A 57,671-nucleotide genomic window follows, 5' to 3' on the forward strand; every position below is an offset into this window, starting at 1 on the left:
ATTGCGGATGCACGCTGCCGAACACCAGGGCCGTAGTGGTGCCGTTGCGCAGCAGTTCCTTGATGAAAATGTCCGCGACTTCGTCAGCGTGATCCTTGTCGGCAAACTGGCTTTCGCACGGGAAGGTGTAGGTGTTGAGCCAGTCCAGCAGCTGTTCGCCGTAGGCGCCGACCATGCCGGTTTGCGGTAAGTGAATGTGGGTGTCGATGAAACCCGGGGTGATCAGCGCGTCCTGATAATGCGTGATCTGGATATCGGCCGGCAGGGTCGGCAGCAAGTCGCTGGCGTGACCGAGGGCGCTGATCTGGCCGTTATCGACCACCAGCAAGCCATCTTCGAAATACTCATACGAGGCTTCGATGCCCACTTCGGCGGGGTCGGCGATGCTGTGCAAAATGGCGGCGCGGTAGGCTTTGCGAGTCAAAGGCATTGTCGTTCTCAATTCGTGGCTTGGTTCGAAGCCTGGTTGCGGCGTGAGGCAGGCAGCAGTTTGGCGATCGATGATCCGGCGCGGGCGGTGTGCTGGCCGAAATTGGCGTTATAGGTGGCGATGATTTCGCCGGCGATAGAGATGGCGATTTCCACAGGCAACTTGCCTTTGACTTCGCCGATGCCCATCGGGCAGCGCATGCGTTGCAGCACGGCGCTGTCGAAACCACGGTCACGCAAGCGGTGTTCGAATTTCACCCGTTTGGTCTTCGAACCGATCAGGCCGAAGTAGGCGAAGTCGTTGCGCTTGAGGATCGCGGCGGTGAGTTCAAGGTCGAGCTGGTGATTGTGGGTCATGACGATGCAGTAGCTGCCAGCGGGCAGGTCATCGACTTCGTCCACCGGTTCTTCGGTGACGATTTTGCGTACGCCGTGGGGGATCTGTTCCGGGAATTCGGCTTCCCGCGAATCGATCCAGCGCACCCGGCAGGGCAGGCTGGCGAGCAGCGGCACCAGCGCCCGGCCGACGTGGCCGGCACCGAATACGGCAACCTGCGCCTGAACCTGGCCCATCGGTTCGAACAGCAATACGGTCACGCCGCCGCAGCATTGTCCCAGGCTGGCGCCGAGGCTGAAGCGTTCAAGGTGCGTGTCCTGCTTGCCGCTGGCAAGCATCTCGCGGCCGATTTGCATGGCCTTGTATTCCAGATGCCCGCCACCGATGGTGTCGAAGGTCTGGTTGGCGCTGATGACCATCTTCGAGCCGGCGTTACGCGGCGTCGAGCCGAGCTCTTCGATGATGGTGACCAACACGCAGGGTTCACCCCGGGATTGCAGGTCGGCGAGGGCGTCGATCCAGTTGTACATATTCACCTCAACATTTCTGTTGTCTGTTCCGGCCTCTTCGCGAGCAAGCCCGCTCCCACAGGTACGATGCAATCCTTGTGGGAGCGGGCTTGCTCGCGAAGGCCGCGACTCGGTCTTAAAGCGAAGCCAACTCCGGCTCAGCCTCGACAGCCTTCGCCGCCTTCAACTGGCGCATCTGCTCACAGCCCCACAACACCCGCTCCGGTGTCGCCGGCGCATCGATTTTTGGTTGATGCTTGTAGTCGCCCAGACTGGCCACGGCGTCCTTGATCGCACACCACGCCGCGATGCCGAGCATGAACGGCGGCTCGCCCACGGCCTTGGAGTGGAACACCGTGTCTTCCGGATTTTTACGGTTTTCCACCAGCTTCACCCGCAGGTCCAGCGGCATGTCCGCCACCGCCGGGATCTTGTAGCTGGCCGGGCCGTTGGTCATCAGTTTGCCCTTGTTGTTCCACACCAGTTCTTCCATGGTCAGCCACCCCATGCCCTGGATGAAACCACCCTCGACCTGACCGATGTCGATCGCCGGGTTCAGTGAGTCGCCGACGTCGTGGAGGATGTCGGTGCGCAGCATTTTGTACTCGCCGGTGAGGGTGTCGATGATCACCTCGCAGCACGCTGCGCCGAAGGCGTAGTAATAGAACGGCCGGCCCCGCGCCTGGCTACGGTCGTAGAAGATTTTCGGGGTCTTGTAGAACCCGGTGCTCGACAGCGAAACCTGGGCGAAATACGCCTGCTGGATCAGCGCTTCAAAGGTCAGGATATGATCGCGAACCCGCACGTGGCCGTTGTGGAACTCCACATCTTCTTCGCTGACTTTGTACTGCCGCGCGGCAAATTCAACCAAGCGTTTCTTGATGATTTCCGCCGCGTTTTGCGCGGCCTTACCGTTAAGGTCAGCGCCACTGGAAGCGGCGGTCGGCGAGGTGTTCGGCACCTTGTCGGTGTTGGTCGCGGTGATCTGCACGCGGTCCATTTCCACCTGGAACACTTCAGCCACGACCTGCGCGACTTTGGTGTTCAGGCCTTGGCCCATTTCGGTGCCGCCATGGTTCAGGTGGATGCTGCCGTCGGTGTAGACGTGGATCAGCGCACCGGCCTGGTTGAGGAAGCTGGCGGTGAAGGAAATACCGAATTTCACCGGGGTCAGCGCCAGGCCTTTTTTCAGGATCGGGCTGTTGGCGTTGTAGCGACGAATCGCTTCGCGGCGTTCGGCGTACTGGCTGCTTTCTTCCAGTTCGGCGGTCATTTCCTCGAGCATGTTGTGCTCGACGGTCTGGTAGTAATGGGTGACGTTGCGCTCGGTCTTGCCGTAGTAGTTGGCCTTGCGCACCGCCAGCGGATCAAGGCCCAGATGGCGGGCGATGGCGTCCATCACTTCTTCGATGGCGACCATGCCTTGCGGGCCGCCGAAACCACGGTAAGCGGTATTCGACGCGGTGTTGGTCTTGCAGCGATGACCGTTGATGGTCGCGTCGCCCAGGTAATAAGAGTTGTCGGCATGGAACATCGCGCGGTCGACAATCGATGCCGAGAGGTCCGGCGAGCAACCGCAGTTGCCGGCCAATTCCAGGGCAATGCCATGCAGCCGACCAGTGTTGTCGAAACCGACGTCGTACTCGATGTAGAACGGGTGACGCTTGCCGGTCATCAGCATGTCTTCGACCCGCGGCAGGCGCATCTTGGTCGGCTGGCCGGTGAGGTGCGCGATCACTGCGCACAGGCACGCGGGGCTCGCGGCCTGGGTTTCCTTGCCGCCGAAACCACCGCCCATGCGGCGCATGTCGACGACGATTTTGTTCATTGACACATCGAGCACTTCGGCGACGAGCTTCTGCACTTCGGTGGGGTTCTGCGTCGAGCAGTAGACAATCATGCCGCCGTCTTCCGTCGGCATCACCGAAGAGATCTGGGTTTCCAGATAGAAGTGTTCCTGGCCACCGATGTGCAGCGTGCCCTGGATGCGATGTTCGGCAGTAGAAAGCGCAGTGGCCGAATCGCCACGCTGATGTGTGTGGCTGTCGAGCACAAAATGGCGTTTGCGCAGGGCTTCAACCACGTCCAGAACGGGTTCGAGGTCTTCGTATTCGATGATCGCGGCCATGGCCGCTTTGCGTGCGGTTTCCAGGTCTTTCGCCGCAACGGCCAGTACCGGTTGACCGACGAATTGCACGTCATCGATGGCCAGCAATGGGTCGCCCGGCAGCAGTGGGCCGATGTCTTTCAGGCCTGGCACATCTTCGTGAGTAATGGCGATGCGCACACCTTCGAAGGCGTAGCAAGGCTGGGTGTCGATGCTGATGATTTTTGCGTGGGCGCGGTCCGACAGGCGTGCGTAAACATGCAACTGGTTCGGAAATTCCAGCCGGTCGTCGATGTACTGCGCTTCACCGGACACGTGCTTGGCAGCGCTGTCGTGCTTGACGCTGCGGCCGACACCGGTGGTCAGGTCCTTGGCGAACAGTTCAGCCAATTCGGCTTGGGTCTTCTCTACAGCGTGATGATTAGACATAAGCGGTCACCCGAGTCTCGATGTGCGGTGTTTGCAGTTCGATGAAGTATTTACGCAACAGGTTCTGCGCGCTGAGCAGGCGGTATTCCTTGCTGGCGCGGAAATCCGAGAGTGGTGTGAAATCTTCGGCCAGTGCAGCACAGGCGCGTTCAACGGTGTCGTGATTGAATGGCGCGCCGAGCAACACCGTTTCGCAGTTATTCGCACGTTTCGGAATCGCGGCCATGCCGCCGAACGCTACGCGAGCGTCGGCGATCACGCCGTTGTCGATGCGCAGGTTGAACGCGGCGCAAACGGCGGAAATGTCATCGTCCAGACGCTTGGAGACTTTGTAGGCGCGGAACAGTTGTTCGGCGCTGGCGCGAGGCACGATGATCTTTTCGATGAACTCGCTTTCCTGACGCGCGGTGACCCGGTAATCGATGAAGTAATCTTCCAGCGCCATCGTGCGGCGGACTTCGCCTTTGCACAAAACGATCTGCGCACCGAGGGCAATCAGCAGGGGCGGGGAGTCACCGATCGGCGAGGCATTGCCGATGTTGCCGCCGAGGGTGCCTTGGTTGCGGATCTGCAGGGAAGCAAAGCGTTGCAGCAGTTCGCCGAAGTCCGGGTACTCGGCTTTCAAGGCCTCATAGCAATCGGAGAGGGTGGTGGCGGCGCCGATTTCCAGGCGATCGTCAAAGCGTTCGATGCGCTTCATCTCGGCGACATTGCCGACGTAGATCATCACCGGCAGGGTGCGGTGGAACTGTGTGACTTCCAGCGCCAGATCCGTGCCGCCGGCCAGCAGGCGGGCTTGTGGATAGGCGTCATAGAGGTCAGCCAGATCGGCCACGGTTAGCGGCACCAGGCAGCGTTTGTCACCACTGTTGAGTTCGCCGATATCGGTGGGGGCGATGGCCTTCAGGCGAGCGATGGTGTCGGCTTCACGGGCGTCGAACTGGTCCGTTTGCTTGCCGCAGCAGGATTGTTCGGCGGCCGCCAGAATCGGCCGGTAGCCTGTGCAGCGACAGAGGTTGCCGGCCAGTGCTTCGTGAGCTTTATGAGCATCCGGTTGATCGCTGTTCTTTTGCAGCGCGAACAGCGACATGACGAAACCGGGTGTGCAAAAACCGCATTGCGAACCGTGGCACTCGACCATGGCTTTCTGCACGCTGTGCAGCTCGCCTTGGTGCTTGAGGTCTTCGACGCTGATCAATTGTTTTCCGTGCAATGACGAAACGAACGTCAGGCACGAGTTGAGGCTGCGATAGCGAATGTGTTCGCGGCCATCGTCATCCGTTTGCAGCTCGCCAACCACCACGGTGCAGGCGCCGCAGTCACCGCTGGCGCAGCCTTCTTTGGTGCCGGGTTTGCCCACATGGTCGCGCAGGTAATTGAGCACGGTCAGGTTTGGGTCCAGGGCGTGCTCGCTACGGAGTTCCTGGTTAAGTAAAAACTGGATCACGGAAGGCCTCGCAGACTCATTATTGTTGTTAACCGACTTGAACCGAATTTATCAGGTCTGACTTTTTGGTCAATGATTTTCTGACTTAAAGGTCAGGAAATGGCATTTTGTCGATCAACGACTCGTTCCTTCATTATTGACCCTCTCGGGATAGCCTGCTTTTTGCTGGATTCGTGCCAAAAACCGCTGAGTGGGCACTCCGCCATGTCGTATCAATTGCGCTACACTGCGCCGCTTGTGCAAATCGAAGAGTTTGAAGGACAACCATGACGTTCAAGGCGCCGGACAGCCTCGCCGAGCAAATCGCTCACCACCTCGCCGAACGTATCATTCGCGGCGAAATGAAGCCCGGGGAGCGCATCCAGGAACAGAAGGTCACGCTGGCCCTCAATGTCAGCCGCGGTTCGGTCCGTGAAGCCTTGCTGATCCTCGAGCGCCGCCACTTGATCGCGATCCTGCCGCGACGTGGCGCCCATGTGACCGAGCTGACGGCCCACAAGGTCCAGAGCCTGTGCACGCTGATGAGCGAGCTTTACATCCTGCTGGGCAATGCAGTGGCTAGCGGCTGGCAAGTCCAGGCCGACATGGCGCCGTTCGTGCAAATCCAGCAGCGTCTGACGGCCAGCTATGAGCGCCAGGACATTCGCACCTTTGTCGATGACAGCTTCAGTGTGATGCGCGCCGCGTACCCGTTCGCCAACAACCCGTACTTGCAGGAAACCGTCGAGAATCTGCAGCCGGCGATGAGCCGCGCGTATTTCCTCGCCCTGGATCAGCGCAAGGCCTCGATGAGCGAGTTCCTTGAACTGTTCGAACGTTTGCTCGCCGCCGTGCTGGCCCGTGATTTTCCGCAGATCCGCATTGTGCTGACGGCGTATGCCCAGCGCAGCAGTGATCTGGTGGTTTCTGCCCTGACGGACGCCTGAGCGTGCGGCTAAAGTGCATCAAGCTGGCGGGGTTCAAGTCCTTCGTCGACCCGACCACGGTGAACTTCCCCAGTAACATGGCGGCGGTGGTCGGGCCCAATGGTTGCGGCAAGTCGAACATCATCGACGCCGTCCGCTGGGTGATGGGCGAGAGTTCGGCCAAGAACCTGCGCGGCGAGTCGATGACCGACGTCATCTTCAACGGCTCGACCAGCCGTAAACCGGTGAGCCAGGCGAGCATCGAGCTGGTGTTCGATAACTCCGACGGCACCCTGCTCGGCGAATACGCGGCCTACGCGGAAATTTCCATTCGCCGCAAAGTGACCCGCGACAGCCAGACCACTTACTACCTCAACGGCACCAAATGCCGCCGTCGCGATATCACTGACATCTTTCTCGGTACCGGCCTGGGCCCGCGCAGCTACTCGATTATCGAGCAGGGGATGATCTCCAAGCTGATCGAGTCAAAACCCGAAGACCTGCGCAACTTCATTGAAGAAGCGGCGGGCATCTCCAAGTACAAGGAGCGCCGGCGCGAGACCGAAAACCGCATTCGCCGCACCCACGAAAACCTGGCCCGCCTGACCGACCTGCGCGAAGAGCTCGAGCGTCAGCTTGAACGCTTGTACCGCCAGGCCGAGGCCGCCAAGAAGTATCAGGAATACAAGGGCGAGGAGCGTCAGCTCAAGGCCCAATTGTCGGCCCTGCGCTGGCAGGCGTTGAATGAACAGGTCGGTCAGCGCGAAGCGATCATCGGCAATCAGGAAGTCACCTTCGAAGCGTTGGTGGCCGAACAGCGTAATGCCGATGCGGCTATCGAACGCTTGCGGGACGGGCATCACGACCTGTCCGAACGCTTCAATCTGGTGCAGGGGCGCTTCTATTCGGTCGGCGGCGACATTGCCCGGGTTGAACAAAGCATCCAGCACGGTCAACAACGCCTGCGCCAACTGCAGGACGATCTGAAAGAAGCCGAGCGTGCGCGCCTGGAAACCGAGTCGCACCTGGGTCACGACCGCACCTTGCTGCTGACCTTGGGCGAAGAGCTGGACATGCTCACCCCCGAACAGGAAATCACCAGCGCCGCCGCCGAAGAGGCTGCCGCCGCGCTGGAAGAATCCGAAACCACCATGCACGCCTGGCAAGAGCAATGGGACACCTTCAACCTGACGGCCGCCGAACCGCGTCGCCAATCCGAAGTTCAGCAGTCGCGCATCCAGCAGCTGGAAACCAGCATGGAGCGCCTGGCTGATCGTCAGAAACGCCTCGGCGAAGAGCGGGCCTTGCTCTCGGCAGACCCGGAAGATGCGGCGATCATGGAGCTCAGCGAGCAGCTCGCTGAATCCGAAGCGACGCTTGAGGATTTGCAGACCAGTGAACAAGCTCAGGTCGAAAAGCTTGAACAACTGCGTCAGGAATTGCAGCACGCGCTGACGGCGCAGCAACAGGCTCAGGGCGATTTACAGCGTCTGAACGGTCGCCTCGCCTCCCTTGAAGCCTTACAACAAGCCGCACTCGATCCGGGCACCGGCACCGCCGAATGGTTGCGTGAACAGAATCTGGCCGACCGACCGCGTCTGGCCGAAGGCCTGAAAGTCGACGCCGGTTGGGAGTTGGCGGTAGAAACCGTGCTCGGCGCCGACCTGCAAGCGGTGCTGGTGGATGACTTCGGCGATTTCGATCTGGCCGGTTTTGCCCAGGGCGATTTACGCTTGCTCAGTCCCGGCAGCGATGGCGTGCGAGTGGCGAGCAGCTTGCTCGATAAGGTCGAGGCGCAGATTGATTTGTCGCCATGGCTGGGGCAGGTCAAACCGGTCGACAGTCTTGAACAGGCTTTGGCCTTGCGTGGTCAATTGGCACCTGGCGAAAGCCTGATCAGTCGCGATGGTTATTGGGTCGGTCGGCACTTTTTACGTGTCCGCCGTGCCAGCGAAGCGGAAAGCGGCGTGCTGGCTCGTGGTCAGGAAATCCAGCGTCTGGGCCTTGAGCGCGAAGAGCGCGAAGCCACGGTCGAAACCCTGGAAACCCAACTTCAGAACCTCAGGGCGCAACAGCGTCAGCAGGAAAACGGTCGCGAGCATCTGCGCCGTCTGCTGCAAGACGAAGCCCGTCAGCAAGGTGAGTTGAAAGCCCAGTTGTCCGCCGGCAAAGCCAAGGCCGAACAACTGACCTTGCGCCGTACACGCCTGGACGAAGAGCTCACGGAGTTGGCTGAGCAACGCGCTCTGGAGCACGAAAATATCGGCGAGGCGCGTCTGCAATTGCAGGAAGCCCTCGACAGCATGGCGCTGGACACCGAGCAGCGCGAGTTACTGCTGGCCCAGCGCGACAGCTTGCGCGAGCGACTCGATCGGGTGCGCCAGGAAGCCCGGCAGCACAAGGATCACGCCCATCAACTGGCGGTGCGTCTGGGTTCGCTCAAGGCGCAGCACGACTCGACGCGTCAGGCGCTGGAGCGGCTGGAAATGCAATCCGAGCGCCTGACCGAGAAGCGCGAACAGCTCAGTCTGAACCTGGAAGAGGGCGAGGCGCCGCTGGAAGAACTGCGGTTGAAACTTGAAGAACTGCTCGACAAGCGCATGACCGTCGACGAAGAACTCAAGACGGCGCAGATCGCTCTGGAAGACGCTGACCGCGAATTGCGCGATGCGGAAAAACGTCGCAACCAGGCCGAGCAGCAATCGCAGTTGATTCGGGGGCAGATGGAAACCCAGCGCATGGAATGGCAGGCCCTGACCGTGCGCCGCAAGACCTTGGAAGATCAGTTGCTGGAAGACGGTTACGACCTCCACGGCGTGCTCGCCACCCTGGTGGCCGACGCCAACGAGAAAGACGCCGAAGAAGAACTCGAACGCATCGCCGCGCGGATTCAGCGTCTCGGTGCGATCAACCTGGCGGCCATTGACGAATATCAGCAACAATCCGAGCGTAAACGTTATCTGGATGCGCAGAACGACGATCTGGTGGAAGCGCTGGACACGCTCGAGAACGTGATTCGCAAGATCGACAAGGAAACCCGAAACCGCTTCAAAGATACCTTTGATCAGATCAATGGCGGTTTACAGGCCCTTTTCCCAAAAGTTTTCGGTGGAGGACGCGCGTATTTGGAACTGACGGGCGAAGATCTACTCGATACAGGGGTAACGATCATGGCGCAGCCGCCAGGAAAGAAGAACAGCACCATCCATTTGCTCTCCGGTGGCGAAAAAGCCCTGACAGCCCTGGCTCTGGTTTTTGCCATCTTCAAGTTGAATCCGGCGCCGTTTTGCATGCTCGATGAGGTTGACGCGCCATTGGATGACGCTAACGTTGGACGCTACGCACGGCTGGTCAAGGAGATGTCGCAGACGGTGCAGTTCATCTATATCACCCACAACAAGATCGCCATGGAAATGGCCGAGCAACTGATGGGGGTGACGATGCACGAGCCGGGTTGCTCGCGTCTGGTGGCAGTGGATGTCGAGGAGGCGATGGCGATGGTGGATGCCTGAGTCGGCGTTTGTAGGAGAGGTATTTGTGAGTTGTAGGACTTATTTACCTGTCCTGACTTGCTGGCCAATCGACATATTCGCGCAAGCCATTGTGACAGACGGTGTAAAGTTGCCTTTGGTCGTGCTAGTTTAATGTCAATTTTTCGTATACGTGGGCAAAACGCCTGTCAGAACATAGAGTTGGCGCCACGTTTTAAAGCGGTTTACACAATGTAAACCCCTTATTTTTCAGCATTTTTTATAGAGGCACGGGATTACATGGAAATCGGTCTGCGCGAGTGGCTGATCGTCATCGGCATTATTGTCATTGCCGGTATTCTTTTCGATGGCTGGCGTCGCATGCGCGGCGGCAAGGGGAAACTGAAATTCCGTCTCGACCGAAGTTTGTCCAACTTGCCGGACGAGGACACCAGCGCCGAGCTGTTGGGCCCGCCCCGTGTGCTGGACACACATAAAGAGCCGCAACTGGACGAGCACGATCTGCCGTCGGTGAGCATGCCTGCCCGTGAGCCGCGTGAGTCGGGTTCCAAGCGCGGCAAGCGTGGCCATGGCGAGCCTTCGCAAGGCGACATGAACCTCAGTCTGGATCTGGACGGCGGCCCGAGCTTCAGCAGTCGGGACGACGATTTCCCGGATGACACCAAGGCGTCGAGTTCGACCAGCGAGAAGGAACAACCGCAAGCCGAAGAAGTGCTGGTGATCAGCGTGATCTGCCGCGACGCCGCCGGCTTCAAAGGTCCGGCGCTGTTGCAGAACATTCTGGAAAGCGGTCTGCGTTTCGGCGAGATGGACATCTTCCACCGCCACGAAAGCATGGCTGGCAATGGCGAAGTCCTGTTCTCGATGGCCAATGCGGTCAAGCCGGGCGTTTTCGATCTGGACGACATCGACCACTTCAGCACACCGGCAGTGAGCTTCTTCCTCGGTCTGCCAGGCCCGCGTCATCCCAAGCAAGCCTTCGACGTGATGGTGGCCGCGGCGCGCAAACTGTCCCAGGAGCTGAACGGCGAACTGAAAGACGACCAGCGCAGCGTGCTGACCGCCCAGACGATTGAGCATTACCGTCAGCGCATCGTTGAATTCGAACGCCGCGCCCTGACCCAGAAGCGTTGATTCAAAGGGCTGTTGTGGCGAGGGGGTTTACCCCCGTTGGGCTGCGAAGCGGCCCCATTCAGTGACACCGCATTCGCTGGGTCTACGACTGCTTCTCAGCCGAACGGGGGCAAGCCCCCTCGCCACAAAGTGCAAGCCATCAGGCTATCGTGATTAGAAAATTGAGCAGCCTCGGCTGCTCTTTTGCTTTATGAGAGAACACCCATGACCGCCGCCAAAAACCGCATTTTAGAGCTGCGCGCTGAACTCGATCAGCACAACTATCGCTACCACGTGCTGGACGAGCCGAGCATTCCGGACGCCGAATACGACCGGTTGTTCCACGAGCTCAAGGCCCTCGAAGCGGCCCATCCCGAACTGATCACCAGCGACTCGCCAACCCAGCGCGTCGGCAGTGCGGCGCTGTCGGCGTTCACTCAGGTGCGTCACGAAGTGCCGATGCTCAGCCTCGGCAACGCCTTCGAAGAAACCGACATGCGCGAGTTCGATCGGCGGGTAACCGAAGGTCTCGACCTGCCGGTGGGCGACTTGTTCGGCGGCGGCGCGGCGGTGGAATACAGCTGTGAACCCAAACTCGATGGCCTGGCGGTCAGTTTGTTGTATCAGGATGGCGTATTGGTGCGCGGCGCGACTCGTGGCGACGGCACCACCGGCGAAGACATCAGCGTCAATGTCCGTACCGTGCGCAACATTCCGCTCAAGCTGCACGGTACGGGCTGGCCAGCGACCCTGGAAGTGCGCGGCGAAGTGTTCATGTCCAAGGCCGGTTTCGAGCGCCTCAACGCCACGCAGCTGGAAGTCGGCGGCAAGACTTTCGCCAATCCGCGCAACGCGGCGGCGGGTAGCTTGCGCCAGCTCGATTCGAAGATCACCGCCAACCGTCCGCTGGAGTTCTGCTGCTATGGCCTCGGTCAGATTTCGGCCGACATTGCGGATACGCACATTGGCAATCTCAAGCAGCTCAAGGTTTGGGGCATGCCGATCAGCCATGAGTTGAAACTGGCTCACGGCATCGCTGAATGCCTGGATTATTACCGCGACATCGGTGAGCGCCGAAATTCGCTGCCCTACGAAATCGACGGCGTCGTGTTCAAGGTCAACAGCATTGCCTCTCAGCGTGAGCTGGGCTTCCGTGCTCGCGAACCGCGCTGGGCGATCGCGCACAAATTCCCGGCGATGGAAGAACTCACTGAGTTGCTTGATGTGGAATTCCAGGTCGGTCGTACCGGTGCAGTGACGCCTGTGGCGCGCTTGAAGCCGGTCAAGGTCGCGGGTGTGACCGTGGCTAATGCGACGTTGCACAACATGGACGAAGTGGCGCGCCTGGGCCTGATGATTGGCGACACCGTGATCATCCGTCGCGCGGGCGATGTGATTCCGCAAGTGGTGCAAGTGGTCATCGAGCGCCGTCCGGACAACGCACGGCCAGTACAGATTCCCGAGAAATGCCCGGTCTGCGGCTCGCATGTCGAGCGCACGCAACTGGTCAAGCGCAGCAAAGGTCGCGAGACCGTCAGCGAGGGCGCGGTGTACCGCTGCGTCGGTCGTCTGGCCTGCGGTGCGCAACTCAAGCAGGCCATCATTCACTTCGTCTCTCGCCGCGCCATGGACATCGAAGGCCTGGGGGAGAAGAGCGTCGAGCAACTGGTGGACGAAGGGCTGGTGAGTTCGCCGGCTGATTTGTACGCGCTGACGTTCGAACAGATTGTCGATCTGGAAGGCTTTGCCGAGTTGTCGAGCAAGAACTTGCTCAGCGCCATCGAAGACAGCAAGAAGCCAAGCCTGGCGCGCTTCATCTACGCCCTCGGAATCCCGGATGTCGGCGAAGAGACGGCGAAGGTACTGGCGCGTTCTCTCGGCTCGCTGGAGCGGGTTCAGCAAGCCTTGCCGCAAGTGCTTACGTATTTGCCGGATGTGGGCCTGGAAGTCGCTCATGAGATTCACAGCTTCTTTGAAGATGCGCATAACCAGCAGGTGATCAAGAATCTGCTCAAGCACGGCCTGCAAATTCAGGATCAGGGAGAACTTGGTGCCGAGTTTTCCGCCAGCACTACGTTGGGTGGCTTCCTCGACAAGCTGCACATCCCTTCGGTCGGGCCGGGCGGGGCGCAGAAGCTGGCGGACAAGTTTGGTTCGCTTGAAGGTGTTTTCAGCGCCGACTGGCTGGATATGCGCCAGGCACTGCCGGAAAAACAGGCCACTTCGGTCCGGGAGTTTTTTGCGGTTGCGCAAAATCGCCAGATTGCCGAAGCCGCCGAGAAACAGCTGCGCGATTTCGGCATGCATTGGCAGAGCGAGAAGAAAGTCGTCGAAGGCTTGCCGCTGGCCGGGCAGACCTGGGTGCTGACCGGTTCGCTGGAGTTGATGAGCCGCGACATCGCCAAGGACAAACTTGAAAGCCTCGGTGCCAAGGTGGCGGGCTCTGTGTCGGCCAAGACCCATTGTGTGGTGGCAGGGCCGGGTGCAGGTTCCAAGTTGACGAAGGCTAATGAGCTGGGATTGAAAGTGCTCGATGAAGAAGCGTTTGTCGACTTCCTGAAAAAACACGGTATTTCTGTTTAGTCGATCGTTCCCACGCTCCGCGTGGTAACGCATCCCGTGACGCTCTGCGTCACAGCGGACGCGGAGCGTCCGGGGGCGGCATTCCCACGCAGAGCGTGGGAACGATCATCCGCGAGTAATGATCTAGTCTTGGCAAGCCTCAGGGAGAGATCGTCATGTACCGCTTCTTCGAACAGCTCAGTTCACGCATCGCCGCGCCTTTCATCGGCGAAAGCTCGCGCAACAGCAAGGTCTGGCAGTGCCGTTGCGGGCAGTCGCTGTTTTTTCGTAACAGCCAGTGCCTGGCGTGTTCCGCGGCGTTGGGTTATCAACCGGAGCAAAGTCGCCTGTCGTCGCTGCAGCCCGGCTTGCAGGCTGATACCTGGTTGCTCGACGCCGATCCCGACGCTGGGGTCTTTCGCCGCTGCGCCAACCTCGATTCCCCGGCCGCGTGCAATTGGCTATTGCCCGCCAATGACCACGATGCGTTATGCATCGCCTGTAGCCTGAACCACACCATTCCCGACCTGTCGATTGCCGAAAACCACGAACGCTGGCGCAAGGTTGAAACGGCCAAGCGGCGACTGGTCGCACAGTTGGTCAGCCTGGGTTTACAGGTGATTCCCAAAACCGTAGACGAAGAGACGGGGCTGGCGTTCGATTTCATTGGTGTCGACCTCGAAGGCAAGCCGCCAACCACCGGTCACGCCAACGGTCTGATCACCCTCGATATCAAGGAAGCCGACGACGCTCATCGCGAGCAGGTTCGGGTGCAGATGCACGAACCTTATCGCACGCTGCTCGGGCATTTTCGGCATGAAGTCGGGCATTACTACTGGGATCGGTTGATCGCCAACAGTCATTGGCTGGAACCGTTTCGCAGCCTGTTCGGCGACGAGCGCGCCAGCTACTCCGACGCTCTCGAACGGCATTACCAGCAAGGCGCACCGCTTGACTGGCAGCAACATTACGTCAGTGCCTACGCGACCATGCATCCGTGGGAGGATTGGGCCGAAACCTGGGCTCACTACCTGCACATGATGGATGCAGTGGATACGGCGTTGGGGTTCGGAATGAGTGCCCGGGAGATGGATTTCGACTATCAGCCGTTTCCTCCAAGTACCCTCTACGACCCACAGCATCCCGGCGGCGCGGCGTTCCTGTCGTTCGTCAATGCGTGGATCGAACTGGCGGGCATGCTCAATGAATTGTCGCGCAGCATGGGGCAGCCGGATTTCTATCCGTTTGTCCTGCCGCCGGCAGTGATCGCCAAGCTGCACTTCATCCACCTGGTGATCCAGCAGGAGGGCGGCCGGGCGGATGAGGTGTTGCAGGACTTGTAGAGCCTGCCGAGCACTGCATTCACTTTGCAGCAGCTGTCGAGCCAGCGAGGCTGCCATGGACAGTGGAGTTTCGCGCCTTGTGCATGTCCTTGACCTGATTCATATTTTTAATCTGGATCGAACGGTTGTAACTTCGTCTCAGATAGGTACAATGGCGCGGCTCGCCGTCAGGTGAGCGTCGTTATGGTGACCCCATCGGTCCCCCCGCAACGATTACCCGTGAACCTGGTCAGATCCGGAAGGAAGCAGCCACAGCGGGAACATTGTGTGCCGGGGTGTGGCTGGTGGGGTTGCCTCCATAACGCACCGCGAATCCTCTTTCGCGTTATCTGTCTCAAAAACACATACCTGTTGCTCTGCCATGGATCTCGTCCAGGGCGGTGTTTTCTCGTTTCCGCTTTTCAGGGCGTACATATAAAAGGAGGCCGAGCTGTCGAGTGCGACAGCTCGGCCTCCTTTTTTATTTTTTGGTGCTAAGGCTTGGACAAGGCCTGGTCAACCGCTGCAATCAGCTTTCCCAGATCCTTCGGGGTGGCTTTATGTATGACACCGAACAGATACGCCCGCTGTTCATCTTCATCGCCTAAATCTGCGAAAAAGACTTTCAGCTTCACACCCAACACATCGGCAAACAGGAACAAGGTTTCTACGCTGGGGGTGTAGGTGCCGGTTTCGAAGCGGCTGATGGTTTTGGGGTCAAAACCGGTTTTTTCACCGAGTTCAGCCTGAGTAAGCCCAGCGACCTTGCGGTAGCGCCGAATGGCCGCACCCAAACTTGAAATTTGCATCGCTTAATTCCCATTTAGAATCAAGAACTTAACGATAGATTTTTGCATTAGACAACTGCATGATCCATCACCTTGCTTTGCAAAATGTGATGCGTTTCGTAGAATCGCCGCGCGAAATGGAGATTTGGGGCCTTTAAGGTTAGTTGATCTCTGCTGTCAGGAGGCCATCAAACGCTGTTCATGGAGTGATATCGTGTTGCTGCGCATTATCTATTCAAACATCTCTTCCGGGCATCCTGCACTGGTCGAGCGGTATCACCGCTAGCCACAGCGAGCCTGACTCATGGATGAGAAATACCGCAGGGCCGTGGATGCCGCCGCGATTTTTTCCGAGACCGATCTGAGCGGCCGGATCACCCACGTCAATGATCAGTTCTGTGCCGTATCCGGCTACAGCCGCGAAGAACTTCTCGGGCAGAACCATCGTCTCCTCAACTCGGGTCTGCACTCCGCCGATTTCTTCGCGGCTATGTGGCGCACCATCGCCTTGGGCAAGGTCTGGAAAGGCGAGATTTGTAATCGCGCCAAGGACGGCAGCCTGTATTGGGTCGACAGCACCATGGTGCCGGTGCTCGATGACGCCACCGGGCGGGTTGACCGTTATCTTTCGATTCGTTTCGACATCAGCGAAAAACGCCAGTTGCTGCATTCACTGCAATGGCGGGTGGGGCATGACGTGCTGACCGGGCTGCCGAATCGCGCGTTTCTCTCGGATTTGCTGGATCAGGCGTTGGAGTTTTCCCGTCACGAAAACATCCCGCTGGCAGTTTGCATGCTCGATCTCGACGGTTTCAAAGCGGTCAACGATGGCTACGGGCATGCCAGCGGCGATCTGCTGTTGGTCGAAGTGGCCAAGCGTTTGCGAACCATCGTTCGCGGCGAGGATGTGGTGGCACGGTTGGCCGGTGACGAGTTTGTGCTGGTGCTGCGCTACGTGCGAGACCTGCCGGAACTGCGTGCGGCGTTGAACCGGGTGCTCGGCGCCATTTCGGCCCCGTACTTGTTGCATGGCAAAGACGTCAATGTGTTTGCCAGTATCGGCGTCACCTTGTTCCCCGACGACAATGAAGATGCTGAAACCCTGTTGCGTCATGCCGATCAGGCCATGTACGTGGCGAAACAACGCGGTCGAAATCGCTTTCATTTGTTCGATGTGTCGCGGGATCAGGAGGTCAAGGCCACTCATCAAACGGTCGGGCGAGTGCGCCAGGCGCTGGCTGGCGGTGAGTTGCGTGTGCATTTCCAGCCCAAGGTGAACATGCGTCTCGGCGAGGTTGTCGGCTTCGAGGCGTTGTTGCGGTGGGAGCATCCGCAACGCGGCATGGTGCCGGTCCGTGAGTTTTTGCCGCTGGTGGCAGAAACGGACCTGATCATCGAAATTGGTGAGTGGATGATGGATCAGGTCTTGTCGCAGTTGCACCATTGGCAGCAAGCGGGGCAGGGCTGGCCAGTCAGCATTAATATTGCGGCACGACATTTCCAGCGCGCGGATTTTGTCGACCGGCTCAAACATGTGCTCGCCCGGCATGCCCAGGTGGCTCCGCAGATGCTCGATCTGGAAATCATCGAGTCGGTGGCGATTGAGAATATTCAGCATGTCAGCGCTTGTTTACAGGCCTGTCAGGCGCTGGGGGTGCAGTTTTCACTGGGGGACTTTGGCACCGGTTATTCGTCCCTGAGCTACCTCAAGCGTTTGCGGACCCAAACCATCAAGATCGACAAGTCGTTTGTGCGCGACATCGTTAACGATCGTGATGATCTGGCCCTGACCATGGCGGTCATTGGCCTGGCTCGGGCCTTTGGCCGCCAGGTGATCGCCGAAGGGCTGGAAAGTATCGAACAAGGTGAATTGCTGCTGCGCCTGGGGTGTGAAGTGGCTCAAGGCTGTTTCATCGCCCGGCCCATGCCGCCCGCCGAAGTACCGGGCTGGGTCGAGGGTTTTGTAGCGCCGCCGCAATGGCAGGTGCTGGATCAAGCAGGCTGAAGTTTTATGATCAACACCGAACCTTGTGGGAGCGGGCTTGCTCGCGAAGGCGGTGTATCAATCAACATCAATGCTGAATGACACACCGCCTTCGCGAGCAAGCCCGCTCCCACAGGGGCCGGTATCTATCAGAAAGATCGCTTAGGGTGTGCTCGGCTCGGAACCTATATAGAGCCGAATGATGTCGTCGATTTCCCCGGACATTTTCATTCGCACCAAGGTGCGCAAAATTCGCTGCACCGGCACTTTGGGATCGTTGCGCACATAACAACCGACACTCTGTTCCTGCAAGACCGCCACGCCTTGCAGTTGCCGGCCAGACAGCAGGCGCTGGTTGAACCAGTCCAGCGTCCATTGATTGCTCACGGCGTAGCGATAGCGTCCGGCCAGGAGTTTTTCCAGCACCTGCTCCTGGTTGCGCGCGTCTTCACGATGCAGTCGGCTGGCGTCAAACAGCGGTTGCAGGGTCGGATAGCTGTAGCCGAGTACCGTGCCGATGGGTTGTTGCGACAAGTCCGCAGGTATCACTGAGGTCAGCGGATCGGACCGGCTGATCAGCATGTCGCGCTGAAACCACAGTGGGATGCTCCAGATGTAGTCCCCGGACTGATTCGGCAGCCAGGACTGCGCCGCATAGCAGCGGATATCGACCTCGCCGTGTTCCATGGCGTGTTGCACCCGCGCCCGCGGCAGCACGTGAAATTCGGCCGGCATGCCGACCTGGGTCGCGAGGCTGACCATCACGTCGTGCAGGATGCCTTGGGTCGGATGCCCGCGTTCCAGTTGCGTCATCGGCATCGCCCAACTGTCGGGCACCACGAAGCGCAATGGCGGTTCGGCGCCAGCGATATTCAGGCTGATCAATAGCAGTGCCCCAAAGGCCAGCCGCATAAACGCTCCGGTACTGATAAAACCCGAGCCGATAAAAGCCCCCAAAAGACCATCTTAGCCAGATTAGACGAGCGCACCGGATGCAATTTTGGCCTTGCTCCGCTAGCATTAGCCGCTTGTGTTCCTTCGTTGCGACGGTTTTCGATGAGTTATCAGGTTCTTGCACGTAAATGGCGTCCGCGCTCGTTCCGCGAAATGGTCGGCCAGACCCATGTGCTCAAGGCTCTGATCAATGCCTTGGACAGCCAGCGGCTGCACCACGCCTATCTGTTTACCGGCACCCGCGGGGTCGGCAAGACCACTATCGCGCGGATCATCGCCAAATGCCTGAACTGTGAAACAGGCATCACTTCAACGCCTTGCGGCGAGTGCTCGGTGTGTCGCGAGATCGATGAAGGCCGCTTCGTCGACCTGATCGAGATCGACGCCGCGAGCCGGACCAAGGTCGAGGATACCCGCGAACTGCTGGACAACGTTCAGTACGCGCCGAGCCGCGGGCGCTTCAAGGTCTACCTGATCGACGAAGTGCACATGCTCTCCAGCCATTCCTTCAATGCGCTGTTGAAAACCCTTGAAGAGCCGCCGCCCTACGTCAAGTTCATCCTGGCGACCACCGATCCGCAGAAACTTCCGGCAACGATTCTTTCGCGGTGCCTGCAGTTCTCTTTGAAAAACATGACTCCCGAGCGCGTGGTCGAGCATTTGACCCACGTGCTGAGTGTCGAGAACGTGCCGTTCGAAGAGGATGCACTGTGGTTGCTGGGCCGTGCTGCCGACGGTTCGATGCGCGACGCCATGAGCCTGACCGACCAGGCCATTGCCTTCGGTGAAGGCAAAGTCATGGCTGCCGACGTACGGGCGATGCTTGGCACGCTCGATCACGGTCAGGTCTACGATGTCCTGCATGCGCTGATCGAAGGCGACGCCAAGGCCTTGCTCGAAGCCGTCCGTCACCTGGCCGAACAAGGCCCGGACTGGAACGGCGTGCTTTCGGAAATTCTCAACGTGCTGCACCGTGTCGCCATCGCCCAGGCCCTGCCTGAAGGCGTCGACAACGGTCATGGCGACCGTGACCGGGTGCTGGCATTGGCCCAGGCATTGCCGGCCGAAGACGTGCAGTTCTATTACCAGATGGGCCTGATCGGTCGCCGCGACTTGCCGCTGGCGCCGGACCCTCGCGGCGGCTTCGAAATGGTTCTGTTGCGGATGCTGGCGTTCCGCCCGGCAGACACCGCGGACGCCCCGAGGCAACCGCTAAAGACAGTGGGGATCAGCCAGGCCACAGTTGATTCCGCAAATTCAGTGGCTGCCGCGCAGGTTGTTGCGCCGGTAGTCGCTGTGGCAGTTGCACCCGTTGCGCCTGAGCCGGTTGCGCCCGTCGTTGCGCCTGAGCCTGTCGTTGACGCAGCACCGGTCGAAGCCGTTGTCGATTTGCCCTGGAACGACCCGATAGAACCCGAAGTCGTTCAGCAGCCTGCCGTCGAGCCGGTGCTGGAAACCGCGAGCGAACAGCCCGAATTGCCGCCGATGCCTTTGCCGACGCCGGACAGCGCGGTGCCTGACGCGCCGGAGTGGGCCGCTGCGCCGATTCCAGAGCCGTCGGTGGCCGACGTCGATGCCGCGACGCCGGGTATGGACCTGGACGACGAGCCGCCGCTGGACGAGGACTATATCGAGCCGGACATGGAGTCGGCTTACAGCTACCTCGATGAACTGGCCAGCGAACACACCGCCGAGCCTGCGCCGGAAGCCGAACCTGAACCGGCCGCCATGCCGGCCACCGGTCTGGCGGCGCAATGGCTGGAGCTGTTCCCGAAACTGCCGATCTCCGGCATGACCGGCAGCATCGCCGCCAACTGCACGCTGATCGCCGTCGAGGGTGACAATTGGCTGATGCACCTCGACCCGGCCCACAGCGCGCTGTTCAACGCGACTCAACAGCGCCGCTTGAACGATGCCTTGAACCAGTTTCACGGGCGTACGCTGACCTTGCGCATGGAGCTGATCAAGCCCGAGCAGGAAACCCCGGCCCAGGCCGCGTCCCGTCGCCGTGCGAACCGTCAGCGCGAAGCCGAAGAGTCGATTCACGGTGATCCGTTCATCCAGCAAATGATGCAGCAGTTCGGTGCGGTGGTCCGTAACGATACTATTGAACCTGTCGAGACCCTGGTCACTCAGGGCTAATAACTGAAGGTGTTCGGCCGAAAAGACCGGGCGCTGTATTTATCCAAGTACTTTTGAGGTGATTCCCATGATGAAAGGTGGCATGGCCGGCCTGATGAAGCAGGCACAGCAGATGCAGGAAAAAATGGCCAAGATGCAGGAAGAACTGGCCAACGCCGAAGTCACCGGCAAAGCCGGTGGCGATATGGTCACCGTGGTGATGACCGGTCGTCACGACGTCAAGCGCGTGACCATCGATCCAAGCCTGGTCGAAGGCTTGAGCGAAGACGACAAAGAGATGCTGGAGGCTGTGTTCGCCGCCGCCGTCAACGATGCCGTGCGCAAGATCGAAGCCAACAGCCAGGACAAAATGTCCGGCATGACCGCTGGCATGCAACTGCCACCGGGTATGAAGCTGCCATTCTGATGCGCTGAAGCGTTTCGGACAGGCTACAAAAAAATGCCAGGCATCGCGCCTGGCATTTTTGTTTCTGCCGCACCGATCGTTCCCACGCTCTGCGTGGGAATGCCTCAATGGACGCTCTGCGTCCGCTTCGCTAGGGACGCCGAGCGTCCCGGGCTGCATTCCCACGCAGAGCGTGGGAACGATCAGTGCTGATGAGTCAGAAACATCGAACGCGCCAGCGTCAAAAAGGTCTGCTCCCTATACCGCCGAATTCATCGATCAAAAGGAGAAGCTCACATGCCACAAGCATTGACCCTCAACCAACGTATCGTCCTGGCATCCCGCCCGGCAGGCGCGCCGACGCCGGAGAATTTCCGTCTGGAGCGCGTTGCGCTGCCGGAACTGGCTGACGGTCAGGTGCTGCTCAAGACCCTCTACCTGTCACTTGATCCCTACATGCGCGGACGCATGAGCGACGCGCCGTCCTACGCCGCACCGGTTGAAATTGGCGAGGTGATGACCGGTGGCGCTGTCAGCCGGGTCGAGCGCTCGCTGAATCCGAAATTCCACGAAGGTGACCTGGTGGTCGGCTCCACCGGGTGGCAGAGCCACAGCATCAGTGACGGACGCGACATCATTCCGCTGCCGTCCGGGATGCCTAGCCCATCCATGGCGTTGGGCGTGTTGGGCATGCCCGGCATGACCGCGTACATGGGCCTGATGGACATCGGCCAGCCCAAGGAAGGCGAAACCCTGGTGGTGGCGGCTGCATCCGGCGCCGTGGGTTCGGTGGTCGGCCAAGTGGCGAAGATCAAGGGCTTGCGCGTCGTCGGTGTGGCCGGTGGCGCGGACAAGTGCCGTTATGTGGTCGATGAGCTGGGTTTTGATGCCTGCATTGATCACAAGAGCCCGAACTTCGCCGATGAATTGGCCAAGGCGTGCTCCGAAGGCATCGACATCTATTACGAAAACGTTGGCGGCAAGGTGTTCGATGCTGTGCTGCCGTTGCTCAATCCCAAGGCGCGGATTCCACTCTGCGGACTGATCGCGTCCTACAACGCTCACGAAGCACCGACCGGCCCGGATCGGCTGCCGCAATTGCAGCGCACGCTGCTGACCAAGCGCGTGCGAATCCAGGGCTTCATCGTGTTCGACGACTACGGTGATCGTCAGCCGGAATTCGTCAGCGCCATGGCGCCGTGGGTGCGCGACGGCAAGGTGAAGTTCCGCGAAGACGTGGTCGATGGCCTGGAGCAGGCACCCGAAGCGTTCATCGGTCTGCTGGAAGGACGCAACTTCGGCAAACTGGTTGTACGGGTCACCCAGGACTGAATAATTGACGCTAAACAGAGGCGCGGGTATAAACCGCGTCTCGTTGTTTTGTCGGACTTTTCCCCATGAGCTTCAGCCCTTTGATTCGCCAACTGATCGATGCCCTGCGAATTTTGCCAGGTGTGGGTCAGAAAACTGCCCAACGCATGGCGTTGCAGCTGCTCGAGCGTGATCGCAGCGGCGGCTCGCGATTGGCCTCGGCACTGAGCCAGGCCATGGAAGGGGTGGGCCATTGCCGGTTGTGCCGCACGCTCACCGAAGACGACCTCTGCCCGCAATGCGCCGATACCCGTCGCGACGACACCTTGCTCTGCGTGGTGGAAGGGCCGATGGACGTCTACGCGGTGGAGCAGACCGGCTTCCGGGGTCGCTATTTCGTGCTCAAGGGGCATTTGTCGCCACTCGATGGACTCGGGCCTGAGGCCATTGGTATTCCGCAACTGCTGGCGCGGATCGAAGAGGCGGGCACGTTCACTGAAGTGATTCTGGCGACCAACCCGACCGTGGAAGGTGAGGCGACAGCGCATTACATTGCCCAATTGCTCAGCAACAAAGGCCTGATCGCCTCGCGCATCGCCCATGGCGTGCCTTTGGGTGGCGAGCTGGAGTTGGTGGATGGCGGGACGTTGGCGCATTCATTTGCCGGGCGTAAGCCGATCGTTTTGTAGTGGCTGGACTGACGCCATCGCGAGCAGGCTCGCTCCCACATTGGATTTGTGATGTTCACAAAACCCCTGTGGGAGCGAGCCTGCTCGCGATGGGCGCACCTCGGTCGACCTGCTTCACATAATCCTGTTGAAAACCAAGCAAGCGCTCGGTTAACTTCGCTGAACCTTCAGTGGAGCTCGCCGATGCCTGCCTTTCAGGAATACTTCGACCCCAGCCATCAATTGGTCCGCGACAGCGTCAGACGCTTCGTCGAGCGCGAAATCTTGCCGGACATCGACCAGTGGGAAGAAGCCGAAAGCTTTCCCCGCGAGCTCTACCTCAAGGCCGGCGCGGCGGGGATTCTGGGGATCGGTTACCCCGAAGCCCTGGGTGGCAGCCACGAAGGTGATCTGTTCGCCAAGGTCGCCGCCAGCGAAGAGCTGATGCGTTGTGGCTCCGGCGGCTTGGTGGCGGGGCTCGGCTCGCTGGACATCGGCCTCCCGCCGATCCTCAAGTGGGCCAGGCCCGAAGTCCGCGCTCGCGTTGTGCCTCAGGTGCTCGCCGGCGAGAAGATCAGCGCCCTGGCCGTGACCGAGCCCAGTGGTGGCTCCGACGTCGCCAACCTGCAAACCCGCGCCGTGCGTGAGGGCGAGTTCTACCGGGTCAGCGGCAGTAAAACCTTTATCACCAGTGGCGTCCGCGCGGATTTCTACACCGTTGCGGTGCGTACCGGTGCGCCGGGTTTCGCTGGCATCAGCCTGCTGTTGATCGAGAAGGGCACGCCGGGTTTCACCGTCGGACGCCAGTTGAAGAAAATGGGGTGGTGGGCGTCGGACACTGCCGAACTGTTCTTCGACGATTGCCGGGTGCCTGTAGGAAATCTGATCGGTGCCGAAAACATGGGCTTCGCCTGCATCATGGGCAACTTCCAGAGCGAGCGCCTGGCGCTGGCGCTAATGGCCAACATGACCGCGCAACTGGCGCTGGAAGAAAGCCTGAAATGGGCTCGCCAGCGTGAAGCCTTCGGTAAACCCATCGGCAAGTTTCAGGTGCTCAAGCATCGTCTCGCCGAAATGGCCACGGCACTGGAGGTGTCACGGGAATTCACCTACCGCCAGGCGGCGAAAATGGCGGCGGGGCAGAGTGTGATCAAGGAGATTTCCATGGCCAAGAATTTTGCCACCGACACGGCTGATCGGATTACCTCGGATGCGGTGCAGATTTTGGGTGGCCTCGGGTACATGCGCGAGAGCCTGGTGGAGCGGCTGTACCGCGATAACCGGATTTTGTCGATCGGCGGCGGGACGCGGGAAGTGATGAACGAGATCATCAGCAAGCAGATGGGGCTGTGACGAGCTGATCGTTCCCACGCTCTGCGTGGGAATGCCTCAATGGACGCTCTGCGTCCGCTGTTGGGACGCGGAGCGTCCCGGGCTGCATTCCCACGCGGAGCGTGGGAACGATCTATCAGGGGGTTACTTATCGCTCAGCGCAAACTGCGTCAGGCAAAACGTCGGAATCCCCATGTCTTCCAGGCGCTGCGACCCGCCCAGCTCCGGCAAATCAATGATCGCCGCCGCTTCATGAACCCGCGCTCCCATGCGTCGAATCAGGTTCGCCGCTGCAATCAGTGTCCCGCCCGTGGCGATCAGGTCATCGAACATCACCACCGAATCGCCCTCGCACAGGCTGTCGGCGTGGACTTCGAGGAAGGCTTCGCCGTATTCGGTCGCATAACCCTCGGCCAGTACGTCGGCCGGCAACTTGCCTTGCTTGCGGAACAGGACCAGCGGCTTGTTCAGCTGATAGGCCAGGATCGAACCGATCAGAAAACCACGGGCGTCCATCGCGCCGATGTGGGTGAAGTCGGCCTCGACGTAACGATGGGCGAAACTGTCCATCACCAGGCGCAGGGCCGTGGGCGACTGGAACAGCGGGGTAATGTCGCGAAAGATCACGCCCGGCTTGGGAAAGTCGATCACAGGGCGGATGAGGGATTTGATGTCGAAGGAGTCGAAGACCATCGTCGAGGTGTCCTGGCAGGCTGCAAACGACGCAGTATAACGGCGGCTGAACCGTTTCGCTCAGCCGCCGTCGCCGAGATCAGCCGTCCAGCGAGCCGCCGGCCAGGGCGCAGAGCTGGATCGGGTCGAGGATGTGGATTTCCTTGCCTTCAGCCGCAATCAGTTCGTTTTGCTGGAAGCGCGTGAACACCCGGGACACGGTTTCCACCGCCAGGCCCAGGTAATTGCCGATTTCGTTGCGCGACATGCTCAGGCGGAACTGGTTGGCCGAGAAACCGCGGGCGCGGAAACGGGCCGACAGGTTGACCAGGAACGTGGCGATACGCTCGTCGGCGGTTTTTTTCGACAGCAGCAACATCATTTGCTGATCGTCGCGAATCTCGCGACTCATCACACGCATCAACTGACGGCGCAGTTGCGGCAGTTGCAGCGCCAGTTCGTCGAGGCGTTCAAAAGGGATTTCACACACCGATGTGGTTTCCATGGCTTGCGCCGAGACCGGGTGTTTTTCGGTGTCCATGCCCGACAGGCCGACCAGTTCGCTGGGCAGGTGGAAACCGGTGAGTTGTTCTTCACCGCCATCGCTCAGGCTGAAGGTCTTCAGGGCGCCAGAGCGTACTGCATAAACAGAATCGAAGGTGTCGCCCTGGCGGAACAGGAATTCGCCCTTTTTCAGCGGGCGGCCACGTTTAACGATTTCGTCCAGCGCTTCCATGTCTTCCAGATTCAAGGAAAGTGGCAAACAGAGAGGGGCCAGGCTGCAATCCTTGCAATGGGCCTGACTATGAGCGCGCAGCTTTACTGGCTCGGACATTTCTTCAATCCTTGTGGGAAAAAACACACATAAGCCGTAAGGGTAACTCACGGGAGGACATTCAGGCACGCGGCGATTTTGTCGCAGGGTCGTAAAGTCAGTGTTTCATAGGCTGGCCGGTGAGATGGCGGCTAGATCACCCGCGAAAACCGCTGGCGATTGTGCTGTTCCAGGTACGCGTCGAACACCATGCACACCGAGCGCACCAACAATCGTCCGGCGGGCAATACGTTGATCCGTTCGTTATCCAGTTCGATCAGGCCGTCTGCAGCCATTGCCTGCAACTGGGGCCAGAGTTCGCCGAAGTAACCCTGAAAGTCGATGTTGAAGGCGTGTTCGATCTCGGCGAACTCCAGGCTGAAACTGCAGATCAGTTGCTGGATGACCGCACGTCGCAGGCGGTCATCGGCGTTGCACAGCAAGCCACGGTTGGTGGCCAGTTGCGCGCTGGCCAGCGTGTTCTGGTACTGATTCAGGTCGCTGCTGTTCTGGCAATACAGGTCGCCGATCTGGCTGATGGCCGATACGCCCAGGCCAATCAGGTCGCAATGACCGTGGGTGGTGTAGCCCTGGAAGTTGCGTTGCAGGGTCGACTCTTCCTGAGCAATCGCCAGTTCATCGTCAGGCAGCGCGAAGTGGTCCATGCCGATGTAGCGATAACCGGCCTTGGTCAGCTGCTCGATGGTGCCCTGGAGCATTTCCAGTTTTTGCGCGGGTGTCGGCAGTTCGTCGCTGTTGATTCGCCGTTGCGGCATGAAGCGCTCCGGCAGGTGCGCGTAGTTGAATACCGAGAGACGGTCCGGTTGCAGGTTGATCACCTCATCAACCGTGCGGGCAAAATTCTCGGGTGTCTGCCTTGGCAAACCGTAGATCAGGTCAATGTTGATCGAGCGAAACTGCAGCGTGCGGGCAGCGTCGATCACCGCCCGGGTTTCCTCCAGGCTTTGCAGGCGATTGACGGCTCGTTGCACTGCCGGGTCGAGGTCTTGCACGCCGATACTGACCCGGTTGAAACCCAGTTCACGAAGCAGGCCCATGGTCGACCAGTCGGCTTCGCGGGGGTCGATTTCGATGCCGTAGTCGCCGGAATCGTCGTCCAGCAAGTTGAAGTTCTTGCGTAACTGGGCCATCAACTGGCGCAGTTCATCGTGACTGAGAAAAGTCGGAGTGCCGCCGCCAAAGTGCAGTTGCTCGACTTTCTGTGCAGGATCGAGGTGGCAGGCGATCAGCTGGATTTCCTGCTCAAGGCGCTGCAAATAGGGCTGGGCCCGGCCGCGGTCCTTGGTGATGACTTTATTGCAGGCGCAGTAGTAGCAAATGTTCGCGCAGAACGGCACGTGCACATACAGCGATAACGGGCGCAGGGCTTTACGGCTGTCGCGCAGGGCGTGGAACAGGTCGAACGTGCCTACCTGGCCGTCGAATTGCACCGCGGTCGGGTAGGAGGTGTAGCGCGGTCCCGCCAGGTCGTAACGGCGGATCAAATCGGTATCCCAACGAATGGCGTCGAGCATCATGCGGGCATTCCCCCGGATAGGCTGGCAATGTCGGCGAGTCTAGGGGGCGCGGCGGTGGGGCATCTTGATTTGCATCAACGGTCAGGATTTGTGTTGTTGGTGCCGGCCTCATCGCGAGCAGGCTCGCTCCCACAGGGGAATGCATTTCAATGTGGGAGCGAGCCTGCTCGCGATGGGGGCGCCGCCGACCTAGTGGCCCATGAGCCAATGCTGATGCGGCCCTGGCAAGGTCCAGATGCCGAACAGGATCACCAGTAATCCGCCCGTCATCCGCACGCTACGTTTGCGCAACAGCGCCGTGACCCGCTCAGCCGCCAATCCCGTGGCAAGCAACACCGGCCAGGTGCCGAGCCCGAATGCGAGCATCAACAGCGCACTGTCCACTGCATTGCCCTGACTCGCCGACCACAGCAACGTGCTGTAAACCAACCCGCACGGCAGCCAGCCCCAGAGCGCGCCCAGCAGCAACGCGCGGGGGACGTTCGACACCGGCAGCAGTTTGTTGGCAACGGGCTGGATGTGCCGCCACAGGCCGCGACCGAGGCTTTCGATGCGAGTCAGGCCGCTCCACCAACCGGCGAGGTACAGGCCCATGGCGACCAACAGCAATCCGGCGATGACGCGCATGAACATCGCCGCCGGGCTGTTGGCCACCGCCCAGCCGGCCAGACCTATCAGCAGGCCCGCCGTTGTGTAGCTCAGGATTCGCCCCAAGTTGTAGGCCAGCAGCAGTCGAAAACGCCGGCTGCGTTGTTCCTTGGGAATCGCCAGGGTCAACGCGCCCATCAAGCCGCCGCACATGCCCAGGCAATGCCCGCCGCCGAGCAGGCCGAGGATCACCGCAGACACCAGCAGCGGCGCCAATTCAAGCATGAGGCGGCGCCTTGTCTTTCGGTTTGGCTGGCTGACCGCTGGCTTCGTCTACCGCGGCTTTGTGGTTCGGGTCCTGGTCGTCGAACAGAATGCTGTGGGCCGGGCCATCGAGGTCGTCGTACTGACCGCTGTCGACTGCCCAGAAGAAGATGTAAATGGCGATGGCCACGATCAGCAGCGCGGCCGGGATCATCACGTAGAGAGCTGGCATCTTGACTCCATGCCCGCGCGGCTCAGGCCGGCAGCGGACGGGTTTCTGGCGTGGCGCTGAGCGCAGGCGTGTTTGGCATGCGTGTCAGGCGCAGGGCGTTCAGCACCACGGTCAACGAACTGATGGACATGCCGATCGCAGCCCATACCGGGGTGATCCAGCCGAGGGCGGCGAACGGCAACATGAGGCCATTGTACAGCCCGGCCCACAGCAGGTTCTCGATGATTACCCGGCGGGTGCGTCGAGCCAGGCTGAAGGCTTGGACCAAGGCGTCGAGGCGGTTCGACAGCAGTACGGCATCGGCACTGGTTTTCGCCAGATCGGTGGCCGAACCCATGGCCACGCTGATGTCGGCGGCGGCCAGCACGGGCACGTCGTTGACGCCGTCACCGAGCATCAACACCTTGCGGCCTTCCTTGTGCAACTGTTGCAGGACCTGCAATTTATCGTCTGGACGCAAGCCGCCTCGGGCTTCATCGATGCCCAGTTCCGCAGCGACACTGGCGACCATCGGCGAGCTGTCGCCGGACAGCAGCAATGTGCGCCAGCCGCGAGCCTTGCAGGCGGCGAGCAGCGCGGGAGCGTCGGCACGCAGGCGATCGTCGAGAACAAACCATGCCAACGGTCCCTGGCTGTCGCCGAGCAGTAGCCATTGGCCGGCTTCATCTGGCATCAATGGCACGGTCGCGCCACTGAGTTCACAGACAAAACCCGGTTGACCGATGCGCAGGCGTTGCTCACCGACCAACCCTTCGAGGCCTAGCCCCGGCGTACTGTGGACTTCTTCGGCGGCCAGCGGCGCCCGGCCAAACGCGCGGGCGATCGGGTGTTCGGAGCGGTTTTCCAGGGCGGCGGCGAGGCTCAGGCACTGATCGCTGTTGAGCGCGCCGAGCGGGCGAATCGAGCGCAAGGCCAGGCGACCTTCCGTCAGCGTGCCGGTCTTGTCGAAAATCACCGTGTCGATCTGATTGAGGCCTTCCAGCACATGACCGCGAGTCAGCAGCAAACCGAGTTTGTGCAGCGTGCCGGTGGCGGCAGTGAGGGCGGTTGGCGTGGCCAGGGACAAGGCGCACGGGCAGGTCGCAACGAGCATCGCCAAAACAATCCAGAAGGCTCGTGCCGAATCCAGTTCCCACCAGATCAGGCCGATGACGGCCGCGGCAATCAGCGACAGCAGCAAAAACCATTGCGCGGCGCGGTCGGCAATTTCCGCCAGTCGCGGCTTCTCGGCCTGGGCGCGGTCCAGCAGGCGGACGATGGCGGACAGTCGGGTGTCTTGACCCAGCGCCAGGATTTCCACGGTCAGCGCGCCTTCGACGTTCAGGGTGCCGGCAGTAACCGCATCGCCTGGTATGCGCGGTTGCGGCAGGTATTCGCCAGTGAGCAGGGATTCATCGATGCTCGATTGGCCCTCGAGGATCTTGCCGTCAGCCGGGAGGATCGCGCCGGGATGCACCAGCACCTGATCGCCCACGCGCAGTTCGCTGAGCAGGATCCGCTCACTTTGGCCGTCGGCACTCAGGCGCAGGCACGAGGCAGGTAACAGATTGACCAGTTGTGCGGTGGCGGCGGCGGTGCGTTCGCGGGCGCGACGTTCGAGATAACGTCCGGCCAGCAGGAATAGGGCAAACATGCCGACCGCGTCGAAGTACAGCTCACCGACGCCGGTGATCGAGGTCCAGATCCCGGCGATGTAGGCGCTGCCAATCGCCAGCGACACCGAGACGTCCATGGTCAGGTGGCGGGTGCGCAAGTCACGCATGGCGCCTTTGAAGAAGGGCGCACAGCTGTAGAACACGATCGGGGTGGTGAGAAACAGCGCGACCCAACGCAGGATGGTGTGCAACTCGGGGCTGAGGTCGATGTTGAATTCCGGCCAGGTCGCCATGGTCGCCATCATCGCCTGGAACCACAGTAGCCCAGCCACACCGAGCTGGCGCAGGGCCAAACGGTTTTCGCTGGCCAGTTGTTCGCTGGCGCGGTCGGCTTGATACGGGTGCGCGGCGTAACCGATGTGGCGCAATTCGCTGAGTACCTGGCTCAGTGGCAGTTGCGCATCGGCCCAGCGCACATGCAGACGATGGTTGGACAGGTTCAGGCGCGCTTCGGCCACTGCGGGCAGGCTGCGCAGGTGTTTCTCGATCAGCCAGCCGCACGCGGCGCAACTGATGCCTTCCATCAGCAGGGTGGTTTCGGCCAGTTCGCCTTCGTGGCGAACGAAAGGGGCTTGCACGTCGGCGTGGTCGTACAGCGCCAGTTCGTCAACCAGTTGCACCGGCAGCGCTTCGGGGTTGGCCGATGACTCGCTGCGATGCTGGTAATAGGTTTCCAGTCCGCCGGCCACAATGGCTTCGGCCACGGCCTGGCAACCCGGGCAGCAGAACTCGCGGGTTTCGCCGAGGACGGCAGCGGTGAAGCGGCTGCCGGCCGGGACGGGCAGGGCGCAGTGGTAGCAGGGGAGTTGGGTGGTCATGAGGCGTTGTCCGATGATCGTTCCCACGCTCTGCGTGGGAATGCCTCCCCGGACGCTCCGCGTCCGCTTCGGCTGGGACGCGGAGCGTCCCTGGCTGCGTTCCCACGCAGAGCGTGGGAACGATCAGTGTAAGGCTTACTTCTTCAGGTCTTCGGCACCCTGCAGCGGTTCATCACCCAGCAGCAGGTCCTTGTCATGGCTGACCTGTTCTTCTTCGAACATGCGCCAGGTCTTGTCATCCTGTACGCCCAGCAGCTCTACGAAACGGCGTCCGTCGACTTTGTCGTTCACTTGGCCAATGTAGCGGCCCTGTTCGGTTTCGCTGCGTGCCAGGGTGATCTTGCGATCTTTCTCCGGCTGGGTCGGCGAAATCAGGTTCAGTTCCAGGGTTTTCGGTTGGCTGTTGCCGCTCAGGCGCAGGTCGACTTCGCCGGTCACGTCGTCCAGATGGATGCTGGCGCGCAGCAGCAGGGTCTGCGCCAGCAACTCACGGTCCAGGGAGCGGTTGATGCCTTTGCCGGCCTCGTAATAGTTATCGTTGACCAGGTTGTCCGGGTTGTTCACCGCGATCGTCACCATGGACAAGGTCAGGGTCACGGAACACGCCAGGATGGCGATGATGATCCACGGCCAAAGGTGCTTGTACCAGGGGCTTGCGGCAGTTGCTGTGGGCATGATCACTTCTCTCAACGAACTTGTGGGCCGATGAACCGGCTCTTGGCTTCAATGTGGACGCTGTCGTCATCGGCATCCTTGAGGATGAATTTCACCTCGTTGGTGCTCGATGGCAGTTTCTCCGGTGCGCTGGACAGTTCGACCGGCTGGCTGAAAATCTCCCCGGCGGCGACCTTGATCTCGCGCTTGCCTTGCAGCTTGAGGTCCGGCAGGCCAGTGGCTTCGAGCAGGTAGGTGTGGTCGCGCTGGTCCTTGTTCATGATCTTCAGGCTGTAGACGTTTTCGATCCGGCCTTCGGCGTTCTCGCGGTACAGCACGCGGTCCTTGCTGACGTCGAAACCGACCAGCGAACGCATGAAGAACGCGGTCATCAGCAATCCCATCATTGCCAGCAGCACCATGGCATAGCCGATCAGTCGCGGGCGCAGTTTATTGGTTTTTTGCCCGGACAGGTTGTGCTCGGTGGTGTAGCTGATCAGACCGCGCGGGTAATCCATCTTGTCCATGATGCTGTCACAGGCATCGATGCAGGCCGCACAACCGATGCACTCGATTTGCAGGCCGTCGCGGATGTCGATCCCGGTCGGGCAGACCTGGACGCACATGGTGCAGTCGATGCAGTCGCCCAGGCCCATGGCCTTGTAGTCGGCGCCTTTCTTGCGCGGGCCGCGGCTTTCACCACGACGCGGGTCGTAGGAAACGATCAGGGTGTCTTTGTCGAACATCACGCTCTGGAAGCGCGCGTACGGGCACATGTAAATGCACACCTGCTCGCGCAACCAACCGGCATTGCCGTAGGTGGCGAGGGTGAAGAAGCCGACCCAGAAATACGACCAGCCGTCGGCTTCGCCGGTGAAGAAGTCGATGGTCAGCTCGCGGATTGGCGAGAAGTAACCGACGAAGGTCATGCCGGTCACGAAGCCGATCAACAGCCACATCGAGTGTTTGCTGAGTTTGCGCAAGAATTTGTTGGCGCTCATCGGCGCTTTGTCGAGCTTGATGCGCTGGTTGCGGTCGCCTTCGGTGACCTTTTCGCACCACATGAAAATCCACGTCCAGACGCTCTGGGGGCAGGTATAACCGCACCAGACCCGGCCGGCGTAAACGGTAATGAAGAACAGGCCGAAGGCGCTGACGATCAGGATCCCCGAAAGCAGGATGAAGTCCTGAGGCCAGAAGGTGGCGCCAAAGATGAAGAATTTGCGTTCCGGCAGGTTCCACCAGACGGCCTGATGGCCACCCCAGTTCAGCCAGACCGTACCGAAATACAGCAGAAACAGCCCGGCACCGCCCATCATCCGCAAGTTGCGGAACAGACCGGTGAAGGCGCGGGTGTAGATTTTTTCTCGAGAGGCGTAAAGATCGACGCTGGTGTTCGCGTTCTTGGCAGGGGTGACGTCGTGTACCGGAATCTGATTGCTCATCATTGCATCCCACGGCAGTGGAAAAATGCCCCGGTCAGTACATGCCGACCGCGGTCAAAAAGAGGTGCTGCAGTGGCGCAATGATACGCCTGTAGCTCTAGCGTAAGGGTGCGACCTTTGGTCGCGTTGGGTAAAAATCGCGGATGGTGTAGCAAATGTAACAAATCATGATGCAGGTCAATTGACTTGTTGAGTATAGCTGCCCGCGCAGCAGGGGTTGCGTCAGTGCGCCCGCAAGGGGCGTAACGAATCCGGTTTGCTTGCTGCATACCTTATCCGGCCTTTGCATTTATATGAGTTGTAATGCATAGGGCATATTTTTTATGTATTTAACTTGTAAGTGTTGGGAAGTGTTGGACATATCTTCTGTTGATCTAAAAGGGCTAATCATTTGTTAATTGTCAGTGGTCGATATATTTTGCAGTTGCTGCCATTGGGTGGCTGATAAATATTAAACGAAATGGATTTCTATGAAGCTTTATAAAAAGAGTAAGTTGTTGGTGTGTTTTGCGTTGGCGATCGTTGTTCCCGTGGCCTATGGAGCCTCCTCTACAGAAACACCGCACCACCTGGTGTTTGCTTCAGACTCGCAATACCCCTGGAGTGATCTTACCGATCAAGACATCACCGACCCAAATAAGGAAGCGCGCTCAAAGGAACTAATAGAATTGCAATACTCCGATATTTCAAGCTTCAGGAAGCTGAATGGCGGTGCGTCCCGTATACCGGTGATGATCAATGGTGACATCACTGCATTTGGTCATGGAGGCGAGCGCTCATACATAAAGTCGGTTTTCGATAACAAGCTGGAGGGCCTCTATGACTATGGTTTGGGTAATCATGACTATGCCAATAATGTGAATGAATGCTTCTGGAATAACTGTGCGGCGGGAAGTGTCAACGACCTCAAGGATCGTTACTGGGGGAAGGTCGAATCCATGGATCTGGCGGCAAGAAGTTCAGGCCTGGGAAAGATCTATTACGGCAGTCTCGCCTACTCGAAAAGTGTCGGGGATGTGCACTTCGTTCAATTGAATAACGAGCCGACCTATACCGTCAGTTTTAGCTCTGGCAATCCGCTTTTTCCAACAGACTTTGAAATTACGCCTGCGCTTGACTGGCTGGAGAACGATTTAAAAAAGGCTCGGGAGCAGGGCAAGATCATCATTCTGAATATGCACAAGGTTTACCGGTGGAACGGTAACGATGAGCAAATTTCGAGATTCAAGCAGATGATCGAGCAATACAAGGTGACGGCGGTCTTCGGTGGGCATGACCACTGGGGCGCGGGGACTTATTATTCTTGGGATCGAACCAAGCATTTTGGTGATGTGCCGGTATTCCTCAGCGGCTCCGCTTCGCAGCAAACGTATTTGATTGCCGATCTTTCCATTGAGAAGCAGTCGCTCACTGTCAGCGTCGTTCGAAACAGCAATTGGCCAAGTCGCAAAGTCGACAGGGTCATCCCGCTGCTCAAGTAAGCATGAAATGAAAACGGCCCCGTCAATTCTCATTGGCGGGGCCGTTTAGTGTTGCAGTCAGGCGTTTGCCTTACTGGGCGTCCGCCACTGGCGCTTTCTCACCGTGAGAGAGGCTGTAGACGTAAGCGGCCAGCAAGTGAACCTTGTCGTTGCCTTGCAGGTGTTCTTGCGCAGGCATTTGGCCCTGACGGCCGTAACGGATGGTCTGCTGCAGTTGCGCGAAGCTCGAACCGTAGATGAACGAGCCCGGGTGGGTCAGGTCGGGTGCGCCCATGGCTGGCGTACCTTTGCCGGCCGGACCGTGGCACGCCACGCAGTTGGCAGCGAACAGTTTCTGCCCGGCAACCGGATCGGCCTTGGTGTTTTCCGGCAGTTTGCGACCATCGAGATTGGTCAGTACGAACGCGGCAACGTTTGCAACGCCTTGTTCGCCGATCACTTCAGCCCACGCCGGCATGACCGCGTGACGACCGCCCATGATGGTGGTCTTGATGGTTTCCGCTTCGCCGCCCCAGCGCCAGTCGGCGTCGGTCAGGTTGGGGAAGCCATAAGCGCCCTTGGCGTCGGAACCGTGGCAGACCGAGCAGTTGGAGGCGAACAGGCGGCCACCCATCTTCAGGGCTTGCGGGTCCTTGGCGACTTCTTCAATCGGCATGGAAGCGAACTTGGCGAAGATCGGGCCGAACTTGGCGTCCGACTTGGCCATTTCCTTTTCCCACTCGTGAACGCCGGTCCAGCCGCTCTGGCCGTTGGCGAACGCGGTCTGCTTTTCGTTATCGAGGTAGTTGTACCCCGGCAGCAGGCCTTTCCAGTTACCCAGGCCCGGGTATAGCACCAGGTAGCCGAGGGCGAAGATGATGGTGCCCACGAACAGCATGAACCACCATTTTGGCAGTGGGTTGTCGTACTCCTCGATCCCGTCGAAGGAGTGGCCAACCGTTTCTTCGGTGGCTTCGCTGCGCTGGCCCTTGCGGGTGGACAGCAGCAGCCAGGTCAGGGCGAAGATCGTGCCGAGACTGAGGACTGTGACGTACAGACTCCAGAACGTAGTCATTCTTTGTTACTCCTAGAAGCTTGCTCGACGTGCTTGATGGCTTCGGGATCATCCGCGAAAGGCAGCAAGGTCGCGTCTTCAAACTCCGACTTGCGCTTGGGGCTGAATACCCACAACGCCAGACCGATGAAGGCCACCATCACAACAACGGTGCCCAGGCCACGAATCATCCCGATATCCATCTAAATCACCGTTTGCTTTTGATGATGGTGCCCAGGCCTTGCAGATAGGCCACCAGCGCGTCCATTTCGGTTTTGCCCTTCACAGCATCCTGGGCACCGGCGATGTCTTCGTCGGTGTAAGGGACGCCGAGCGTGCGCAAGACTTCCATTTTCTTGGCGGTGTCTTTGCCGTCGAGCTTGTTTTCCACGAGGAACGGGTAGGCCGGCATTTTCGACTCAGGCACCACGTTGCGCGGGTTGTACAAATGCGCACGCTGCCAGTCATCGGAATAACGACCGCCGACACGGGCCAGGTCCGGGCCGGTACGCTTGGAACCCCACAGGAACGGGTGGTCCCAGACGCTTTCACCGGCGACCGAGTAGTGGCCGTAACGTTCGGTTTCAGCACGGAACGGGCGGATCATCTGCGAGTGGCAGCCGACACAACCGTTGGCGATGTAGATGTCGCGGCCTTCCAGTTCAAGGGCGGTGCGAGGCTTCATGCCTTCGACCGGCTTGTTGGTGACGTCCTGGAAAAACAGCGGAACGATCTGGGTCAAGCCGCCGATGCTGACGGCGATAACCATGAAGAAGGCCAGCAGGCCAATGTTCTTCTCGACTGCTTCATGCTTCATCAGTGAGCTCCAACTACAGCAATCTGTTCAGCAGCTTTGGCTTCAGCCGGGTTCGAGGCACGTACGGTACGCCATACGTTGTAGGCCATGAACAGCATGCCGCTGGCGAAGAACGCACCGCCCAGGGCGCGAACGATGAAACCAGGATGACTGGCTTGCAGCGCTTCGACGAACGAATAGGTGAGGGTGCCGTCGTCGTTGATTGCACGCCACATCAGACCCTGGGTGATGCCGTTGACCCACATCGAAGCGATGTACAGAACAGTACCGATGGTTGCGAGCCAGAAGTGCGTGTTGATCAGGCCGATGCTGTGCATCTGCACACGACCGAACAGTTTCGGGATCATGTGGTAGATCGCGCCGATCGAGATCATCGCTACCCAGCCCAAGGCACCGGCGTGTACGTGGCCGATGGTCCAGTCGGTGTAGTGGGACAGCGAGTTGACGGTCTTGATGGCCATCATCGGGCCTTCGAAGGTCGACATGCCGTAGAACGCCAGCGATACCACGAGGAAGCGCAGGATCGGGTCGGTGCGCAGCTTATGCCAGGCGCCTGACAGGGTCATCATGCCGTTGATCATGCCGCCCCAGCTCGGTGCCAGCAGGATGATCGACATCGCCATGCCCAGGGACTGAGCCCAGTCCGGCAGCGCGGTGTAGTGCAAGTGGTGCGGACCGGCCCAGATATACAGGGTGATCAGCGCCCAGAAGTGCACGATCGACAGGCGATAGGAGTAGATCGGACGCTCGGCCTGCTTCGGAACGAAGTAGTACATCATCCCCAGGAAGCCCGTGGTCAGGAAGAAACCCACCGCGTTGTGGCCGTACCACCACTGGATCATCGCATCAGTCGCACCGGCGTAGGCCGAGTAGGACTTGAAGAAACTGACCGGCAGGGAGGCGTGGTTGACGATGTGCAGCATCGCCGTCACAACGATGAAGGCACCGTAGAACCAGTTACCCACATAGATGTGCTTGGTCTTGCGCTTGGTGATGGTGCCGAAGAACACCAGACCGTAGGTAACCCAGACGATGGCCAGCAGGATAGCCAGGGGCCATTCCAGTTCCGCGTATTCCTTGGTGGTGGTGTAACCCAGCGGCAAGGTAACGATCGCGCCGACGATCACCGCTTGCCAACCCCAGAAGGTGAAGGCGGCGAGGCTGTCGGAAATCAGTCGCGTTTGGCAGGTTCGCTGCACGACGTAATAAGAAGTGGCAAACAGAGCACAACCACCGAAGGCGAAAATCACCAGGTTGGTGTGCAACGGGCGTAAGCGTCCAAAAGTCGTCCACGGCAGACCGAAGTTCAATTCCGGCCATACAAGCTGTGAGGCGATGAAGACACCAAGCCCCATGCCAAGGATCCCCCAGACCACCGTCATGATGGCGAACTGGCGGACTACCTTATAGTTATAAGCAGTCGGACTGATTGCTGTGCTCATTCTAAGGTTCCACGGTTTGGGTGTTTTATTAGGAGTAAAAATCGGCCGCAAGTATGGAGAAAGCGGGGGGTCATTGCAACGCGCCATGACCTGGGTCAATGCTTTCAAAAGCTGATTCTGCGGCCTTTCCATGCGCCGCGTAAGGACAAAATTGGCCAAGGGCAAAATGTCGCAGCAGACGAAATGGGTGAGGGGGTCAGGTCGGATGTAACGGGGTGTGTTCAAACCCGACGATCGGGTGACAGATGGCAATTGGCATGACAGCCGGTATCTACCAGCCTTTGCGGCCTGTCATCGAGTAGATTCGTCGAACACATCGGGTCGGGTCGACCTGGAACCGGCTCATGCCAGTCCGCATCGGGGGAAGCTTAGACCTGAATCCGGGGAACTGAAAGGAGGACCAGCGCAGGGGTGCGACACTTGGTCGCAAAGGGGCAGGGAACTGCCGCATCCGGGAGAATGCGGCAGCAGAGCAGTCGAGATTTATTCGTGTTTGCCTTCAGCCTGCAAACGTTCGGTGCTCAAACCGTGGGACAAGCTGTAAACGTAAGCCGCCAGCAGTTGCACTTTGTCGTTGCCGAGCAGTTCGTTCTGCGCCGGCATATGACCTTGGCGGCCATGACGAATGGTCTGTTGCAACTGCGCCAGGCTTGTACCGTAGATAAAGCCGGCCGGTTGCGTCAGGTTCGGCGCACCCATGGCTTCAGTGCCCTTGCCGTTTGCCCCATGACAGGCTACGCACATGGTGCTGAACGCTTGCTGTCCGGCGTGCAGATCGGCGCCGTTGTCGGCAGGCAACGGCAGTCCGGCCAGGTCATGGCGCACATAAGCCGCAACGTTTTTCACCCCGGCATCACCCAGGATTTCACCCCAGGCCGGCATCGCGGCCATGCGACCACCCATGATCGTGGTTTTGATCGTTTCGGCGTTGCCGCCCCAGCGCCAGGTGGTGTCCGCCAGGTTCGGGAAGCCGAAAGCGCCCTTGGCATCCGAGCCGTGGCAAACCGCGCAATTGGAGGCAAACAGGCGACCGCCCATTTTCAACGCCAGCGGGTCCGTGGCCACTTCTTCCACGGGCATCGCCGCGAATTTGGCGAAGATCGGCCCGAACTTCGCGTCAGCCTTGTTCATCTCCTTTTCCCACTCGTTGACGCCGGTCCAACCGTTCTCGTAACCCGGCAGAATGCCTTTCCAGTTGCCCAGGCCCGGATAAAGCACCAGATAACCGACGGCAAACACCAGCGTGCCGGCGAACAGCAGGAACCACCATTGCGGCAGCGGGTTGTCGTACTCCTCGATGCCGTCGAAGCTGTGGCCCATGGTCTGATCGACGCTGCCCTTGGTTTCGCCCTTGCGGGTGCCGATCAGCAGCCAGGTCAAGCCGATCAGGCTGCCAATGGTCAGTACGCAGATCCACGTACTCCAGAAAGTGGTCATGGCCGGGTACTCCTTGTTTCAGGTTCTTGGGTGGCGTCATCGGGCAGGGGTTCATCGGCGAACGGCAGCAAGCGCGCTTCGGCGAATTCCGGATTGCGCTTTCTGCTGAACACCCACAGCGTCAGGCCGACGAAGGCCAGGAACACCACGACCGTGCCCAGGCCGCGGATTATTCCACTGCTCATTACGCTTACGATTTCAAAGGGCATGGCCATGGCTCACCTCTTGCTCTTGATGGATGTGCCGAGCACTTGCAGGTAAGCGACCAGCGCGTCCATTTCGGTCTTGCCCTGGAGCGAGGCGACTGAACCTGTGATGTCTTCATCGGTGTACGGCACGCCGAGGGTGCGCATGGCGCGGATCTTGGTTTCGGTGTGGCTGCTATCGACCTTGTTGTCCACCAGCCACGGGTAGGCCGGCATCTTCGATTCCGGTACCACGTTGCGCGGGTTGTACAAGTGCGCGCGATGCCAGTCTTCGGAGTAGCGACCGCCGACGCGGGCCAGGTCCGGACCGGTGCGCTTGGAGCCCCAGAGGAACGGGTGATCCCAGACGCTTTCACCCGCCACCGAGTAGTGACCATAACGTTCGGTTTCAGCACGGAACGGGCGGATCATCTGCGAATGGCAACCAACGCAGCCTTCTCGGATGTAGATGTCGCGACCTTCCAGTTGCAGCGCGGTGTAGGGCTTCATGCCTTCCACTGGTTTATTGGTCACGTCCTGAAAGAACAGCGGGACGATCTGGGTCAGACCGCCGATGCTCACAGCCAACACCATCAGCAGCATCAGCAGGCCGACGTTTTTCTCGATTGTTTCGTGTTTCATGACGGACTCCTCAGGCGATCTGCGCGGCAGCGGCGGCTTCGGCAGGCTGCGAGGCCCGCACGGTGCGCCAAGTGTTGTAGGCCATCAGGAACATGCCGCTGAGGAAGATCGCACCGCCTACCAGGCGCACGACGAAGCCTGGGTGGCTGGCCACCAGGGTTTCGACGAAGGAGTAGGTCAGCGTGCCGTCTTCGTTGACCGCGCGCCACATGAGGCCCTGGGCAATGCCGTTGACCCACATCGAAGCGATGTACAGCACGGTGCCGATGGTCGCGAGCCAGAAGTGCGCGTTGATCAGGCCGATGCTGTGCATCTGCGTGCGACCGAAGATTTTCGGAATCATGTGGTACAGCGCGCCGATGGAGATCATCGCGACCCAACCGAGGGCGCCAGCGTGAACGTGGCCGATGGTCCAGTCGGTGTAGTGGGAGAGGGCGTTGACCGTCTTGATGGCCATCATCGGCCCTTCGAAGGTCGACATGCCGTAGAACGCCAGCGAGACCACGAGGAAGCGCAGGATCGGGTCGCTGCGCAACTTATGCCAGGCGCCCGAGAGCGTCATCATCCCGTTGATCATCCCGCCCCAGCTCGGCGCCAGCAGGATCAGCGACATCACCATGCCCAGCGACTGAGCCCAGTCCGGCAGCGCGGTGTAGTGCAAGTGGTGCGGACCGGCCCAGATGTACAGGGTGATCAGCGCCCAGAAGTGCACGATCGACAAGCGATAGGAATACACCGGACGCTCGGCCTGTTTCGGCACGAAGTAGTACATCATCCCGAGGAAACCGGCGGTGAGGAAAAAGCCTACGGCGTTGTGGCCGTACCACCACTGAACCATCGCATCGGTCGCACCGGCGTACACCGAGTAGGACTTGGTGAAACTCACCGGCAGCTCAAGGTTGTTGACGATGTGCAGAATCGCCACGGTGATGATGAAAGCACCGAAGAACCAGTTGCCGACGTAGATGTGCTTGGTTTTGCGCTTGGCCAGCGTGCCGAAGAACACCACGGCGTAGGCGACCCAGACGATGGTGATCAGAATGTCGATCGGCCATTCCAGTTCAGCGTATTCCTTGGAGCTGGTGTAACCCAGCGGCAGGCTGATAGCGGCCAGCAGAATCACGACTTGCCAGCCCCAGAAGCAGAACGCGGCGATTTTCGGCGCAAACAGTTGAGTCTGGCAGGTGCGTTGCACCGAATAGAACGAACTGGCGAACAGGGCGCAACCGCCAAAGGCGAAGATCACTGCGTTGGTGTGCAGCGGGCGCAGGCGCCCGAAGCTGGTCCATGGCAGATTGAAGTTGAGTTCAGGCCAGACCAATTGAGCCGCGAGAAAAACCCCGAGCCCCATTCCGACGATGCCCCACACCACCGTCATAATGGCGAATTGGCGGACCACCTTGTAGTTGTAGGCGGTACTGATAGAAGTGTTCATGGTTCCCCATCCACGGTTCAGCCGAAGTGAGGGCGATTGCGCAAGGCAACGCTCCCTTCGCCTGGAGTTATAGGCAGACTAAAAGCGAGGCAAGCATGGACAAAGAGCACAAGGCCAGTATTGACGAGGATCAATGGGCGCGGTGTGTACGGGATCATGGATGGTTATGGAATGCCGCCACCACTCCAGCATCGGCGACGCTGATTCTCGCTCACGGTGCCGGCGCACCCATGGACAGCGCCTGGATGAACGACATGGCTGCGCGCCTTGCTGCATCTGGGATCAACGTGCTGCGCTTCGAGTTTCCGTACATGGCGCAACGGCGTGTTGATGGGGGTAAACGTCCACCGAACCCAGCGCCGAAACTGCTCGAGTGCTGGCGTGAGGTCTATGCCGTGGTGCGACGCCATGTCGCTGGGCGTCTGGCCATTGGCGGCAAGTCCATGGGCGGGCGGATGGCGAGTTTGTTGGCGGATGAACTGGAGGCCGATGCGTTGGTGTGCCTCGGATATCCGTTTTATGCGGTAGGGAAACCTGAGAAACCACGGGTCGAGCATTTGGCCGGGCTGAAGACGCGGACGTTAATCGTGCAGGGCGAGCGCGATGCGTTAGGCAATCGTGAGGCCGTCGAGGCTTACACGTTGGCACCGAGTATCGAGGTGTTCTGGCTGGTCGCGGGGGATCATGATTTGAAGCCGTTGAAGGCTTCCGGGTTTACCCATGAGCAGCATTTGACGGCTGCGGCGGGCAAGGTAGCGGCATTTCTTCTGTGATATTTGGGGGGCCGGTCAGGGCCTCTTCGCGAGCAAGCCCGCTCCCACAGTGATTGGTGGTGTTGTTCGATAATTGTGTTCAACACTAAACCCTGTGGGAGCGGGCTTGCTCGCGAAGAGGCCCTGACCGGCACCATCATTGTCGGGTTGGCAATAAAAAAACCGGAAGTATCGCCTCCCGGTTTTTATTTTTTACAGCAGCGATCAGCGGTTAAACCGCTCCACCAACGAATACTGGGTATTCGCCGTCTTCGTCAGCTCTTCACTCAACAATGCCGAGTGTTGTGCCTGTTCCGAGGTCTGATCCGCCAGGTGCGAGATGTTGCTGATGTTACGGCTGATCTCTTCGGCGACAGCGCTTTGCTCTTCGGTCGCCGCCGCGATCTGGGTGGTCATGTCGGTGATGTTGGCCACCGCTTCGCTGATCCCAACCAGTGCCTGATCCGCTTCCAGTACCCGCGCCACACCTTCTTCCGCCTGGCGATGGCCAGCCTCCATGGTTTGCACCGCGGTGCTGGCGGTTTGCTGGAGCTTGGCGATCAGGGCGTGGATCTGCCCGGTGGATTCGCTGGTGCGTTGCGCCAGTTGGCGAACTTCGTCAGCCACTACCGCAAAGCCGCGACCCATCTCACCGGCACGAGCCGCTTCGATGGCGGCGTTCAAGGCCAGCAGGTTGGTCTGGTCGGCGATGCCTTTGATCACATCGACCACGCCACCGATTTCGTCGCTGTCCTTGGCCAGTTGGGTCACGGTCAGCCCGGTTTCACCCACCACCACCGACAGGCGCTGGATGGCTTCGCGGGTTTCCCCGGCGATGTCGCGACCGCGACCGGTCAGGCGATTGGCTTCCTGAGTCGCATCGGCCGTGCGCTGCACGTGGCTGGCGACTTCCTGCGTGGTGGCGGCCATCTGATTGACGGCAGTGGCCACTTGCTCGGTTTCGACACGCTGACGTTCCAGGCCAGTGGAGCTGCTGTGAGCCAGGGTGTCGGACTGTTTCGCTTGTTCGCTCAGGTGCTCGGCGGTGTCCTGCAGACGGGTCAGGCAGGTTTTCAGGCGGGCTTCCTGGCTGAGGATCGACATCTCCAAGCGTGCTTGAGCGCCGCGGCTGTCGGTGTACATCTGCGCGATCAGCGGGTCGGAGGTGGTCTGCCCAGCCAGATGCAGCAGACGCTTGAGGCCGCGCTGTTGCCAGCTCAAGCCCAACAGACCCAATGGCACCGACAGACCGGCGGCCAACGCAAAACCCCATTGGGAATTGAGCGACGCACCGATCATGAAGCTCAGTTGGCTGACCAGAATGAACGGCAACCAGTCCTGCAGCACCGGCAGCCATTTGTCCGTTGAAGGAATCGCCGACTTGCCCTGGTTGATGCGTTGGTAGAGCGCTTCGGCACGGCGGATCTGCTCGGCGGTGGGCTTGACCCGCACCGATTCGTAACCGACCACCTGATTGCCTTCGAAAACCGGCGTGACATAGGCGTTAACCCAGTAGTGATCACCGGTCTTGCAGCGATTCTTGACAATGCCCATCCATGGCAAGCCTTGTTTCAGTGTGCCCCACATGTGCGCGAATACCGCGGCCGGGACGTCAGGGTGACGGACCAGGTTATGCGGCGCACGGACCAGCTCCTCACGAGAAAACCCGCTGATCTCGACGAAGGCGTCGTTGCAGTAGGTGATCACGCCCTTGGCATCGGTGGTGGAAATCAACCGTTGCTGAGCCGGGAAGGTCCGTTCGCGTTGTGTAATTGGCTGGTTGTTACGCATGGCTTTTTCAATCCGCAAGGCTTTGACGGGTTGTCGGCATCGTCAGCCATTTATTGAGATTATTTTTCAGTAATCAGTGGCGCGTCGCAAAACGACCCTTGCGTCAGCTGGCGAGCATCGGATAGGTGAACAGTCCGAAATGCAGCAGGTTCAGGCCGAAATGGGTGGCGATGGCCGCACCCAAGCCACCAAAACGGTAGGCCAGACCATAGCTGACACCTGCCAGGCTCGCCAGCAACACCCATTGCCAGCCGGCCCCCACATGCGCCAGGCCGAACAGCAGCGAGGCGAGGAGCAGGGCGAGGTTTTCACCGTAGGGCAGGTTTTTGAAGCACCGGGTCAGACCGCCCTGAATATAGCCGCGAAAGAGCGCTTCCTCGACCAGCGTCACCAGCAGCAGGTTGTTCAGTAGCCACAGCCAGGCTTGATCCGGCCACTTTGGTGCCCAGATGATCACGCCCAGCAACAGCGCGCCACCCAAGGCCAGCACGGCACCCAGGGACAGCGACAGCGCAGTGGCATAAACGCCAAGGCGCAGCGAACGCCGGCCGACAATCCACGGGCAGACCAGCAGTAGCCAGAAACCGATCAGGGGCTTGTCCAGATTCAGGTACAAGGCGAACGTCACGGCATCATCGGTAAAACGTTGAGGGTTGATCCCGCGACCGTTGTAGAACCCAGGGAGCCAGTGCAGCGCCAACGCCAATGCCATGAAAATGAACAAGCCATGACCGAGGTAGTGGCCGATCCGCACCTGTTGTTGGCGCACCGCAAAACCGGCAGTCAGCAGCAGCGCGACGGAAATCCCGGCGAGCCAGCCGAGATGGCCGTAGGTCAGGGCCAGGCCATAGCCAATAGTAAGAAGGGACAGGTAGATCCATGGCAGGCCAATCATTGAAAATCCTTGTGTCCAGAAGTGTGCAAAGCGCCTCGGTCAATGTGGGAGCAGCGGTGCGGCGATCCCACATTGGCAGGTGTTGTCCGCATTTTGCGGCGCGCGATTATAGAGACGTACACCCTGCAAACAAAAACACCGCCCGAAGGCGGTGTCTGTGTCAGTTGGCTATTAGGAGGCAATCAACTGCCGCAACACGTAATGCAAAATCCCCCCGGCCTTGAAGTACTCCACCTCATTGAGGGTATCGATCCGGCACAACACCTCGACTTTCTCGCGGCTGCCGTTTTCACGGGTGATCACCAGCGTCAGGTTCATCCGCGGCGTCAGCTCCACGCCGGTCAAACCTAGAATATCCAGCGTCTCCTTGCCGGTCAGGTTCAGGCTCTTGCGGTTTTGATCCAGCTTGAACTGCAACGGCAACACGCCCATGCCCACCAGGTTGGAACGGTGAATTCGTTCGAAACTTTCCGCAATGACCGCTTTGACCCCCAACAGATTGGTGCCCTTCGCCGCCCAATCGCGACTCGAACCGGTGCCGTATTCTTGCCCGGCAATCACCACCAGCGGCGTGCCCGAGGCTTGATAACGCATGGCCGCGTCGTAGATCGGCATCCTCTCCCTGGTGGGAATGTAAATCGTATTGCCGCCTTCTTCGCCGCCGAGCATCTCGTTACGAATGCGGATGTTGGCAAAGGTGCCGCGCATCATCACTTCGTGGTTGCCCCGTCGCGAGCCGTAGGAGTTGAAGTCCCGTGGTTCCACACCTTTGTCGCGCAGGTAGTGGCCTGCGGGGCTGTCGGCCTTGATGTTGCCGGCCGGGGAGATGTGGTCGGTGGTCACCGAATCACCCAGCAGCGCGAGGACTCTGGCACCGGCGACGTCCTTGACCACCGGCGGCGGCCCGCCGATGTCGTCGAAGAATGGTGGATGCTGGATGTACGTCGAATCGTCCTGCCAGACATAGGTCGCCGCTTGCGGCACTTCGATTGCCTGCCATTGCTCATCGCCGGCAAACACTTCGGCGTATTCCTTGTGGAACATCGCGGTATTGACCTGGTTCACCGCGTCGGCGATTTCCTTGGTGCTTGGCCAGATGTCCCGCAGATACACCAGATTGCCCTCCTTGTCGGTACCCAACGGCTCGCTGCTGATGTCGATGCGAACCGTACCGGCCAGGGCATAAGCGACGACCAGCGGTGGGGAGGCCAGCCAATTGGTTTTCACCAACGGATGCACGCGGCCTTCGAAGTTGCGGTTGCCCGATAGCACCGAGGCGACGGTCAGGTCGGCGGCTTGAATGGCTTTTTCGATCGGCTCCGACAATGGCCCGGAGTTGCCAATGCAGGTGGTGCAGCCGTAACCGACCAAGGCAAAACCCAGTTCATCTAGGTATTGAGTCAGGCCGGCAGCCTTGTAGTAGTCAGTGACCACTTTCGAGCCTGGGGCCAGCGAACTCTTGACCCACGGTTTGCGCTTGAGGCCTTTTTCCACGGCTTTCTTCGCCACCAGGCCGGCGGCCATCATCACGCTCGGGTTGGAAGTGTTGGTGCAGGAGGTAATCGCCGCGATCACCACCGCACCGTTTTTCAATCGATAGGTCTGACCTTCGTACTCGTAGTCGGCTTCACCAGCCAGGTCGGCATTGCCCACCGCGACACCACCGCCGCCTTCACTTTCGAGACGACCGATTTCCTTGCTGGTGGGTTTGAATTGCAGGTCGACGAAGTCACTGAACGCTTGCGCGACATGCGGCAGCGATACCCGGTCTTGTGGGCGTTTCGGCCCGGCAAGGCTGGCTTCGACGCTGCCCATGTCCAGCGCCAGGCTGTCGGTGAACACCGGTTCCTGGCCCGGCAGGCGCCACAGGCCCTGGATTTTGCTGTAGGCCTCGACCAGTTTCACGGTTTCGCTGCTGCGACCGGATAAACGCAGGTAGTCCAGGGTGATGTCATCCACCGGGAAAAAGCCGCAGGTGGCACCGTATTCCGGGGCCATGTTGGCGATGGTCGCGCGGTCGGCCAGCGGCAGGTCGGCGAGGCCGTCACCGTAGAACTCGACGAATTTGCCGACCACGCCTTTCTTGCGCAGCATCTGGGTGACGGTCAGCACCAGGTCGGTGGCGGTGATGCCTTCCTTGAGCTTGCCGGTGAGTTTGAAGCCGATCACTTCCGGGATTAGCATCGACACCGGTTGACCCAGCATCGCCGCTTCCGCTTCGATCCCGCCGACACCCCAGCCGAGTACGCCGAGGCCGTTGATCATGGTGGTGTGGGAGTCGGTGCCGACCAGGGTGTCGGGGAAGGCGTAGGTGCGACCGTCCTCGTCCTTGGTCCAGACCGTGCGCCCCAGGTATTCCAGATTCACCTGGTGGCAGATCCCCGTGCCCGGCGGCACCACGCTGAAGTTGTTGAAGGCGCTTTGGCCCCAGCGCAGGAACGCATAACGTTCGCCATTACGCTGCATTTCGATGTCGACGTTCTGTTCGAAGGCGCTGGCGCTGGCGAATTTGTCGACCATCACCGAATGGTCGATCACCAGGTCCACGGGGGAGAGCGGATTGATACGCTGCGGGTCGCCGCCGGCCTTGGCCATCGCGGCGCGCATGGCGGCCAGATCGACCACCGCGGGAACGCCGGTAAAGTCCTGCATCAACACCCGCGCGGGACGGTACTGGATTTCGCGGTCGGAGCGACGCTCCTTGAGCCAGGCGGCAATCGCCTTGAGGTCGGCGCCGGTGACGGTTTTTGCATCTTCCCAGCGCAGCAGGTTTTCCAGCAGCACTTTCAACGACATGGGCAGCTTGTCCAGGTCGCCCAGGCTTTTGGCGGCATCCGGCAAGCTGAAATAGTGATAGGTCTTGTCGTCGACTTGTAAGGTTTTAAGGGTTTTCAGGCTATCGAGGGACGGCATTGAAATGACTCCTTTGAGTCCGCACGGCTACGGACTGACGGGACAGACAGAGCCTTTAACCTAGCCCTGTTCATTCGTTAACGCTAATAACTGGACTCTATGGCCAAGCCCAGGGTTCCGAACTCGGCTATCATGCGCCGGTTTTCGTGACAGGCTTTGCTTCAACGCAAGTCTGGGCATCGCGCAGTGGTTGAATTTCTCGCCATCTGCCCAGGAGTAAGAATGAACACCCTCTTTATGCATTGCCGGCCGGGCTTCGAAGGCGAAGTCTGTTCCGAGATTTCCGAACACGCCGCGCGGCTGAACGTGGTCGGTTATGCCAAGGCCAAGACCGCCAGCGCCTGCGCCGAATTCATCTGCACCGAAGAAGACGGTGCCGAGCGCCTGATGCGTGGCCAGCGTTTCGCCGATCTGATCTTCCCGCGCCAGTGGGCTCGCGGGATCTTCATCGATCTGCCGGAAACCGACCGCATCAGCGTGATCCTCGCGCACATGGCCGACTTCCCGCTGTGCGGCAGTCTGTGGCTGGAAATGGTCGACACCAATGATGGCAAGGAGCTGTCGAACTTCTGCAAAAAGTTCGAAGGTCACTTGCGCAAGGCGCTGATGGCCGCTGGCAAACTGGTGGAAGACGCCCACAAGCCGCGCCTGCTGCTGACCTTCAAAAGTGGCCGCGAAGTGTTCATGGGGCTGGCCGAGTCGAACAACTCGGCGATGTGGCCGATGGGCATTCCACGTCTGAAGTTCCCCCGTGAAGCGCCGAGTCGTTCGACGCTGAAGCTGGAAGAGGCCTGGCACCATTTCATCCCACGCGATCAATGGGATGAGCGCCTGCACAGCGACATGACCGGCGTTGACCTTGGCGCCGCTCCCGGCGGCTGGACCTGGCAACTGGTCAATCGCGGCATGCTGGTGACTGCGATCGACAACGGCCCGATGGCCGAAAGCCTGATGGACACTGGTCTGGTGCAACACTTGATGGCCGACGGTTTCACCTTCAAGCCCAAGCAACCGGTGGACTGGATGGTCTGCGACATCGTCGAGAAACCGGCGCGCAACGCCGCGATGCTGGAAGAGTGGATTGGCGAGGGGCATTGCCGCGAAGCGGTGGTCAACCTCAAACTGCCGATGAAACAGCGTTATGCCGAAGTGAAGCGCTTGCTGGAACGCATTGCCGACGGGTTCAAGGAACGCGGTATTCGGGTCGAAATCGGCTGCAAGCAGCTGTATCACGACCGTGAAGAAGTAACCTGCCACCTGCGCCGGCTCGACGTGAAGAAACCCAAGTCCCGCTGATCTTGCACACTGATCGTTCCCACGCTCTGCGTGGGAATGCCGCCGGGGACGCTCCGCGTTCCGCCTTTGAATGTGACGCGGAGCGTCACGGGATGCATTCCCACGCAGAGCGTGGGAACGATCAGCGGTGTAACGCCACAGATGACCGAACACCCGGCAATGCGCGACAATGCCGGCAAGTTTCAGGAGTGAATCATGAGTGAAATGATTGATACGCCGGTTGACGGCACCCTCGACGCCACCGGCCTCAACTGCCCGGAACCGGTGATGATGCTGCACCAGCACATCCGTGACCTGGTGCCCGGCGGCTTGCTCAAGGTGATCGCCACCGACCCGTCGACCCGTCGCGACATTCCCAAGTTCTGCGTCTTTCTCGACCACGAACTGGTGGCGCAGCACGAAGAGGCAGGCACCTACCTCTACTGGATCCGCAAGAAACTCGCTTAACCCGCCGAATGGCTGATGCGGATCCGCTTGCGTGCACTGCGCGTCAGGCGGATCGACAGCATCAACGCCGCGCAACTCAAGCCCACGATCAATCCCTGCCACAGCCCGCTCGGGCCGCTCGGCGCGCCGAACCAATCGGTCAAGCCCAGCGCGTAACCCACCGGCAGACCAATGCCCCAGTAAGCGAACAGCGTCAGGATCATCGTCACCCGCGTGTCTTGATAGCCGCGCAACGCGCCGGCAGCCGTCACCTGGATCGCGTCGGAAAACTGGAACAGCGCCGAATACACAATCAGCATCGCCGCGACATGAATCACCGTCGGGTCGGCGGTGTAAATCGCAGCAATGGGTTCACGCAGCAATAGCATCAGGCTCGCCGACAAGCACGCATAAGCCAGGGCGGTGCCCATGCCGACACCGGCGGCGAAGCGGGCTTCACGTGGCTCCTCGCGGCCCAGCGCCTGACCGACTCGCACGGTCACGGCCATGCCCAAGGAGTAGGGGATCATGAACACCAACGAGCTGAAGTTCAGCGCGATCTGGTGCCCGGCGACCACGGTGGCGCCGAGGCTGCCGATCAGCAGCGCAATCACCGCGAAGATGCTCGATTCGGCAAATACCGCGATGCCGATCGGCAGGCCGATGCCCAGCAGGCGTTTGATCACCGACCACTGCGGCCAGTCGAAACGGCTGAACAACTCACTCGACTGATACGCTGGCGCCCAGCGCTCCCACCCGGCCATGCCCAGCGCCATTACCCACATCACGATCGCCGTGGCCCAACCGCAACCGACACCGCCCATGGCCGGCACACCGAAGTGGCCATAGATGAAGATGTAATTCAGCGGAATGTTCAACGCCAGTCCGCACAGCCCCAGCACCATGGCCGGGCGCGTACGTCCCAGTCCATCACTGAAGCAGCGCAGCACATGGTAGAAGGCAACGGCGGGCAAACCACTGGCGATGCCGTGCAGGTATTGCATGCACGGGCCGATCAATTCGGGATCGACCTTCATGATGTGCAGAATCGGTTCGGCGCTGAACAACATGCCGGTCGCCATCAAGCCCACCACCAATGCCAGCCACAGAGCCTGGCGCACGATCGGGCCGATTTCGCTGTGGGTGCCGGCACCGAAACGCTGGGCGACTTTCGGGGTGGTTGCCAGCAGCGTGCCGGTCATCAACAGAAACACCGGCACCCAGATCGAGTTGCCCAGCGCCACTGCCGCCAGATCCCGTGGCCCGACCCTGCCCGCCATTACCGCATCGACGAAGCCCATGGCGGTGGTCGCCAGCTGCGCGATCATGATCGGCAAGGCCAGGCCGAGCAGGTTTTTCAGCTCCAGGCGAACCCGGGCCGGGCGGGTGAGGGAAGTAGCGGCGGGGCGGTCAGTCACGGAATTCAAGGGCGAAACGTCCAGAGGTATTGATGCGCAAGGCGGCGCATTCTACGCCCTGACGCAGTGGTCAGGAAAAGAGCTGTGTTAGGGATTTGTAATCGAAGACTAATGGTGTCCGAGATCCCCTGTGGCGAGGGGATTTATCCCCGTTGGGCTGCGAAGCAGCCCCTATTCCTGAATCCACGTTATTACAGACACACCGCGTGCACAGGTTCTGGGACTGCTTCGCAGCCCAACGGGGATAAATCCCCTCGCCACAGGGGGTGTGATGACCCCTAATGCGCGCTGGCCCACTACGGCCATCTCCGCCTACACTGCCGATCCGCCAAAGGAGCCTGCCATGCTGATTGTTGCCGACGAAAATATCCCGCTGCTCGATGCCTTCTTCGAAGGTTTCGGTGAAATCCGCCGGGTGCCGGGACGTTCCATCGACCGCGCCACCGTCGAACAGGCCGATGTGCTGCTGGTGCGCTCGGTGACCAACGTTAACCGCGCGTTGCTCGAAGGCAGCAAGGTCCGCTTTGTCGGCACCTGCACCATCGGCACCGATCACCTGGATCTGGATTACTTTCAGCGGGCCGGCATCACCTGGTCCAGCGCTCCCGGCTGCAACGCTCGCGGCGTGGTCGACTACGTGCTTGGCAGTCTGCTGACCCTGGCCGAAATCGAAGGCGCCGACCTGGCACAACGCACCTACGGCATCGTCGGTGCCGGTGAAGTGGGTGGCCGACTGGTCAAGGTCCTGCAAGGTCTGGGCTGGAACGTGCTGGTCTGCGATCCGCCAAGGCAAGCGGCAGAAGGTGGCGATTACGTCAGCCTCGAACAGATCATCGAGCAGTGCGATGTCATCAGTCTGCACACGCCGTTGAAGAAACACGGTGCCCAGTCGACCTGGCATCTGTTGGATAAAAACCGCTTGAACCAGCTCAAGCCCGGCACTTGGCTGATCAACGCCAGTCGCGGCCCGGTGGTGGACAACGCCGCGCTGCGCGAGGTGCTGCTGCAGCGTGAAGACCTGCAAGCAGTGCTGGACGTCTGGGAAGGCGAGCCGGAGGTCGATGTGGCCTTGGCCGAACTCTGCGTGCTGGCGACGCCGCACATTGCCGGTTACAGCCTCGATGGCAGACAACGTGGGACTGCGCAGATCTATCAGGCCTATTGCGCTTTTCTCGGGCAAGCGGCCCCGATCAACTTGAACGATTTGCTGCCCGCGCCCTGGTTGTCGCAAGTGACCTTGAACGCCAACAGCGATCCGGCCTGGTCGCTGGCCATGTTGTGCCGTGGCGTGTACGACCCGCGCCGCGACGATGCGGATTTCCGTCGCAGCCTTGTAGGCAATGTGAGCGAACAGCGTGCGGCGTTCGATTCACTGCGCAAACATTACCTATTGCGGCGTGAGATTGATGGGTTGCGGGTGCGGATCGAGGGGGATTCGCCGGCATTGCAGAAGATTGTGGCGGCGTTGGGTGCTTCGGCTGTCTGAGCATCGAGTTGGCCCCTTCGCGAGCAGGCTCGCTCCCACATTAATCTCAGTCGTATTGTGGGAGCGAGCCTGCTCGCGAATGGCTGCACCTCCATTTTGGATCAGCAGCCATAAAAAACCCGGCCATCAGAGGCCGGGTCAAGAAGACGATGGCTATATCACTCTTGTTCGGCAGGCTTGACCAATCGCTTTTCCAGTTCGCGGCAAGCGTCTTGGATCATGTTTTCAGTGATCGGTACTTCGTGCCCATCCTCATCGATAATCGAGCAACCCAAAGACTGGTCTGGCTGCGTGCGGATCACTGGAATCTTGTCTTCGCTGCTGTTTTGCAAGGACATGGCCTGTCTCCTCATCAGGTTGTGTACTAACTGTAGAACCGCCACGTGACCGGGCTGTGACAGCTTCTTGCGATCTTTCCAGGGCGGCAACATCAGTCCACCAGAAATGCCGCGGCGTTGCCACCCGGACTTTAGACCAATACCGTCTAGGGCCTAGTCTTTGCGGTCATATTTAACCTGACTCATTTTGATTTACAGCGTTCAATCCTATCGACCGGTGTAGGCTTGAGCGCGTCAAACCCTATTGGTTGCGCCATCGAATGATCTCCATCCTCTCTTCCCGTCACCGTCGCGCCATGCGCCTGGCCCTGCGTTTCATCGCGCCTTATCGCTGGCCGGCCGTCGGTGCCTTGCTCGCATTGATCGTGACGGCGGGTATTACCTTGTCCATGGGGCAGGGGATTCGCCTGCTGGTGGATCAGGGTTTCATGACCCAGTCGCCGCATTTGCTCAACCAGTCCATCGGCTTGTTTATGTTGCTGGTGGTGGGGCTGGCGATTGGCACCTTCGCGCGTTTTTACCTGGTCTCATGGATCGGCGAGCGCGTTGTCGCGGACATCCGTCGTCAGGTGTTCAACCATCTGATTTACCTGCATCCAGGGTTCTACGAAGACAACCGCAGCTCCGAGATCCAGTCGCGGTTGACCGCTGACACCACGCTGCTGCAATCGGTGATCGGCTCTTCGCTGTCGCTGTTTTTGCGCAACCTGTTGATGGTGATCGGCGGGATTGTCCTGCTGTTTATCACCAACCCCAAACTCACCAGCATCGTGGTGGTCGCGTTGCCGTTGGTGATCGCGCCGATCCTGATCTTCGGCCGTCGGGTGCGTAGTCTGTCGCGCCTGAGCCAGGACCGGATTGCCGATATCGGCAGCTATGTTTCCGAAACCCTGGGCCAGATCAAAACCGTGCAGGCTTACAACCATCAAGTTCAGGATGAGCAGCGCTTTGCCGTCACGGTGGAGGAGGCCTTCAACACCGCTCGCAAGCGGATCTTCCAGCGGGCCTGGCTGATTACCCTGGTGATTGTGCTGGTGCTGGGCGCCGTCGGGGTAATGCTCTGGGTCGGCGGAATGGATGTGATCGCCGGGCGGATTTCCGCGGGCGAGCTGGCGGCGTTTGTGTTTTACAGCCTGATTGTCGGCAGTGCATTCGGCACGTTGAGCGAAGTGATTGGCGAACTGCAACGTGCCGCCGGCGCCGCCGAGCGGATTGCCGAGTTGCTGCGCTCGGAAAACATCATCCGGCCACCGACCACTGGCGTGGTGACTTTGCCTGAACGGGTGAAGGGTGACCTGGTGCTGCAAGACGTGCGCTTTTCCTACCCGTCGCGTCCCGAAAGCTATGCGGTCGATGGTTTGAATCTGACGATCAATGCCGGCGAAACCCTCGCGTTGGTCGGGCCGTCCGGTGCCGGCAAGTCGACGGTGTATGACTTGCTGCTGCGCTTTTACGACCCGTCCGAAGGACGCATCCTGCTTGACGGCGTGCCGTTGACTCAACTCGATCCGTTGGACTTGCGCCGCTGCTTCGCCCTGGTCTCGCAATCCCCGGCGCTGTTCTTTGGCAGCATCGAAGAGAACCTTCGCTACGGCAACCCGACGGCCACCCTGGCCCAGGTTCAGGAAGCGGCGAAAATCGCCTACGCCCACGACTTCATCGAACAGATGCCCAACGGCTACCAGACCCACCTTGGCGACGGTGGCCTCGGTTTGTCCGGCGGCCAACGCCAGCGCCTGGCCATCGCCCGGGCATTGCTGGTGGACGCACCGATCCTGCTGCTGGACGAAGCCACCAGCGCTCTCGACGCCCAGAGCGAACACCTGATCCAGCAAGCCCTGCCGAGCCTGATGAAAAACCGCACCACGTTGGTCATCGCCCACCGGCTGGCGACGGTAAAGAATGCTGACCGGATCGCGGTGATGGACCAAGGGAAACTGGTGGCGGTGGGGACGCATCAGGAATTGATTGCGAGCAACGCGCTGTATGCGCGGTTGGCGGCGTTGCAGTTTAACGATGGACATGAGGCCGCGTGATGAGAGCTGCTGAATGTTGCCGGAGTCGGGCATTATGTCGACCCCAGTTGCGAGCCTGGAAAGAGATATGAGTCGTTATCAACCCCCGTTGACCCTGACCACCAGAATGTTGGCGTTGGTCGCGGGGATGCTCGGCGACTGATTGGCATCCGCTAATCATCAGATGCGTCTTCCATTACGAATTCGAGTTCATCCATCCCTTCACTGACGGTAACGGACGCATGGGCCGTCTTTGGCAGACTTTGATACTCAGTCAATGGCGCCCGGTGTTGGCATATTTGCCTGTCGAAGCGGTCATTCGAGATCAGCAGGATGCTTATTACGCGGCATTGTCGGCGGCTGATCAGTTGGCTGAGGCGACGCCTTTTGTCGAGTTCATGCTGCAAGCATTGAGTCTCGCGCTTGAGGAAGCAGCCCTTGGTGAATCAGTAACCGACCCAGTAACCGACCTGGTAAGCGACTCAGTAGGGAAATTGCTTTCAGCGCTCCATATTAACGGCCCGCTTAAAATCAGCGACTTAATGACAGAGGTCGGTTTGGCTCACAAGGCGACCTTTCGGGCTAACTATCTCAGGCCCGCATTGGCTGCCAACTTGATTGAAATGACCAATCCCGGGTCGCCAAGCAGCCCTGCTCAAAAATATCGACTGACCCAGCATGGCAAGCGGATTGCCGCACGGCTCAAGTCGGCGTAGTCGTTCTGGACGCGAATAAAAAATGCCCGCATCAATTGGTGCGGGCATTTTTGTCAGTGCTTCGAAGGTTCATTGATCGTCAAAATAGCGCTCATGCCAATCCACCAACGGCTGCGGTGAGTTGAGCTTCTGGCCGTAGATCACCGAGTACGACAGCACGTTCTGCACGTACTGACGGGTTTCGTCGAACGGGATGCTTTCCACCCACACGTCGAAGCTCAGGTGGTCCGCACCACGCAGCCACTGGCGCACGCGGCTGGGGCCGGCGTTGTAGGCGGCGGAGGCGAGGACGCGGTTGCCGTTGAACTGGCTGTGGACCTGGCTCAGGTAGGCGGCGCCGAGCTGGATGTTCTTGTCCGGATCGAACACTTGCTGCGGCGAGGCCAGTGGAATGCTGAACTTGCGCGCGGTTTCCTTGGCGGTGCCGGGCATCAGTTGCATCAGGCCGCTGGCGCCGACGCCGGAGCGGGCGTCGGCCATGAAGGCACTTTCCTGGCGGGTGATGGCGAATACCCAGCTCGAGTGCAGTCCACGGACCTTGGCTTCACGGACCAGGGTTTCGCGGTGGGCCATCGGGAAGCGGATATCCAGGTCGTCCCAGTATTTCGCCTGACTGATGGTGCGAATTGCCGGGAAATACCATTTCAGGTCGTAGGCCAGTTTCGCCTGGGCGACCATCTCGTCGCGGTTGAAGTGGCGGCTGACGTGGTACCACTCGCGACGACCATCGACGATCTGCCCGCGAGCATGGAATTCCAGGGCGCGTCGTATGCCGGGGGTATTGCGCACCTTGTTGATCAGCGCCTGGCTGAGCACCAGCGGTTTGTTGTTCAGCGAATAGGGGGATTGCGAGCGGTCGGCGGCCAGGAAGCCGTAGAAGTCGCGCTCATGAGCCAGGTTCTTGTACAGCGTCTGTGCTTCCGGATTCTGTGGCTGGGCCAGTTCCAGGCTGCGAGCCTGCCAGTAACGCCAGCGGTTGGTGGTGGCCAGATCCTGAGGCAGGCGACGCGTCAATTGATAGGCATCATCCCAACGGGCCAGACGCAATAGCAGGCGCAGGCGCCATTCAGAAACGGTGTTGTCCCGCAACTCCGGGTCGTACTTGGTCATCACGTCCAGCGCGCGGCTGTCGTAACGTCGTGCAAGGGTCAGCCCGATTTCCCGGGCGATGGCCACTTTTTCGTCTCGCGAGAAGTGCATGCTGCTGGCATAGCCGTCGAGCAAGGCCATCGCCTTGTCCGGATCCTGTTTGGCCAGGCGGCGCAGGCCGAGGCTGACGATGTCGGACATTGGCTCGTCGGCCGGGGTAAACCGCGACGGTTGATTGAGCAGCTCGGGTTTCTGCGCCACATCAATCAGCAAGCGACCGCGAGGGGCGAGGGTGGACAGGCTGTTGACCAGGCTGTTAGCCAGCGGATAGTTGCGTGCCTGGGCGGCAAGTTTGGTGCGTTCCCAACGTTTCTGCTCGGTCAACTGGCCTTCGGCAGCCCATTGTCCAAATAACGCATCGCACGCGGCAGGTTGGGATTTGCCGGTCAGCCAGAGTTTATTGGCGTTGGCGTAACCTTCGGCTTTCTGGTTATGCCCGATCTGATACTGCGCGTTCAGGCAGTCCAGTTCGGTGAAATTGAGCTTGGGGTCGTAGTACTTGACGAAGGTCGCCCAGTCGCCGCGTTCGGCCAGCCAGCGCAACCAGCGCAATTTCATCCAGTTGGCCTGGGGCAGGTCGCCGTGCTCGGCGAGGAATTTCTCGATTTCGGCATTGCTCGCGGTTTTCAGGCGTGCGGTCAGTTCGTCATACGCCAGGTACGGCTCCAGCGGGTAATCGCTGAGGGCCTGGCTGTAACGGAAATAAGGACCGCTATCCCCCTTGGCGAGAGCGCGCTTGGCTTCATCGTAATATTGGCGCTGAGTGGACAGGTCCACCGCCTGGGCGGTTTGAACGGCAGTGGCAGAAAGAAGAAAACAGGATAAAAAACTTAAAAGGCGACTGCGCATGAGACGTCCGGGCAGAGAAATCATGACAAGCGCCGGCAATGCCCGCGCTGAATTATCTGTAGCTTAGCCTTTTGCCAGCAGCGGGCGAAAGCTTTGCCGGCCTGTCAGCATCAGTTCGCAACATTTGTCATGCAGAGTGTCGCGAAGGTGAAATTGCCGGCCTTCTGAAGCCTCAATTCAGGTAGAATGCGCGCCCGGTTTTTGGAGAAGCTCATGACCCTGCTCAAATTCAGCGATGTGTCCCTTGCTTTCGGCTCTAC

The 57,671-nt window shown here is 59.9% G+C and carries 46 protein-coding genes, 1 other RNA gene and 1 pseudogene (2 of these 48 only partly in view); 20 read left to right on the plus strand and 28 right to left on the minus strand.

Annotated features, from left to right (window positions below; genetic code table 11):
• The 4 genes from guaD to xdhA form a co-directional block, all read right to left on the minus strand.
• Positions 1–430, minus strand: the 5' end (the start) of a protein-coding gene (guaD, locus tag PFAS1_RS20735) for a guanine deaminase (protein WP_076030348.1). The gene continues 875 nt to the left of window position 1, outside the view; only the first 430 of its 1,305 coding nucleotides appear in the window; it begins with the start codon at positions 428–430; its stop codon lies beyond the left edge, outside the window.
• A gap of 8 nt (positions 431–438) precedes the next feature.
• A complete protein-coding gene (gene xdhC / locus PFAS1_RS20740) occupies positions 439–1,296 on the minus strand; it encodes a xanthine dehydrogenase accessory protein XdhC (protein WP_074875053.1) in 858 nt (285 codons plus the stop codon).
• 115 nt (positions 1,297–1,411) lie between these two features.
• Positions 1,412–3,811, minus strand: a complete 2,400-nt coding sequence (gene xdhB, locus PFAS1_RS20745) for a xanthine dehydrogenase molybdopterin binding subunit (protein ID WP_076030349.1) — start codon at positions 3,809–3,811, stop codon at positions 1,412–1,414.
• The gene (xdhA, locus tag PFAS1_RS20750; RefSeq protein WP_076030350.1) at positions 3,804–5,258 is read right to left on the minus strand and encodes a xanthine dehydrogenase small subunit; all 1,455 of its coding nucleotides are present in this window, start codon (positions 5,256–5,258) and stop codon (positions 3,804–3,806) included. Before xdhA ends, xdhB begins: the two co-directional genes overlap by 8 nt.
• A 266-nt stretch (positions 5,259–5,524) precedes the next feature.
• Between xdhA and PFAS1_RS20755 the strand changes: the two genes are divergently transcribed.
• The 6 genes from PFAS1_RS20755 (at position 5,525) to ffs (ending at position 14,962) form a co-directional block, all read left to right on the plus strand.
• Positions 5,525–6,184, plus strand: a complete 660-nt coding sequence (locus PFAS1_RS20755) for a GntR family transcriptional regulator (RefSeq protein WP_074875058.1) — start codon at positions 5,525–5,527, stop codon at positions 6,182–6,184.
• A gap of 2 nt (positions 6,185–6,186) precedes the next feature.
• Complete coding sequence (gene smc / locus PFAS1_RS20760; protein WP_076030351.1) at positions 6,187–9,675, plus strand: chromosome segregation protein SMC; 3,489 nt, start codon at positions 6,187–6,189, stop codon at positions 9,673–9,675.
• Positions 9,676–9,933: 258 nt separating this feature from the next.
• The gene (gene zipA, locus PFAS1_RS20765; RefSeq protein WP_074875062.1) at positions 9,934–10,788 is read left to right on the plus strand and encodes a cell division protein ZipA; all 855 of its coding nucleotides are present in this window, start codon (positions 9,934–9,936) and stop codon (positions 10,786–10,788) included.
• Between the two features lie 204 nt (positions 10,789–10,992).
• Positions 10,993–13,350 (plus strand): NAD-dependent DNA ligase LigA, encoded by a 2,358-nt coding sequence (ligA, locus tag PFAS1_RS20770; protein ID WP_076030352.1) that lies wholly within the window; start codon positions 10,993–10,995, stop codon positions 13,348–13,350.
• A 155-nt stretch (positions 13,351–13,505) separates the two neighbouring features.
• Positions 13,506–14,672, plus strand: a complete 1,167-nt coding sequence (locus PFAS1_RS20775; RefSeq protein WP_076030353.1) for a zinc-binding metallopeptidase family protein — start codon at positions 13,506–13,508, stop codon at positions 14,670–14,672.
• 193 nt (positions 14,673–14,865) lie between these two features.
• An RNA gene (ffs, locus tag PFAS1_RS20780) (signal recognition particle sRNA small type) lies at positions 14,866–14,962 on the plus strand.
• 183 nt (positions 14,963–15,145) lie between these two features.
• Here the strand turns inward: ffs and PFAS1_RS20785 are convergent.
• Positions 15,146–15,460 (minus strand): helix-turn-helix domain-containing protein, encoded by a 315-nt coding sequence (locus tag PFAS1_RS20785; RefSeq protein ID WP_074875068.1) that lies wholly within the window; start codon positions 15,458–15,460, stop codon positions 15,146–15,148.
• 283 nt (positions 15,461–15,743) lie between these two features.
• On the opposite strand from PFAS1_RS20785, the gene PFAS1_RS20790 reads away from it, so the two are divergent.
• Positions 15,744–17,444, plus strand: coding sequence for a putative bifunctional diguanylate cyclase/phosphodiesterase (locus PFAS1_RS20790; RefSeq protein WP_076030354.1), 1,701 nt, complete (start codon positions 15,744–15,746; stop codon positions 17,442–17,444).
• A 141-nt stretch (positions 17,445–17,585) separates the two neighbouring features.
• Here the strand turns inward: PFAS1_RS20790 and PFAS1_RS20795 are convergent, their stop codons facing one another.
• A complete protein-coding gene (locus PFAS1_RS20795) occupies positions 17,586–18,335 on the minus strand; it encodes a substrate-binding periplasmic protein (RefSeq protein WP_076030355.1) in 750 nt (249 codons plus the stop codon).
• Positions 18,336–18,479: 144 nt separating this feature from the next.
• Between PFAS1_RS20795 and dnaX the strand changes: the two genes are divergently transcribed.
• The 5 genes from dnaX to PFAS1_RS20820 all read left to right on the plus strand — a co-directional run bounded on the left by dnaX (position 18,480) and on the right by PFAS1_RS20820 (position 24,236).
• Positions 18,480–20,519, plus strand: coding sequence for a DNA polymerase III subunit gamma/tau (gene dnaX, locus PFAS1_RS20800; RefSeq protein WP_076030356.1), 2,040 nt, complete (start codon positions 18,480–18,482; stop codon positions 20,517–20,519).
• Positions 20,520–20,586: 67 nt separating this feature from the next.
• The gene (locus PFAS1_RS20805) at positions 20,587–20,925 is read left to right on the plus strand and encodes a YbaB/EbfC family nucleoid-associated protein (RefSeq protein ID WP_008028561.1); all 339 of its coding nucleotides are present in this window, start codon (positions 20,587–20,589) and stop codon (positions 20,923–20,925) included.
• 276 nt (positions 20,926–21,201) lie between these two features.
• The gene (locus PFAS1_RS20810; RefSeq protein WP_076030357.1) at positions 21,202–22,236 is read left to right on the plus strand and encodes an NADP-dependent oxidoreductase; all 1,035 of its coding nucleotides are present in this window, start codon (positions 21,202–21,204) and stop codon (positions 22,234–22,236) included.
• A gap of 65 nt (positions 22,237–22,301) precedes the next feature.
• Positions 22,302–22,904, plus strand: coding sequence for a recombination mediator RecR (recR, locus tag PFAS1_RS20815; RefSeq protein WP_076030358.1), 603 nt, complete (start codon positions 22,302–22,304; stop codon positions 22,902–22,904).
• A 183-nt stretch (positions 22,905–23,087) separates the two neighbouring features.
• Positions 23,088–24,236 carry an acyl-CoA dehydrogenase family protein gene (locus PFAS1_RS20820; RefSeq protein ID WP_076030359.1) on the plus strand — a complete coding sequence of 383 codons (1,149 nt, stop codon included), beginning with the start codon at positions 23,088–23,090 and terminating at the stop codon, positions 24,234–24,236.
• Positions 24,237–24,359: 123 nt separating this feature from the next.
• On the opposite strand, the gene PFAS1_RS20825 is transcribed toward PFAS1_RS20820, so the two are convergent.
• The 8 genes from PFAS1_RS20825 to ccoG all read right to left on the minus strand — a co-directional run bounded on the left by PFAS1_RS20825 (position 24,360) and on the right by ccoG (position 32,895).
• Positions 24,360–24,908, minus strand: a complete 549-nt coding sequence (locus tag PFAS1_RS20825) for an adenine phosphoribosyltransferase (RefSeq protein WP_074875082.1) — start codon at positions 24,906–24,908, stop codon at positions 24,360–24,362.
• Between the two features lie 79 nt (positions 24,909–24,987).
• Positions 24,988–25,722, minus strand: coding sequence for a fumarate/nitrate reduction transcriptional regulator Fnr (gene fnr, locus PFAS1_RS20830; protein ID WP_008146816.1), 735 nt, complete (start codon positions 25,720–25,722; stop codon positions 24,988–24,990).
• Between the two features lie 131 nt (positions 25,723–25,853).
• The gene (hemN, locus tag PFAS1_RS20835; protein WP_074880565.1) at positions 25,854–27,236 is read right to left on the minus strand and encodes an oxygen-independent coproporphyrinogen III oxidase; all 1,383 of its coding nucleotides are present in this window, start codon (positions 27,234–27,236) and stop codon (positions 25,854–25,856) included.
• A gap of 192 nt (positions 27,237–27,428) precedes the next feature.
• On the minus strand, positions 27,429–28,112 hold the full coding sequence (locus tag PFAS1_RS20840) for a sulfite exporter TauE/SafE family protein (RefSeq protein WP_076030360.1): 684 nt from the start codon (positions 28,110–28,112) through the stop codon (positions 27,429–27,431).
• A complete protein-coding gene (gene ccoS / locus PFAS1_RS20845) occupies positions 28,105–28,323 on the minus strand; it encodes a cbb3-type cytochrome oxidase assembly protein CcoS (protein WP_076030361.1) in 219 nt (72 codons plus the stop codon). The genes PFAS1_RS20840 and ccoS overlap by 8 nt, the downstream gene beginning before the upstream one ends.
• 22 nt (positions 28,324–28,345) lie before the next feature.
• Entirely contained in the window at positions 28,346–30,796 is a 2,451-nt protein-coding gene (locus tag PFAS1_RS20850; protein ID WP_076030362.1) for a heavy metal translocating P-type ATPase, read from the minus strand.
• 135 nt (positions 30,797–30,931) lie between these two features.
• Positions 30,932–31,471 carry a FixH family protein gene (locus tag PFAS1_RS20855; protein ID WP_076030363.1) on the minus strand — a complete coding sequence of 180 codons (540 nt, stop codon included), beginning with the start codon at positions 31,469–31,471 and terminating at the stop codon, positions 30,932–30,934.
• 11 nt (positions 31,472–31,482) lie between these two features.
• Positions 31,483–32,895 carry a cytochrome c oxidase accessory protein CcoG gene (ccoG, locus tag PFAS1_RS20860; protein WP_076030364.1) on the minus strand — a complete coding sequence of 471 codons (1,413 nt, stop codon included), beginning with the start codon at positions 32,893–32,895 and terminating at the stop codon, positions 31,483–31,485.
• Between the two features lie 470 nt (positions 32,896–33,365).
• Here ccoG and PFAS1_RS20865 point away from each other — a divergent pair, with 470 nt between their 5' ends.
• A complete protein-coding gene (locus PFAS1_RS20865) occupies positions 33,366–34,376 on the plus strand; it encodes a metallophosphoesterase family protein (protein WP_076030365.1) in 1,011 nt (336 codons plus the stop codon).
• A gap of 70 nt (positions 34,377–34,446) precedes the next feature.
• Here the strand turns inward: PFAS1_RS20865 and ccoP (PFAS1_RS20870) are convergent, their stop codons facing one another.
• The 8 genes from ccoP (PFAS1_RS20870) to ccoN (PFAS1_RS20905) form a co-directional block, all read right to left on the minus strand.
• Positions 34,447–35,430, minus strand: coding sequence for a cytochrome-c oxidase, cbb3-type subunit III (gene ccoP, locus PFAS1_RS20870; RefSeq protein ID WP_074875093.1), 984 nt, complete (start codon positions 35,428–35,430; stop codon positions 34,447–34,449).
• Positions 35,427–35,612, minus strand: a complete 186-nt coding sequence (locus PFAS1_RS20875; protein WP_003175465.1) for a CcoQ/FixQ family Cbb3-type cytochrome c oxidase assembly chaperone — start codon at positions 35,610–35,612, stop codon at positions 35,427–35,429. The genes ccoP (PFAS1_RS20870) and PFAS1_RS20875 overlap by 4 nt, the downstream gene beginning before the upstream one ends.
• 5 nt (positions 35,613–35,617) lie before the next feature.
• Positions 35,618–36,226 carry a cytochrome-c oxidase, cbb3-type subunit II gene (gene ccoO / locus PFAS1_RS20880; protein WP_017337535.1) on the minus strand — a complete coding sequence of 203 codons (609 nt, stop codon included), beginning with the start codon at positions 36,224–36,226 and terminating at the stop codon, positions 35,618–35,620.
• Entirely contained in the window at positions 36,226–37,668 is a 1,443-nt protein-coding gene (gene ccoN / locus PFAS1_RS20885) for a cytochrome-c oxidase, cbb3-type subunit I (protein WP_008157290.1), read from the minus strand. The genes ccoO (PFAS1_RS20880) and ccoN (PFAS1_RS20885) overlap by 1 nt, the downstream gene beginning before the upstream one ends.
• Before the next feature lie 483 nt (positions 37,669–38,151).
• Entirely contained in the window at positions 38,152–39,105 is a 954-nt protein-coding gene (gene ccoP, locus PFAS1_RS20890; RefSeq protein ID WP_074875094.1) for a cytochrome-c oxidase, cbb3-type subunit III, read from the minus strand.
• Entirely contained in the window at positions 39,102–39,314 is a 213-nt protein-coding gene (locus PFAS1_RS20895; protein WP_418329259.1) for a cbb3-type cytochrome oxidase subunit 3, read from the minus strand. The genes ccoP (PFAS1_RS20890) and PFAS1_RS20895 overlap by 4 nt, the downstream gene beginning before the upstream one ends.
• Before the next feature lie 9 nt (positions 39,315–39,323).
• On the minus strand, positions 39,324–39,932 hold the full coding sequence (ccoO, locus tag PFAS1_RS20900) for a cytochrome-c oxidase, cbb3-type subunit II (protein WP_074875099.1): 609 nt from the start codon (positions 39,930–39,932) through the stop codon (positions 39,324–39,326).
• Between the two features lie 10 nt (positions 39,933–39,942).
• Positions 39,943–41,367 (minus strand): cytochrome-c oxidase, cbb3-type subunit I, encoded by a 1,425-nt coding sequence (gene ccoN, locus PFAS1_RS20905; RefSeq protein WP_076030367.1) that lies wholly within the window; start codon positions 41,365–41,367, stop codon positions 39,943–39,945.
• Positions 41,368–41,462: 95 nt separating this feature from the next.
• On the opposite strand from ccoN (PFAS1_RS20905), the gene PFAS1_RS20910 reads away from it, so the two are divergent.
• Positions 41,463–42,140 carry an alpha/beta family hydrolase gene (locus PFAS1_RS20910; RefSeq protein WP_076030368.1) on the plus strand — a complete coding sequence of 226 codons (678 nt, stop codon included), beginning with the start codon at positions 41,463–41,465 and terminating at the stop codon, positions 42,138–42,140.
• Positions 42,141–42,344: 204 nt separating this feature from the next.
• Here PFAS1_RS20910 and PFAS1_RS20915 read toward each other — a convergent pair whose 3' ends face one another.
• The 3 genes from PFAS1_RS20915 to acnA all read right to left on the minus strand — a co-directional run bounded on the left by PFAS1_RS20915 (position 42,345) and on the right by acnA (position 47,718).
• Positions 42,345–43,910, minus strand: coding sequence for a methyl-accepting chemotaxis protein (locus PFAS1_RS20915; RefSeq protein ID WP_076030369.1), 1,566 nt, complete (start codon positions 43,908–43,910; stop codon positions 42,345–42,347).
• Positions 43,911–44,013: 103 nt separating this feature from the next.
• The gene (locus tag PFAS1_RS20920) at positions 44,014–44,805 is read right to left on the minus strand and encodes a CPBP family glutamic-type intramembrane protease (protein ID WP_076030370.1); all 792 of its coding nucleotides are present in this window, start codon (positions 44,803–44,805) and stop codon (positions 44,014–44,016) included.
• 171 nt (positions 44,806–44,976) lie between these two features.
• Complete coding sequence (gene acnA, locus PFAS1_RS20925) at positions 44,977–47,718, minus strand: aconitate hydratase AcnA (protein WP_076030371.1); 2,742 nt, start codon at positions 47,716–47,718, stop codon at positions 44,977–44,979.
• A gap of 222 nt (positions 47,719–47,940) precedes the next feature.
• On the opposite strand from acnA, the gene rlmM reads away from it, so the two are divergent.
• The gene (gene rlmM / locus PFAS1_RS20930; protein WP_076030372.1) at positions 47,941–49,014 is read left to right on the plus strand and encodes a 23S rRNA (cytidine(2498)-2'-O)-methyltransferase RlmM; all 1,074 of its coding nucleotides are present in this window, start codon (positions 47,941–47,943) and stop codon (positions 49,012–49,014) included.
• A 195-nt stretch (positions 49,015–49,209) separates the two neighbouring features.
• Positions 49,210–49,461: a sulfurtransferase TusA gene (gene tusA, locus PFAS1_RS20935; RefSeq protein ID WP_007907805.1), complete on the plus strand. Its 252-nt coding sequence runs from the start codon at positions 49,210–49,212 to the stop codon at positions 49,459–49,461.
• On the opposite strand, the gene PFAS1_RS20940 is transcribed toward tusA, so the two are convergent.
• Complete coding sequence (locus PFAS1_RS20940; RefSeq protein ID WP_074875109.1) at positions 49,458–50,867, minus strand: MATE family efflux transporter; 1,410 nt, start codon at positions 50,865–50,867, stop codon at positions 49,458–49,460. The two genes, tusA and PFAS1_RS20940, sit on opposite strands and share 4 nt — an antisense overlap.
• A gap of 334 nt (positions 50,868–51,201) precedes the next feature.
• Between PFAS1_RS20940 and pdxB the strand changes: the two genes are divergently transcribed.
• A complete protein-coding gene (pdxB, locus tag PFAS1_RS20945; protein WP_076030373.1) occupies positions 51,202–52,344 on the plus strand; it encodes a 4-phosphoerythronate dehydrogenase PdxB in 1,143 nt (380 codons plus the stop codon).
• Between the two features lie 158 nt (positions 52,345–52,502).
• Here the strand turns inward: pdxB and PFAS1_RS20950 are convergent, their stop codons facing one another.
• Positions 52,503–52,682 (minus strand): PA1571 family protein, encoded by a 180-nt coding sequence (locus tag PFAS1_RS20950; protein ID WP_076030374.1) that lies wholly within the window; start codon positions 52,680–52,682, stop codon positions 52,503–52,505.
• 260 nt (positions 52,683–52,942) lie between these two features.
• On the opposite strand from PFAS1_RS20950, the gene PFAS1_RS20955 reads away from it, so the two are divergent.
• Together PFAS1_RS20955 and PFAS1_RS20960 are read left to right on the plus strand one after the other, a co-directional pair.
• Positions 52,943–54,718: an ABC transporter transmembrane domain-containing protein gene (locus PFAS1_RS20955; protein WP_198044920.1), complete on the plus strand. Its 1,776-nt coding sequence runs from the start codon at positions 52,943–52,945 to the stop codon at positions 54,716–54,718.
• 134 nt (positions 54,719–54,852) lie between these two features.
• Positions 54,853–55,413, plus strand: a pseudogene (locus PFAS1_RS20960) (Fic family protein); the annotation flags it as partial.
• A gap of 69 nt (positions 55,414–55,482) precedes the next feature.
• On the opposite strand, the gene PFAS1_RS20965 reads toward PFAS1_RS20960, so the two are convergent.
• Positions 55,483–57,411, minus strand: a complete 1,929-nt coding sequence (locus tag PFAS1_RS20965; protein WP_076030375.1) for a transglycosylase SLT domain-containing protein — start codon at positions 57,409–57,411, stop codon at positions 55,483–55,485.
• A gap of 213 nt (positions 57,412–57,624) precedes the next feature.
• Between PFAS1_RS20965 and PFAS1_RS20970 the strand changes: the two genes are divergently transcribed.
• Positions 57,625–57,671 carry the 5' end (the start) of an ATP-binding cassette domain-containing protein gene (locus PFAS1_RS20970; protein ID WP_076030376.1) on the plus strand. The gene runs 1,873 nt beyond the window's last position, so the window shows 47 of its 1,920 coding nt (coding positions 1–47); it begins with the start codon at positions 57,625–57,627; its stop codon lies off the right edge, out of view.

The sequence above is a fragment of the Pseudomonas frederiksbergensis genome, assembly GCF_001952935.1.
In the GTDB taxonomy this organism is placed as follows: domain Bacteria; phylum Pseudomonadota; class Gammaproteobacteria; order Pseudomonadales; family Pseudomonadaceae; genus Aquipseudomonas; species Aquipseudomonas frederiksbergensis.

What these genes read in the sequence shown, in the direction of transcription:
- xdhC (WP_074875053.1), bottom strand. Translation starts at nt 1,296, where the DNA reads ATGTACAACTGGATCGACGCCCTCGCCGACCTGCAATCCCGGGGTGAA.
- xdhB (WP_076030349.1), bottom strand. Translation starts at nt 3,811, where the DNA reads ATGTCTAATCATCACGCTGTAGAGAAGACCCAAGCCGAATTGGCTGAA.
- PFAS1_RS20755 (WP_074875058.1), top strand. Translation starts at nt 5,525, where the DNA reads ATGACGTTCAAGGCGCCGGACAGCCTCGCCGAGCAAATCGCTCACCAC.
- zipA (WP_074875062.1), top strand. Translation starts at nt 9,934, where the DNA reads ATGGAAATCGGTCTGCGCGAGTGGCTGATCGTCATCGGCATTATTGTC.
- ligA (WP_076030352.1), top strand. Translation starts at nt 10,993, where the DNA reads ATGACCGCCGCCAAAAACCGCATTTTAGAGCTGCGCGCTGAACTCGAT.
- PFAS1_RS20775 (WP_076030353.1), top strand. Translation starts at nt 13,506, where the DNA reads ATGTACCGCTTCTTCGAACAGCTCAGTTCACGCATCGCCGCGCCTTTC.
- PFAS1_RS20785 (WP_074875068.1), bottom strand. Translation starts at nt 15,460, where the DNA reads ATGCAAATTTCAAGTTTGGGTGCGGCCATTCGGCGCTACCGCAAGGTC.
- PFAS1_RS20790 (WP_076030354.1), top strand. Translation starts at nt 15,744, where the DNA reads ATGGATGAGAAATACCGCAGGGCCGTGGATGCCGCCGCGATTTTTTCC.
- PFAS1_RS20795 (WP_076030355.1), bottom strand. Translation starts at nt 18,335, where the DNA reads ATGCGGCTGGCCTTTGGGGCACTGCTATTGATCAGCCTGAATATCGCT.
- dnaX (WP_076030356.1), top strand. Translation starts at nt 18,480, where the DNA reads ATGAGTTATCAGGTTCTTGCACGTAAATGGCGTCCGCGCTCGTTCCGC.
- PFAS1_RS20805 (WP_008028561.1), top strand. Translation starts at nt 20,587, where the DNA reads ATGATGAAAGGTGGCATGGCCGGCCTGATGAAGCAGGCACAGCAGATG.
- PFAS1_RS20810 (WP_076030357.1), top strand. Translation starts at nt 21,202, where the DNA reads ATGCCACAAGCATTGACCCTCAACCAACGTATCGTCCTGGCATCCCGC.
- recR (WP_076030358.1), top strand. Translation starts at nt 22,302, where the DNA reads ATGAGCTTCAGCCCTTTGATTCGCCAACTGATCGATGCCCTGCGAATT.
- PFAS1_RS20820 (WP_076030359.1), top strand. Translation starts at nt 23,088, where the DNA reads ATGCCTGCCTTTCAGGAATACTTCGACCCCAGCCATCAATTGGTCCGC.
- PFAS1_RS20825 (WP_074875082.1), bottom strand. Translation starts at nt 24,908, where the DNA reads ATGGTCTTCGACTCCTTCGACATCAAATCCCTCATCCGCCCTGTGATC.
- fnr (WP_008146816.1), bottom strand. Translation starts at nt 25,722, where the DNA reads ATGTCCGAGCCAGTAAAGCTGCGCGCTCATAGTCAGGCCCATTGCAAG.
- hemN (WP_074880565.1), bottom strand. Translation starts at nt 27,236, where the DNA reads ATGCTCGACGCCATTCGTTGGGATACCGATTTGATCCGCCGTTACGAC.
- PFAS1_RS20840 (WP_076030360.1), bottom strand. Translation starts at nt 28,112, where the DNA reads ATGCTTGAATTGGCGCCGCTGCTGGTGTCTGCGGTGATCCTCGGCCTG.
- ccoS (WP_076030361.1), bottom strand. Translation starts at nt 28,323, where the DNA reads ATGCCAGCTCTCTACGTGATGATCCCGGCCGCGCTGCTGATCGTGGCC.
- PFAS1_RS20850 (WP_076030362.1), bottom strand. Translation starts at nt 30,796, where the DNA reads ATGACCACCCAACTCCCCTGCTACCACTGCGCCCTGCCCGTCCCGGCC.
- PFAS1_RS20855 (WP_076030363.1), bottom strand. Translation starts at nt 31,471, where the DNA reads ATGCCCACAGCAACTGCCGCAAGCCCCTGGTACAAGCACCTTTGGCCG.
- ccoG (WP_076030364.1), bottom strand. Translation starts at nt 32,895, where the DNA reads ATGAGCAATCAGATTCCGGTACACGACGTCACCCCTGCCAAGAACGCG.
- PFAS1_RS20865 (WP_076030365.1), top strand. Translation starts at nt 33,366, where the DNA reads ATGAAGCTTTATAAAAAGAGTAAGTTGTTGGTGTGTTTTGCGTTGGCG.
- ccoP (WP_074875093.1), bottom strand. Translation starts at nt 35,430, where the DNA reads ATGACTACGTTCTGGAGTCTGTACGTCACAGTCCTCAGTCTCGGCACG.
- PFAS1_RS20875 (WP_003175465.1), bottom strand. Translation starts at nt 35,612, where the DNA reads ATGGATATCGGGATGATTCGTGGCCTGGGCACCGTTGTTGTGATGGTG.
- ccoO (WP_017337535.1), bottom strand. Translation starts at nt 36,226, where the DNA reads ATGAAGCATGAAGCAGTCGAGAAGAACATTGGCCTGCTGGCCTTCTTC.
- ccoN (WP_008157290.1), bottom strand. Translation starts at nt 37,668, where the DNA reads ATGAGCACAGCAATCAGTCCGACTGCTTATAACTATAAGGTAGTCCGC.
- ccoP (WP_074875094.1), bottom strand. Translation starts at nt 39,105, where the DNA reads ATGACCACTTTCTGGAGTACGTGGATCTGCGTACTGACCATTGGCAGC.
- PFAS1_RS20895 (WP_418329259.1), bottom strand. Translation starts at nt 39,314, where the DNA reads ATGCCCTTTGAAATCGTAAGCGTAATGAGCAGTGGAATAATCCGCGGC.
- ccoO (WP_074875099.1), bottom strand. Translation starts at nt 39,932, where the DNA reads ATGAAACACGAAACAATCGAGAAAAACGTCGGCCTGCTGATGCTGCTG.
- ccoN (WP_076030367.1), bottom strand. Translation starts at nt 41,367, where the DNA reads ATGAACACTTCTATCAGTACCGCCTACAACTACAAGGTGGTCCGCCAA.
- PFAS1_RS20910 (WP_076030368.1), top strand. Translation starts at nt 41,463, where the DNA reads ATGGACAAAGAGCACAAGGCCAGTATTGACGAGGATCAATGGGCGCGG.
- PFAS1_RS20915 (WP_076030369.1), bottom strand. Translation starts at nt 43,910, where the DNA reads ATGCGTAACAACCAGCCAATTACACAACGCGAACGGACCTTCCCGGCT.
- PFAS1_RS20920 (WP_076030370.1), bottom strand. Translation starts at nt 44,805, where the DNA reads ATGATTGGCCTGCCATGGATCTACCTGTCCCTTCTTACTATTGGCTAT.
- acnA (WP_076030371.1), bottom strand. Translation starts at nt 47,718, where the DNA reads ATGCCGTCCCTCGATAGCCTGAAAACCCTTAAAACCTTACAAGTCGAC.
- rlmM (WP_076030372.1), top strand. Translation starts at nt 47,941, where the DNA reads ATGAACACCCTCTTTATGCATTGCCGGCCGGGCTTCGAAGGCGAAGTC.
- tusA (WP_007907805.1), top strand. Translation starts at nt 49,210, where the DNA reads ATGAGTGAAATGATTGATACGCCGGTTGACGGCACCCTCGACGCCACC.
- pdxB (WP_076030373.1), top strand. Translation starts at nt 51,202, where the DNA reads ATGCTGATTGTTGCCGACGAAAATATCCCGCTGCTCGATGCCTTCTTC.
- PFAS1_RS20950 (WP_076030374.1), bottom strand. Translation starts at nt 52,682, where the DNA reads ATGTCCTTGCAAAACAGCAGCGAAGACAAGATTCCAGTGATCCGCACG.
- PFAS1_RS20955 (WP_198044920.1), top strand. Translation starts at nt 52,943, where the DNA reads ATGATCTCCATCCTCTCTTCCCGTCACCGTCGCGCCATGCGCCTGGCC.
- PFAS1_RS20965 (WP_076030375.1), bottom strand. Translation starts at nt 57,411, where the DNA reads ATGCGCAGTCGCCTTTTAAGTTTTTTATCCTGTTTTCTTCTTTCTGCC.